Genomic DNA, 44767 nt, shown 5'->3' on the forward strand with positions numbered 1-44767 from the left:
ACGAACTGGCTACGCGGGTCCTGGAACACCGACCCGACATGCGCGGAAAGCTCGCCCATCGTCCATGCGGAAACGGGTTTTCCCGCAACAAGCACCTCACCTTGAAGGTCCCCTTCGTACATAAGAGGAATAAGCGCATTAACGAGGCGCGTAAGCGTTGTCTTGCCACATCCTGACTGCCCGGTCACAACAACGCATTGACCGCGAGGGATCTTCAGCGAAACGTCACGAAGCGATGAACGGGAAGCGCCTTTGTAGCAAAACGTGCATCCATCGAGCTCGATAGCATAGGGCGAAGCCTTCGCCGCGGCGGCATTTTCCATCATCAGAGCACCCCCGCTCTAAAGCAAACGGAAAGCGCAAGGAGCACCATCGCAGCGATGAGACATGCAACATCGATAGCGCGCACCCTTAAGCGGTAATACGAGGTGCGGTGCGCACTCGCCCCCTCGCCGCGAACAACGACCGCGTTCCCCAGTTCGTCGGCGATCTGGCCCAAACGCGCGATCACGGGCACAAGGAAATGTTCGGCGGTCTTCGCAGGATGGCGCACGACCGACCTCGGCGTGAGCGCGATACCGCGCGTCTTCATAGCATCGGCGACAGCGGAGAATTCGCGTCCCATGGTGGGAAGGAAACGAAACGCCACGCACACGCCAACCGACACGTTCGCGGGAACGCGCATCGCCTGCAGTGCGCAAGCGAGCTCGCCGAGACGCGTGGTTGCGATCATGTTGAAAGCGAACATGAAGGCGGGCAAAACATGGCGGTACATGAGAAGCGACGCCGCAAAGGGCGAAAGCAGGGTGTTCCCGCTCGCCACGAACAGCTGCGCCGTCACGGCGAACAGCGCATAGAAGGCAAGCCAGCGCACGATTGCGGAGAAGCGACGGCAATACGCCATCACGACAACGGTAAGCGCCAAAACGCCCATCTCGGCGAACAGGCTTTGCGCAAGCGCCATCTGCACGTTGATCGCCGCCAGAACCGCAAGCGACGTACGCGGGTCAAGATGGCGCGGTGCAGCGTTGGCAGACGTCGAAGGCTGCGTCTGCGCTACCGCGTTCAAGGGCAAAGGCGCGCCCATCGAAAGAGCCATGCGATTATCGTCCTTCTTCCTACCAGTTAGCCATATATAACTCTTTACGGTAAAATACAGCTCGATAAGGCAATGCGAAAGACGGAACGGGAAGATGGAAAACTACGCCGAAAAGAATTCAAGTTCTGCCGAAAAATCAAACGGAAGCTACGCCGCAGGACAGGGAAACCCGCTTTACGACATGTTCGTCACACAGCTTTCGCAGCTGCACACCGTATGCGCGAAGGAAGCGCTCGCGCGCGGATTCGGACGGGCCGACCTGGTGCGAAGCGTCGGCGAGACATGGTTCGTCGACCCCCAATACGGCAGGGGCTCCTACTGGTTCTATCTCATGGACGATGACACCATCGTCGTGTCAATGGACATCACGTACAGACGCGCCGTGGAATCGGCTATGGAAACTGTTCCCTATCTGGGATTCGGCCTCTATGAACATGCGATGCCCATGTATTGCTCGCCCGAGTGCGCCGCATCCAACTGCATGCTCATGGGACATGACTGGGATGGCGGCCCCTACATAAGCTCGTTCGAGCCCGACAAGCGGCTGTCATCGGCGTCGATCACCATAGCCCCTGAAGCGATACACCGCTATGCGGATGCCTTGCACTGCGATGAGAAGAAACTGCACCGCGCCATCGGACGGCTCACCACGTCGGAGGGCGTGCCCGGCTTGCCCTCGGCGCTTCGAGGGCTCGACATCACCTACCCCGCCGCATCGGTCGCCGATTCGTATTATCACGCCAAGGTGATTGAATGCTTCGCGTTGCTGGCAAGCAGCATTCCCGAAAGGGTCACGTCAGCCGATGCCGCGAACATAAGCGACAGGGACTGCGTCGAGTGCCTCTGCTCCTACATCGACGACAACTTATCATCCGATCTCAGCACGAAAACGTTGTGCGACATCGCCCATGTAAGCGAGGGGAAGATGATATCGGCGTTTCGCAATGTGCAGGGGGACACCCCGCAAAGCTACATCCGCGCACGGCGCCTGGAGCACGGACGACGTCTTCTCCTTGATGAAAGCCGCAAAATCAGCGAAATCGCTAAAAGCGCGGGCTACCGCAACCAGGGAGCGTTCGCTGACGCGTTCAAGCGTGCCTACGGCACGACGCCACGTGCCTATCGCAAAAGACTACGAATCGAATAGGAACAGCATCGAGCGATGTCCACTCCCCAAACAAAAGATAAGGAGCGCTCTGAGGATGAATGAACTGCCTCCTATTTCTCATGTCCAAGGAGATGAGAAATAGGAGGCAGTTCAAAACAGGACGCTCCCCGTTAGAAGGACCATCAACCAACAAAGGACTTAGGAAACCAGCCTTCTTGCTTCGACAAGTTCTTCTGCTACCTCGTCGAGTAATTTCGGGTATGTAAAATTACTGGTTGGATTTGTTAAACGAGTGGTTGGAATACGCAACCGCCAGCACGCCGGCAGGCCAACCGCGCCGCACGCACGCGCGGCAGCAGCCCGCCGGCTCGCCGATTCGCTAACCCAAACGGCGCGACTTCGTCTCGGGGCCGATCGCCAACGTGACGGCGGCCGCTACCAGCGCGATGGCCACGATGCCGAAGTAGATGACGTTGGGCTGCAGGTTCGCCAAGATCCACGTGACGGCGAACGGCATGACCACGTTGACGGCCTTGCCGGCGCCCTGCGAGATGCCCGCGCCGCGGAAGCGGTACTTGGTGGAGAACAGCTCGCCCACGTACACGCTGATCACCGACGCGTTCAGCACGTAGAAGCCGATGGTCATCAAAAAGCCCAGCACGGTGATGAGCGCCGTCGAACCGGCATTGAGCGCCATGGCATAGGCGAACGCGAACACCGCCACCCAGATGAACGCCCCGGAAACCTCGGCGCGACGACCGAGCTTCTCGATGAGCAGCGCACCGATGAGCGCCCCAAGCGGCGCCGCGAGCATGGTGATGGTGGTGGACAGCAGCGAGGTCTGCGTGGCCAGGCCGATGTTCTTCAGGATGGACGGGCCGAACGTGGTGTAGGTGTACTGCGTCAGCGACGTGCCGATGACCACCACGATGCCCAGGAACAGGTTGCGCGCCAGATGCGCATCGGAGTCCATGGCGCTCTTCTCGAATACCACCTGCTCAGCGGGCGAAACACCGGCTTCTTCCATCTCGCGCTCGATGCGGGAGATGATGCCCTCCGCCTCGTCGAAGCGGCCGTGCTGGATAAGCCAGCGCGGGCTTTCGGGCATCGCCTGACGCGCGATGCACACGATGATGGCCGCCACGCCGATGACCGCGAACACCAAACGCCACGACTCCTGCCCAAGCGGGCTCCAAATGGTGATGAAGAACAGGCATAGGAACATGCCGATGGGCGAGCCGCAGTTGGCGATGGTCGAGCCGATGGCGCACCAGCGGCCGCGGCGCGCGACGGGCGCGAACTCGTTGATCATGCTGAAGCTGGTCACCAGCTCCGAGCCCAAGCCCAAGCCCACGAAGAAGCGCATGGCTATCATGAACGTCATGTTCGGGGAAAGCGCGCCCAAGATGGTGGCGAAGCCGAACAGCAGCAGGTTGAACTGGAACGCCTTGCGACGCCCGAGCTTGTCGCCGATAAGACCGGCGATCAGCGAGCCGATGAACAGGCCCAGAAAGCCTGCCGACAGAAACGCGGCGGTCTGCTCGTTGGTGGCGAACCCGGTTTCGGCCAGCGTGCTCTTCACGCCGCCTGCCAGGTAGACGTCCATGGCGTCCACGAACACGCCGGCCGAGGTCAGCGCCATCACCTTCTTGAACGTAGCTATCGGTTGCGTGGCGTCCATGCGGTGCATGAGATGCGCGGCGCGGTCGACGCCTTCGCCCGCCTGCCCGCCCGACGCGGTTTCGTCTGCTTGCGACATGGTTTTCCCTTCTGCTTCTCCCTGCAACCGGGAACAAAAAAATCCGCACGAGGGCATGCACGGCTAACAACAATGCGGTTAGCGTGCAGCCGACGAGCGGATTCATCGTTCTTGGTTGCGGGCCCCTTGCCGATGGCCGAAGGATCGCTTCGAGCATCGGCAAGGAACCTGTTTCGTAACACCTATCGTTCTACGGCGCCAAATCATACTACTTCGCTTTGAGCTTAGATTTTCCGCCGGCGAACCTGAGGGATAAGACACAAACCCGTCACACAGTGGGGCCGATGGAGAGGGGAGCGCAAACCCGGGCGGATCGCGTTTCGCTTTCCCGACCTCGATGGAAAGGGATCTCGGCCCCCGAGGAGCAGGCCGGGCACGCCACGCCTTCTTCGCCCTTCCTTCCTCAACGAGAATAGGAACGCCGCGCCCGCCGCAGCCAGGCGCGCCGCCCACCACCTTTCCCCCGATAACCATCGTTCGGAAATTCGGATATCTGGGCTATCTGGTTTCACGCGCACAACGCCGTAATCTCCGATAAACTATCCACCTGGAAATAAACCCTAGAAATATAGTATGGCTTATTGCCATCAGATAAGCGAAGGAAGGGACGCCGCTTCATGAACGACTCCAGCTTCGAGGCCATGGCACAGGAGATCGACGGCCTGCTCGGCATCGACCAGGCAAAACACGCCGATTGGCACGCCGACTCCATTGCCGTGCGCGGATACGAGGGCATCGACGCGCGCACCGGGTCCATCAGCTACCCGCTGTACCAGTCGGCCACGTTCGCGCACCCCGCCTGGGGCGAATCGACCGGTTACTGCTATTCGCGCTGCGGCAACCCCACGCGCCTGGAGCTTGAGAACACCATCGCGCTTTTGGAGGGCGGGAAGAAATGCATGGCGTTCTCCAGCGGCATGGCGGCCATCACCACGCTGCTGAGGCTGCTGCGCTCCGGCGACCGCGTGCTGGTGAGCGACGACCTGTACGGCGGCACCTATCGCCTGTTCAGCAACATTTACACGCAATACGGGTTGGAATTCGACTACGTCGACCTGACCGATCTCGATGCCGCCGAGGCGGCGTTCACGCCCAACACCCGGCTGGTGTTCCTGGAAACGCCCACCAACCCCACCATGAAGGTGGCCGACATCCAGGCGCTCGCCGACCTGACGCACAGCCGCGGCGCGGTGCTGGCCGTGGACAACACCTTCCTTACCATGTACTTCCAGAAGCCGTTCGAGCTGGGCGCCGACGTGGTGGTGTACAGCGGGACGAAATACCTGTGCGGCCACAACGACGTGCTGTCAGGCTTCCTGGTGCTGCGCGACAACAACCTGCTCGAGCCGCTGTTCAACGCCACCATGAGCGAGGGCAACCAGCTCAGCCCCTTCGACAGCTGGCTGATGCTGCGCAGCCTGAAGACGCTAGGCGTGCGCCTGCGCCAGCAGGAGGCCAACGCCAAGCTCATCTGCGAGGCGCTGAAGGCGAACCCGCACGTCACGGACGTGTTCTACGTGGGCGACCCCGACCATCCCGACTACGCGCTGTCGAAGCGCCAGACCACGGGCTTCGGCGCCATGATATCGTTCAAGACCGACACGCATCAACGCGCGCTCGACACGCTTGAGCGCACAAGGCTCATCCTGTTCGCCGAAAGCCTGGGCGGCACGGAAAGCCTGATCACCTACCCGCTCGTGCAAACCCACGGCGCCATCCCCGCGCCCATGCTGGACAAGCTCGGCATCGACGACCGCCTGCTGCGCCTGTCGGTGGGCATCGAGGACGCGGAGGACCTGCTGGCCGACCTTGACCAGGCGCTTGCGTAGCGCAGGGCGAGAAGCGGAACGGAGAAGGAAATGACGAAGTACGATTTCGAGACCATCATCGACCGCCGCGGCACCGGGTGCCTGAAATGGGACGCGTGGAGCCGCCGCGGCCACGCCCCCGACGACCTGCCGCTTTGGGTGGCCGACATGGACTTCAAAACGGCGCCTGCCGCCATCGAAGCGCTCACCGAGCGCGTGCAGCACGGCGTGTTCGGCTACACCATGGCCACGGACGGGTATTGCGAGGCGGTGCAAAGCTGGTTCGAGCGCCGCCATGGCTGGCGCCCCGAACGCGAGTGGCTCGTCATGACGCCGGGCGTGGTGTTCGCCCTGGCGGTTGCCATCAACGCATTCACGCAGCCGGGCGACCACGTGATCATCCAGCCGCCCGTGTACTACCCCTTCCGCCTGATGATCCAGGACAACGGCCGCAAAATGGCCACGAGCCCGCTGCCCTACGAGAACGGCCGCTACACCATGGACTACGAGGGCTTCGAGCGCCAGCTGGAAAAGACGGGCGCGAAGCTGTTCATCCTGTGCAACCCGCACAACCCCGTCGGCCGCGCTTGGACCGCCGACGAGCTGCAACGCATCGGCGACATCTGCCTGCGCCACGGCGTCACCGTTGTCGCCGACGAGATTCACGCCGACTTCGCGCGCCCCGGCTTCAAGCATGTGCCGTACGCCTCGCTCGGCGAGCGCTACGCGCGCCACGCCGTGGTGTGCACGGCGCCCAGCAAAACGTTCAACCTGGCCGGATTGCAGCTGTCCAACATCTTCATCCCCGACCCCGACCTGCGCGCGGCGTTCAAACGCGCCCGCAACCGCACGGGCTACGACGAGCCGAGCGTGCTCGGCATCACTGCCACTCAGGCGTGCTACGAGCGCGGGGAAGAATGGCTCGACGAGCTCAAGAAGGTGCTCGACGGGAACTACGCGGTGCTGCAGGCGGCCGTCGACCGCATGCCGGGCGTGAGCCTGGTGCCGCTCGAGAGCACGTACCTGCCGTGGCTGGATTGCAGGGGCCTGGGCCTGGACGATGCCGGCATCAAGCGCCTGGTGGAGCAGGACGCGAAGCTGTGGCTTGACCTGGGAACCATGTTCGGCCCCGAGGGCAGCGGGTTCGTGCGCATGAACCTGGCAAGCCCCAAGGCCCTGGTCGAGCAAGCCTGCGATCGCCTGGAGCAGGCGGTGGCCAAGCTGGCGAAATAGCCGCGCGAGCCGCAACAACGGCAGACGCCGGAGCAAGCGGCGGGGACGGAAAGCGAAAAAAGGCGCGAACGGGGCAAAGCTCGCCCCCGTTCGCACCTTTCGCAGTCCCTCCGCTCCCGACCTTCCGCCATCTAAAATCCCTATTGCTTTAGTACGGTAGAGTGCTAAAGTGGTTCTCATCGTATCCGCACTGCTGTCGCATGCCCGATGGGTATCGGGCATGCGACAGCACGCCGGCCCGCCAGCGCGGTCGGCGCGCTGAAAGGAACGCCCATGGGCAACCAACCGAACGAAGGCGGCGCGCAGCAAGCGCCCGCCGTCGGCCTCAAGCGCACGCTCGGCCTGCGCGAGGCCATCACCATCACCGCCGGCACCGTCATCGGCGTCGGCCTGTTCACCACCGGCGGCAACGTCGTCGGCGAGATGGGGCCGTTCGTGGTCCTGGCCACGGCGCTCGCGGCGCTCATCAGCATCTACCCGGCGCTCATGTACGGCGAGATGGGCGCGGCGCTGCCCTTCGCCGGCGGCACGTACCAGTACGCGTCGCTGGGCCTGGGCCGCCCCGCGGGCTTTCTGGCCGGATGGAACTTCATCATGTCGCTCATCGCCGTCACCGGCGGCGAGGCGCTGGCGTTCAGCTACTACTTCAAGACCATCTTCCTGGCGTTCGGCATCGAGCTTCCCGTCGACGACGTGGTCATCGCCATCATCGCGCTGGTCGCGTTCATCATCGCCAACGTGCGCGGCGTGGAGCTGACGGGCAAGCTGCAGAACGGCTTCATGTTCTTCTTCTGGGGCGTTGCCGCCATCTGGTTCCTCACCATGATCCCCAACGTGCAGCTGCCGAACTTCGTGACCGCGCCCGACTTCATGGGCGACCTTGGCACCGGCGGATTCATCGCCGCCGTGGCCATGATCTGGTGGTGCTTCGCCGGCTTCGAGACATGCTGCGCCATGGGCGAGGAGATCCGCCACCCGCAGATCAACATCCCCCGCGCCATGATGCTCTCGCCGTTCATCATCTTCGTGGTGAACGCCCTGTTCCAGTGGTTCCTCGTGGGCATCGTGCCCGCCGACGGGCTTGCCGCCGTGGCCGAATCCTCCGCGCCCTACGCCGAGGCCATGATGAGCGCCGGCATCCTGGGCCTGCCGCTTGCGCTGCTGGCGCTGGGCGTGGCGTTCGGCGGCGACTTCTCCACCTTGAACGCTTCCATCGCGGTGCCGCCGCGCTATCTGTTCACCATGGCCCGCGACGGCAGCCTGCCCGCCGTATTCGCCAAGCTGCACCCGAAGTACCGCACGCCTTACGTGGCCGTCATCACGCTCGGCGTGCTCACGGTGGTGCTGGTGGCCACCAGCACGCTGGACTACATCGCGTCGCTGTCGCTGTTCGCCGACCTGTTCTACTACGTCATCGGCATGGTGGCGTGCCTGGGCCTGCGCCGCAAGCTGCCCGATCTGAAGCGCCCGTTCAAGGTGCGCGGCATGGTGCCCGGCGCGGTGATCAGCATCGTCATCTACCTGGTCATGATGACGCAACTTGACACGGACGCCCTGGTCACCGGCGTGATCTACTGCGTGGTGGGCCTGGTCATCTACGCCGTGTGCGCGAAGAAGTACGGCGCACGCTCCATCGACGTGAACGCCGTGCAAGACACCAGCGAGCCCACGCCCACCGAGCGCGCCAAGATGGATCGCGAGTTCCACATCTGGATCGCCGCGGCCGCCATCGGCTGCGCGCTGGTGGCCCTGCTCTACCTGCTGCCCAACCTGCTGGGATAGGGCGGCGAAGGAATAGGCGCGAAAGTGCCGGGCGGTCAGCACCTTCGCAGCCTTTAGCAGCTGGCGAACGATTTCGCCAGCTGCTCGCGGTCCACGACGCCGTCGGGGTCGGCCGCCCGCGCATACGCAAGACGCTTTGCAGCGTAACCTTCGCACCGCCAAGCACCTCATCGCACCCGCAATAAAGCTATCGCTTACCAACGGCTTTACCAGCGCTAATGCACGAATCGGGAAATAGCATCAGGTGAATTCTGCACTTTTCCGCAAATAGGAATCACTATAAACTGCATTTTTTTGAAGATAGGAATCATCTAAAACTGCACTTTTCGACAAATAGCGCGAAATGCCAGGCAGCAAAAGTGCGGGATGATGCCTGGCAGCGCGTCCCGCAAAACGCCCCGAAATCGACAACGGCCCGTCGGCCTGCCCATGCAGGCCGACGGGCCGTTCTACGACGCCGCGATTATCGCCGCCTTTAGCAGCTGGCGAACAAATCCGCCAGCTTCTCGCGGTCCACGACACCGTCGGGGTCAGCCGCTTGCGCGAGCGCCCACATAGTCTTCGCCAACAGGGCCTCGGTGGTGGCGCTGCCGCCCATGAGCACGCCCGGGCGGTCGCAGAACGCGCGGCCCACCTCGTACACGCTCAGGTCGGCGCCCTCGTACGGGCACTGCGTAGTCATGACCAGCGTTTTCCCGGCGTCCACCCATGCAAGCAGCGTCTCGGTGATGCCATCGTACTCCGGGATGCCGCCCAGCCCGAAGGCCTCCACCACCAGCGCGTCGCACGCGGGGCGCAGCGCATCGATGACCAGCGCGTCCATTCCCGGCGTGATTTTGAGCACCGCAACCCGTGAGTTAAGCGCGTCGTAGAAGCGCACGCCCGCCGAGCCGGCAAGCTGCGATTCAGCGAGTGCGCATGCGCACCCCTCGTTTGCGTCGTCAGAGTTGCCTGCCGCTGCAATCGGCACCGTGCTCATCCGGCCACAAACGCCATCCGCCCACTCGACCCGCCCGTCGCGCACGTACCCCAGGTCGGGGACGTTCAAGCTGTCGAAAGCCTCGAAGCTGCGGGTGCGCACCTTGCGCGCCGCCGTGCCCGAGATCACCTTGCCGCCGAACGTCACCATCACGCCTGCGGCGGCATCATCGCAGGCCACACGCACGGCATCAAGCAAGTTGCGCTTGCCATCGGTACCGGGATCGCCCATGGGCAGCTGCGAGCCGGTCAACACCACGGGCTTCGGGCCGCCCTGCACCAGATACGACAGCCCTGCCGCCGTATACGCCAGCGTATCCGTGCCGTGAAGGACCGCGAACCCGTCGAAATCGTCATACCGACGGCGCACCTCGCCCGCAATGGCCAGCCACCCTTGCGGGCGCATGTTCGTGCTATCCACGTTCATGACCTGCGACACCTCGACACGGCACACCTGTGCAACCTCGGGAACGAACGCCACCAGCTGCTCACCGGTCAACGCCGGCGCAAGCCCGCTTCCTTCCTCGGCCGAAGCGATGGTCCCACCCGTCGCGATCACCAAAACCTTCTTCATATGCGCCCCTTCCCCCGAACGGCCCGCTGCCCGAGCAGCTCCGTTAAGCAAACTCCGATTCCGCTACTGTAACCCGATACGCCCGCAAGCAAGCCCTCGACCTCGCAAATCCCTTAAATGGCTGACGTCAACGCTCGCACCGCAACACGCCCACACACGCACCCTTCGCGGCCGCACCCCACGCCCCCGCGGATGCAAAAAGGGGCGCTGGCCGCAATCGCAGCCAGCGCCCCTTGCTCGCGAGACGGATCCCACGCCCCGCCTCTTGCTCTATCCCTTACGCCTTCTCAACCCTTACGGCGCACACCTTGTACTCCGGCGTGGCCGAGATATTGTCGAGCGCGGCGTTGGTCAGCCAGTTGGCGTTGCCGTCCTGGAAGTGGAACGGCATCCACACCTCGCCGGGGTTGGTCTTGCCCGACACGCGCGCCTGGCTCTCGATGACGCCGCGGCGGCTGCTCACGCGCACGCGGTCGCCGTCGGCGATGCCCGCCGCGGCGGCATCCGCGTCGTTGATCTCGATGAACGACGCGCCGTCGATCTGGTTGAGCCCCTCGGTGCGGCCCGTCATGGCCTGCGCGTTGTACTGCGCCAGCACGCGGCCCGTCATCATGATGAGCGGGAACTCCTCATCAGGCTGCTCGGCCGACGGACGATACTGCGCCAGCGAGTATCCGCCCAAACCGCGCGAGAACTTCCCCTCGTGCATGATGCGCGTGCCCGGATGATCCGGACCCGTGCACGGCCACTGCAGGCCCTGGCCCGCCACGGCGGCGGAGTCCAGACGCGCATGGCTGATGCCCGCGTACGACGGCGTCAGGCTTGCCACCTCGTCCATGAGCTGCGCGCCCGTGAGCGTCGGCTGGTCATACCCCATGCGGCGCATGATCTCGGCGAACACCTCGGTGTCCAGGCGCGCGCCCGCCGGGCCGTCCACCGCCTTGCGCACGCGCTGCACGCGGCGCTCGGTGTTGGTGAACGTGCCCTCCTTCTCCGCATAGCTGCGGCCGGGCAGGATGACGTCGGCGTACTTCGCCGTCTCCGTCATGAACAGCTCCTCGCACACGAAGAAGTCCAGCGACTCCAGCGCGCGGATGACGTGGCCCGTGTCCGGGTCGGTGCGCACCGGGTCCTCGCCGAACAGGAACAGGCCGCGGATGCGCCCGTCGATCATAGCGGGGAAGCACTCGGTGGCCTTCAGGCCCGCCGCCTGGTTCAGTTCGACGCCCCAAGCGGCCTCGAACTTCGCGCGCATCTCGGGGTTGGCCACCTTCTGATAGCCCGTGAAGTCCGCCGGGCCGGCACCCATGTCGCACGCGCCCTGCACGTTGTTCTGGCCACGCAGCGGGTTGATGCCGCAGCCGGGACGGCCCAGCTTGCCCGCGGCCAGCGCCAGGTTCGACAGCGCCATAACGCCCTCGGTGCCCGTGGAGTGCTCCACCACGCCCAGGCAGTAGACGATGGGGGCGCGCTCGGCCGTCGCGTACATCTCGGCGGCCGCCTCCAGGTCGCGCGCATCGATGCCGCAGATCTCGGCCACGCGCTCGGGGGTGTAGTCGGCCACCATGGCGGCAAGTTCGTCGAAGCCCTCGGTGCGGCTTTCCACGAACTCGCGGTCCACCAGACCCTTCTGTATCAGCACGTTCACCATGCCGTTCGCGAACGCCACGTTCGTGCCGGGACGCAGCTTCAGGTGGATATCGGCCTTCTTCGCCAGCCCGATCTCGCGCGGGTCCACCACGATCAGCTTCGCGCCACGCTCGACCGCCTGTCGCAGGCGCATGCCCATGACCGGGTGCGCCTCTTCCGGATTGCTGCCCACCAGCAGGATGACCTGCGAATCCTCGCACACATCCTTGATAGAGTTCGTCATTGCGCCCGAACCAAGTGTAGTTGCCAGACCGGCAACGGTAGGGGCGTGTCAAACACGTGCGCAGTTATCGACATTGGGGCTGTCGAATGCGCACCTCGCCATCTTCTGGAAGAGATAGATATCCTCGTTGGTGGAACGCGAACACGCGAACGCCGCGATGCTCTCGCCGCCGTGCTCCTCCTTGAGCTCGGCGAACTTACGCGCCACCAGGTCAAGCGCCGTATCCCAATCGGCCGGCTCGAACTCGCCGGTCTCGGGGTTTTTCACCAACGGCGTGGTGATGCGGTCGGGGGAGTTCACGAAGTCGAAGCTGCCGGAACGGCCCTTCACGCACAGCAGGCCGTCGTTGGACGGGCCGTCGGCGGCCTGCACGTCCACGATCTGATCGCCCTTCACTACCAAGTCGAGCTGGCAGCCAACGCCGCAATGCGGGCAGGTGGTGCGCACGGTATGGGTGTCCCATTCGCGGTACAGCCCGCGGCGCTTCTCCACCAGGGCGCCCGTCGGGCACGCCTGCGCGCAGTTGCCGCAGCTCTCGCAGATGGTGGCGTCCCAGTCCGGCCCGAACGGCGCGCAGATGGTGGTGCGCACGCCGCGCTTGCCGGTTTGCAGCACATGATTGCCGGCCGCGTTGTTGCACGCGCCCACGCAGCGCTGGCAGGCGATGCACAGGTTGGGGTCGAAGCGCAAAAACGGGTTGGAATCCAACACCGGCTTGCGCGTTTGCGCAACGGGGAAGGTGGGGTGCGAAACGCCCACCTCGCGCGCCACGGCCTGCAGCTCGCAGGCGCCGTTCTTCACGCAGCTGAAGCAGTAGTCGGTCGAATCGAGGCCGTGGTTGGAGATCAGCAGGTCAACGGCCATGCGGCGATACTTCAGCACGCGCTCGGTGGCCGTCTGCACCTGCATGCCGTCGACCACGCGCGTGGTGCACGCGGGCACGGGGGCGTCCTGCCCCTCGACGTCGACCACGCACACGCGGCACGATCCGATGGCGCTGCGCTCAGCCAGGTAGCACAGCGTGGGGATGTGGATGCCGGCCTCGCGGGCGACTTCCAAAACGGTCTGGCCCTCGCGCGCCTCGAGCGCGCGGCCGTCGATGGTGATGTTAAGCATACTGGATACGCCCCCCTTCGCAGGCGCCGGCGCCGAAGTGGTCGCAGCGCAGGCAGCGGCCGCATTCTTGCATGGCCTCCTCCGTGCTCATGGGAACCTCGACGGCATCGAAATCGTTCTTGCGCTCGCGCGCGGGGCGCTCGAGCACCTCCACGCGGCCGTACGCCGCGCGGTCGTTGGGCTGGGCCGGCGGAACCGCCACGCCGCAGTCGAGCGTGTGGTTGAAGCCCAGCATATGATCGATGTTACGCGCGGCCACCTTGCCGGCGGCGATGGCCTTGATGGCCGACGCCGGGCCGGTTTGGCAGTCGCCGCCCACGAACACGTTCGCGCCCGCGGAGGCGTCGGCGCCGCGGGCGGCAATCGCCTCGGCGTTCATCTGCGCGTGCAGCTGCTCGTCGGCCTTGAACTCGCCCCATTCGGCCGCCATGCCGAACTTCTCGAACGGCGCGGACACGATGTTCTGGCCCACGGCGATCAAGATGATGTCGGCGGGGATGCGCATCTGCGGCTTGTCGGCGGCCACGGGCGCGGGGCGACCGCGCTTGACCGGGCCGATCATCTGCGGATTCGTCAGCAGCGCACAGCAGCGGCCCTGTTCGTCCTTCTCGATGGCGGCCGGCGCCTGCAGCGTGATCATCTCCACGCCCTCGGCGATGGCCGACTCGATCTCGGCCGGCAGCGCCGTCATGTCCGAGATGCGGCGGCGATACACCACCGACACCTCCTCGGCGCCGGCGCGCACCGCCGTGCGGCAGCAGTCCATGGCGACGTTGCCGCCGCCGATGACGGCCACCTTCTTGCCCGTGAAGTCGGGATAATCGCCGTCGCCGATGCGTCCGAGCAGGTCAACGGCCGAAAACACGCCTTCGGCATCCGTGCCGTCGATGCGCAGGCCCTTGCCCGTTTGCGCGCCGATGGCCACGTACACGGCATCGTAATCCGCGGAAAGCTGCGCCATGCGCGCGGCGTCCACGGGGCTTTCGGTATGCACGGTGATACCGCCCACGGCCAGGATGCCGCGGATGTCCTCGTCCAAGCGCTCGCGCGGGAAGCGGTACGCGGGGATGCCGTAACGGATCATGCCGCCCAGCTGCTTGCGTTCCTCGAACACGTCAACGTCGTGGCCCATCAAGGCGGCGAAGTACGCGCAGGTCAAACCGGACGGGCCGCCGCCCACGACCGCCACGCGGCGGCCGGTTTCGGGAAGGCGCTGCGGCACGGGCACCTGGTCGGCGCGCGCGTGCTCGCAGGCGAACTCCTTGATGCCGCGGATGTTGAGCGGCGCGTCGATGAGCGTGCGGCGGCACCGCTGCTCGCACGGGTGCTCGCATACCAGGCCGCACGCGGTGGGGAACGGGTTGTCCTTGCGGATCATCTGCACGGCGCCGGCATAATCGCCCTGCGCCACCAGCGCGATGTAGGCGGGCACGTTCACGTGCGCCGGGCAGAACGTCTCGCACGGCACCGACTGGCCCACGCTGCGCTGGCATTCGTGCTTGCTCACATGGCTTTCGACCTCGGCGGCGAAGGCGTCCAGACCCTCCAGCAGGGCGTTCGCCGACTCGTAGCCGATGGCGCAATCGGACGTGTCGCGCACCATCTCGGCCAGCGCGCGCATGCGCTCGACCTCGGCGGCGTCTGCCTTGCAATCCACCAGATCGCGCAGCATGCCCGCCAACTGGGGCAGGCCGTCGCGGCACGGCACGCATTTGCCGCACGTTTGCAGCGCGCCCTCCTCGAGCAGCGTCAGCTGCTGCGCCAGAGGGCACATGCCCGGCGGCATGGCGTCGACGCGACGCTTCTGCCGGTCCAGGAACCCGCCGATGCGGGCATCGTCCGCCGAAGCGGGCGCAATGGACAATCTCGTCATTTCTCCCCCGTTTCGCCTGCTTATGCAGGCTTGCAACGCTTGCATGGGGACGGCAATGGTATAAGCCGCCCCCATCGTACTCCTAGTGTTTTGATACTTGCGCAGTATCCTATGGCATAAGGCGAAGGTTCAGGTTTCCGTTTCGTTAACCCTCCGAAGAAACACACGCCGAAAAGCGAAAAAGCCGCCGCCGAAACGCAAGCCGTCAAGGCGAACGTTCCGGGCGACGGCCCTCAAACGGACACGAGCCCGCGCCCCTTCCGCGCAAACCCCGCCTTACAGCGCAGCCTTGATGGCGCGAGACAGGTCCTCAAAGGTCTCGTACGCGGGAATCTCCGGATGCTCGGCCTTGATGGTGACGGTGCTGCGGAACAAAAAGCCAGCCTTCGACGCCTTGATCATGCCCAGGTCGTTGTAGCTGTCGCCCGAGGCGATGGTCTCGAAGCCGCAGGAATGCAGCGCGCGGACCGTGGTCAGCTTCGTCTGGTCGCAGCGCATGCGATAGCCGGTGATGGTGCCGTCGTCGGCAACTTCCAGCGTATTGCAGAAGATGGTCGGCCAACCGAGCTTCTCCATGATAGGCTGGGCGAACTGCTCGAACGTGTCGCTGATGATGATCACCTGGGTCTGCGCGCGCAGGTCGTCCAGGAACTCCTTGGCACCGGGAACGGGCTGGATGTCGGCAATGACTTCCTGGATCTGCGGCAAGCCCATGCCGTGACGGCGCAGCACGTCCAGGCGGAACTGCATGAGCTTGTCGTAGTCAGGCTCATCGCGCGTGGTGCGCATGAGGTCGGGGATGCCGGCCTTCTCCGCGAACGCGACCCAGATCTCCGGTGCCAGCACGCCTTCCAGGTCCAGACATACGATATTCATTCCCATGAGGGTTCCTTTCACGCCGTCGTTGCTCTCGCAAGCCTCTTATGCGCATAAGCATAGGCTAACCCACCGGCGCCCCCGACCACGTTCCGGTCAATGCCGCGAGCGGAAGGGGAAACGGCACCCGATGAGGCAATCGAGTCCCTGACAGATAACGCTACGTCCCCAAAGCGTCAGGCTTATGACGAAACGCCGGCAACCCGCGGCGTTGCGTTATCATCGGCTCATCTACTCGAAGCGAAAGGGGATCGATGGCGCGGTTGTTCATTGTCGAGGACGATGCCTCCTTGCGGGAGAATCTTGTGCGCATGCTCAAACTTAAGGGGCACGAATGCCTTTGCTGCGAGTCGTTCGCGAACGCCGCGGGCGAGGCTTTGGCGGCATGCCCCGATTGCATCCTGCTCGACCTTTCGCTCCCCGGCGCGTACGGCCACGAGATCTGCCGCTCCATCCGTCAAGGAAGCAACGTCCCCATCATCGTCCTGACCTCCTCCGATAGCGAGTTCGACGAGGTTATGAGCATGAACGTCGGCGCAGACGACTACGTGGTCAAGCCCTATCGCCCCGCCGCGCTGCTCGCCCGCATCGACCGCGCGCTCGCGCGCAGCGGCTCCGCCGACCCGGCGCGGGGGCTGCTTGAGCACGGCGGCGTTTCTCTGGACCCCGTGCGGGCCGAGGTCTCGTATCGCGGCAAAAGCGTCGAGCTGTCGCGCAACGAGCTTCTAATCCTGCGTATCCTCATGGAGAACGCGGGCTCCATCATCTCGCGCAGCGAGCTGATGGACGAGCTGTGGCAAACCGACGCGTTCGTCGATGACAACACGCTCACAGTGAACGTGAACCGCCTGCGCCGCAGCTTGCAGTCCGCAGGCGTGCCCGACGACTTCATCACCACCCGCCGCGGCCTGGGCTACGTGATCCGATGAGCGCCGCGATTCGGGGAAACCGCACGCCGGATGCGGCATCCGGCTCGGGGGGCGGCCCGGAGCCCAACTCGCCCATCGAGCCACCACACGGCGCGCCCGCGCAACCCACCGCCGACGGCCGCGCCGACCGCCCGGAACGCGCCTACTCCTTCGGCGCGTACCTCCGATCGCACGCCGGGTTCGCGATCGGCGCAATCGCCCTGATAGCCGTCGTTGCAGGCATCATGGCCGTCACCGGCTCGAACGCTTCGGCGATCGCGCTCGTTTCCCTCTGCGAAGCCCTGTTCGCCAGCGCCGCGCTTGCAGCCGGCTTTTTGCGCGATCGAGAGTTCTACCAGCAGCTGGACCTGTTCTGCGACTCGCCAGAAAACGCGCGCTACCTCTCGTCGATCCTGGACGAACCGCGCACGCTCGAAGGCTCCATCGCCTACCGCGCGCTCGCCGTGCAGGGCAAAGCCGCCTCCGACGAGCTTGCCGCCCGTTCCCGCGACATGAAGGAGTATCGCAACTACATCGAGCTATGGGTCCACGAGGCCAAAACGCCCATCGCATCGGCGCAGTTAGCGCTATCGAACCTTCACGGCCCCGAAATCAACAAGGTGCGCGGCGACCTCGACCGCATCGAATCCCGCGTTGAACAGGCGCTTTACTACGCGCGCTCGGCAACCTTAAGCGAGGACTTCTCCATCGAGAAGCTCAACCTTGCGGCCATCGCGCGCAAGGCATGCCGCCAACGGTCCCGCACGCTCATTGGCGCAGGGGTCTCGCTCGAGTTCGCCATCGACGAGGCGCTCGAAGTGCTCACCGACGCGAAATGGACCGACTTCATCATCGGCCAGGTTCTGGAGAACTCGGCGAAGTACGGCGCGAAGACCATTCGATTCGAAAGCACGGTGAAGGACGCGGGCACGAAAGACGGCTGCATCGAGCTGGCAATCGGCGACGACGGCGACGGCATCCCCGCCGCCGATGTGCCGCGCGTGTTCGACCGCGGCTTCACGGGAAGTCGGGGCCGCACGCACCACAAGGCAACGGGCATGGGGCTGCACCTGGCAGCCGTTGCCTGCGCAAGAATGGGCCTTGGCCTGCGTATTTCCTCAGAAGAGGGCACGGGCACCACCGTCGCGCTAACCTTCCCGCTCGACCGCACGCGCATGGATTTTGCCGCGAACCTTACAACATCGTAAGATTGCGGTAAGGCCCTTCGATGGCTCCGTTTTCGCAAGCGCCGCATCATGGGGATATACCGAATCAAAGAGAAAGGAATCCCCCATGACCATAGTTACCGCAACCCCATCGGCAGGCATCGCGAACGCGGGCCGGCCCGACAGCCGCAACGTCCTGCTTTCCGTGCGCGACGTTCGGAAGGTGTATGGCTCGCGCGAAGCCGTCACGCGCGCGCTCGACGACGTATCGTTCGATATCTGCAAAGGCGAGTTCGTCGGCGTGATGGGCCCATCGGGCTCGGGCAAGAGCACGCTTCTGAACTGCATCTCCACCATCGACACCGTGACCAGCGGAAACATCATCCTAAACGGGCTCGACATCACGCAGCTGCGCAGCCGTCAGCTCTCCAAGTTCCGCCGCGATGACCTGGGCTTCATCTTCCAGGACGCGAACCTGTTGGACACCCTGACCGGTTTCGAGAACATCGCCCTGGCCCTTACCATCAAGGGCGAGAAGGCCGATGCCGTCCGCGCGAAGGTCGACAGCACCGCGAACATGCTGGGCGTAACGGACGTCCTGCAGAAATACCCGCGCCAGATGTCGGGCGGCCAGCGCCAGCGCGTCGCCGCGGCACGCGCCATCGTCGCCGACCCGAAGCTGGTCCTTGCCGATGAGCCCACCGGCGCGCTCGATTCGCGCAACGCCGCCGTCCTCCTTGAAACCCTCGAGGTATTGAACGCAAAGCTGCACGCCACCATCATGATGGTCACGCACGATGCGGTCGCGGCCTCCTACGCCGACCGCATCCTGTTCATCAAAGACGGCAAGCTTTTCAACGAGCTGCGCCGCGGCGATGACGCCCGAACCGATTTCTACCAGCGCATCCTCGAGGTTCAGGCGTTCCTTTCCGGCAAGCAGGGCGACTCCCCCGCGGTCGGATTCGCGCCCTCGCACGCTGCCAAGCCGCGCAACTAGGCGGTGGCCATCATGTTGATGAAACTTGCCTTGCGCAACGTGCGCCGCAGCATGCGCGACTACGCTGTGTATTTCGTTACCCTCACTTTGGGCGTGGCGGTGTTCTACGCCTTCAACGCTATCGAGGACTCCCGTGTGCTGTTCGAGGCCCAGGAAGGCGCCGCGAACGTGTTCCTAGCGTCAGGCGCGAGCATTTTCGACATCCTCGCGCAGGTCATGACCTATTTCAGCGTCGTCGTCGCCGTGGTTTTGGGCTTTTTGGTCCTGTACGCCAACCGGTTCGTTGTTCGAGCGCGCAAAAAGGAGTTCGGCACGTACCTGCTGCTGGGCATGAGCCCGCGCCAAGTCTCTTCGGTGGTGCTGATGGAAACGCTGATCGTCGGCGTGATCGCACTGCTGGCGGGCCTTGGGCTGGGCTTTTTGATCTCGCAAGCGATCGCCTTCGCCACGGCTGGCCTCATCGGCGTGGCTATCAGCGACTATCATCTGCTGTTCAGCGCCCGCTCCGCCGAGCTGACGCTGGGGTGCTTCGCGCTCATCTTCGTTGTGGTCGCCCTGTTCAACGCCGTGCAGATTTCGCGCTGCAAGCTTGCCACGCTGCTTTCGGCCAACTCCCGCAACGAGCGCATGCCTGTGCGCAACCCCATCGTCTGCCTCGTTGTCTTCGTGCTGTCGTGCCTGATCCTGGCGAAGGCGTATGCCGAGCTCAACCTTGACGGCCTCGTGTACTTCGGCGAGCACTTCCGCACCGCAACCGCGCTGATGCTCGTCGGCACGCTGGGCCTGTTCTGGTCGGCGTCGGGGTTCTTCATCCTGCTGATCCAGCGTCTGCGCGGCGTCTACTTCAAGGGACTGGCCATGTTCACCATGCGCCAAATCGCAGCGAAGGTGAATACCGCATTCGTGTCGCTGTGGGCGGTTACCATTCTTCTATTCTTTAGCATCGTCGTGTTTTCCAACGGCTTTAGCCTGGCGTCGCTGTTCTCCGACCAACTGGAAGAGAACACTCAGTTCGACGCATCCATCCGCGCGAGCCTGATGTCGCTCGACATCTCCGACATGGAAGCGGTACCGGCAGACCAATATGGCGGGGAAGATGCGAAAGCAGCCGCAATCCAAGAGGCCGAAGCCCAACGCAACGAGATTCACAGCCTGCTGCAGGCGAACGGCGGCTCCACCGAGGCGTACCTCAAGTCGCTCATCCCCGATTGGGACGTGCGCGTGACAGGCTCGGCCCAGGTGGACACGTGGCTTGCGACCGACTTGACGAACAAGCAACTTGTCGACAGCTGCGGCCTCACGCTTGAACAGATCGGCTCCGACGAGAACTCCAGCATGGCCGATGAGGGTGTGCAGTACGTACCATTGTCGCAGTTCAATGCCGCGCGCCAGCTTACAGGCGAAAAGCCGATCGAGCTTGCTTCCAACGAGTACCTGGTCGACAACACGGTCGATAAATCGTCCGACTACGCGAAGGCCCTTGGCCAGAAAGGGCGCACCATCACCGTCGACGGCCACGAGCTGACCGCATCCGGACAGGTTGTTTCGCAATCGCTCCAGGTAAGCAACATGAGCTGCCTGATCGCCGTACTGGTCGTTCCCGACGAATTGGCGGCCGAAAGGTTCGCCGCCGGCGACCTGCCTTATTTGAGCGAGTTGAACATCAACCTGGCAAGCGATTCGCAAGAGCAGGCCATGAAAGACCTGATGGCCGAATATGGCAAGGCCGTTCCCCCGAGCGAAGATCTTGCCGAGATGGGCTGGACCTACGATTCCGACGCATGGCCGGTGTCTTACTACGACACAAGCGAGGGCATTATCGCCGATAGCATGGGGCTTAAACTCCTGTTGGTCTACCTGGCGCTTTACGTTGGATTTATCTTCCTCATGACCACCGCAGCCGTTCTTTCCGTCCAGCAACTCTCCGAGATAGCGGATGGTATCCCTCGCTATCGCCTGCTAGCTCAGCTGGGATGCGACAGGAGCATGGTGCTGCGAAGCCTGCGCACGCAGATCGGCATCTATTTCGTGGCTCCGCTCCTGGTTGCAGGCTGCCATTCCGCATGCGCGATCAGCCTTCTGTACAAGAACCTGCTGTCGCTCTGGGGCGCTTCGGCAGTCACCGGCACGCTTGCCGTCGGTATCGCGCTAGTGATCGCGGTGTACGCGATCTATCTGGTGTCGACGTACCTGGTCGCACGATCAGCAGTGATCTCCGGCGCAGGTAAGAAGCTGCTTGCATAGCCGAGTATAGATACGAAAAAGGGCGGTTGCCTGCGAACGATTCGCATGGCTGCCGCCCTTTACTTTACGCGCAAAACCACGTATTCGTTCAAGTTGCCCGTCTTGCCGTCTGCCTCGAAACGGCTTACAAGCTCCGCCGAATCCGCCACCGCCGCCAACAGCCGCTCGATTTCCGGCTCGTCGAAATGGTGGCAATAGCGGTACAGCCCCTGCGTGTCCTGCCAACCCAGCAGATAATCGTTGCCGGGCAGCTCGGGAATCCCCAGCTCAGCACGCGCACGGCTCGTAGTCTCCTGCGCCTTGCGCGCCAGCTTGTCGCTATTGAGGAATCGCCAGAAGCTCACCACCACGAACCCGCCCGGGCGCACCTTCGCGACAAGCGCGCGCAACAGCTCCACACGCCAGCGCTCCAACGGCACATGATGCATGAACCCGAACGACACCGCCAAATCGCACGACGCATCCGGCGCCTCAAGCGCCTCCCGAAGGCAACCGGCGGAAAGCCGCTCGATCGCGTCAAGATTCTGGAAGCTCATTCGGGACAATGCATCGGATCCATTTCGTTCCCCGGCTTCCACCAGCGGATCGCAATTGTCCACCGCATAACCCGACAGCATCTTGCAAGGCAAGACGTCCGCCAAGTACCGCTCGAAACGCAGATTGCCGCAAGCCAGGTCGAGCACACGCAGCGGTTCCTGCCCGCTTGCGCCAACATCGGTAACAGCACATGACTTTCCGCAACCCTCGTCGTCGGCAGCACGCGTATCGCGACGGACAGAGCCTTCAACCGCCCCATCCGCAGCATGCAAAGCCCCAGGTTCGCAACCCGTTCGCCCGCCTGCCGCGTCCATGACCTCGAGCAAGCGCACCCAGCCCCGCCATGGCGACTGCCGCGTTTGCGAGAACGATTCCACGTTCGCTCGATAGAACTCCCCGGTCAGCGCGCACAGCCGCAGCGCCAGCGCCTCTTCGGCGCCCCTTGCCGCATCACCGTCCGCCGCAAGGTCTTCAGCTGCACCAACCGCACAAGCTGCGCCATCGCTTGCAGCTGTACACACTTGTCCGCCGTTAGGGTCCTCACGCAGTTCCATGTTCTTACGACTCGCGCATCTCTTGCGCGCACTGCGCCAGCACGGCAACAAAGCGGTCGACGTCTTCCGGCGTGTTGCGATGGAAGAAGCTCACGCGCAGCGTTTCCTTGCCCTCGCGAAGCGGGATGCCCGCCGCCTGCAGCGACAGCGGATGCTTCGAACGCCACGTGCCCGGCGCGACGGTGGTGTGATTTTCCTCGCACGCCGAGGCGCGCGACACGCACACGCGGCGACCGGACAGATACTTCACCGACACGGCGTTGGGCAAACCCGGCACGCTGATGCTCAGAATGTAGGGGCTTCCGCCTTCCGGCGCATGCACCACCACATCGGGGATCTCGCGCTTCAAGCCCTCGATGGCGCGCTCGCGAAGGCTTGCCGCGTATTCCATGTCCGTTTCCATATGCGCCGCCGTGATACGCACGGCTTCCGCCATACCCACGGCAAGAAATACCGGCTCAGTGCCCGAACGCAAACCGCGCTCCTGGTTGCCGCCGAACGCAGTGGTGTGCATGGGGAGCCCACGCTGCACGTACAGGATGCCGATGCCGCGCGGCCCGCCGATCTTGTGCGCACCCGCCGTGAGCAGCTGCACGCCCCATTCGCGCGGGTTGACCGGCATCTTGCAAAACGCCTGCGTGGCATCGCAATGCAGCGGCACGCCCGGCGCCAGCTCGTCACGCAACTGCGCGATTTCAGGAATAGGGAAGATCCAACCCGTTTCGTTTTGCACGCGCATTACCGAGACGAGCGACGTAGGACCGTCCTGCAACTGCTCGGCCAGCTGCTCCATGTCAAAGCAGCCATCCGGCGCATCGACGTAACGGCAATCCCAATCAAGGTCGCGACGCATGCCGCGAACGGTGCGAGTCACCGAGGAATGCTCCAACGTGGAGGTGATGATCTTACCCGGGTTCTCGCGCTGAGCCAGGCATGCCCCGCGTATGGCCAGATTGTTCGATTCCGTCGACCCGGAAGTGAAATAGATCTCCTCCGCATCCACACCCAGGACATCTGCGATGATCGCACGACTGTCCTCAAGCATCTCCTTTGCGCGACGCCCTACCACATGCGGCGACGAAGGATTGCCCCAGCCGTCCATCATGACCTCGTGCATGCGCGCAAGCACTTCCGGATAAGGAGGCGTCGTTGCGGCGTTGTCCAGATATGTAAGCGGCTTGTCCACGGGCGTTCCCATCGTTGCTTTGTTTCGTCCTTTTCTTTAATTCTAACGTGGCCGTTTAAATGGCACTAAACCAACATCACTTGGGAACTGATTTCTCGATAAGCGGATAACACCAGGTCACAAGGCAATTTTGAACTGCAATTGATTAGCGCTCTGCATCATCTGACGCCGAATCCGTGGGGTATTTGCATAAAACTGCCGCTGCGCGGTCCGCAAACCCTTCATGTATACGCCGACAACATGCAACTAACGCGAATGTCGAGAGTCCCCCAACGCCCGAGGAGCCTCTTGCGGTTTCCATGCCTACCGTACAATCATCCCCCGCGCTCGACTCTACTCCCGTCCATAGCCGCCACATGTCCAGTCCCTAGCTTCGCGCGCACCGAACATAGCGAGACAAAGCCGAGGCGGCTTGCACGGCAATCGGTCCGTACGCCCCGGCATTCACGCAATAGCGCTCACGAAGAGACCCACACAAGTTGATTTGCGCATAGCTGCATGACTTTTCCCACACAGCCGTATCGCGCGCTGCCTGACCGACGCGCTACTTCGTGCCTTTTCGCGATACCGATGCACCGCCCCTTCGCCCTTTTGCGCGATGCCGTACAATACCGGCTATGGAAAAGACACTGCAGAACATCCTCGGCGAGATCCGCCGCACCAACGCCCCGCTTGCCCCCGATGCGCTCGATCGCATCATCCGCGCCCGAAACCGCGAGGTGGCCGGCCCCGTCCGCTATGTGGCGAAGAAGAAGCTGCTGCCGTTTTATCAGGAGGCGAAGGAACACCGCCCCGAACAGTGGCATACCTGGGGCGTTTCGCCCGCCGAAGAGGCTCTGCTGGTGCGAACGCTGCAGGTCAAACCCCGCCGCACCGCATCCGGCGTGGCCACCGTCACCGTGCTCACGAAGCCCTGGCCGTGCTCGAGCGCATGCCTGTACTGCCCCAACGACGTGCGCATGCCGAAAAGCTACCTGCACGACGAGCCGGCCTGCCAACGAGCTGAGCGCAACTGGTTCGACCCATATCTGCAGGTCACCGCCCGTTTGCGCACGCTGCATCAAATGGGGCACGTCACCGATAAGGTGGAGCTCATCGTGTTGGGCGGCACCTGGAGCGATTACCCCGAGGCCTACCAAATCTGGTACATGCACGAACTGTTCCGTGCCTTGAACGACATGGGATGCGAAGCCACGGTAGAACGCGAATCCGAAACGCGCCGCGAGCAGTACCGCAACGCCGGCATAGCCTGCGAGCGAGACGACCTTGCCGACTGGGCCGCCGAAGCGCAAGCCCACGTCACCACCGGTGAAGCCTCCTACAACGAAACGGTCCGAAATCTATACGCCTGCGGAACCCGCGCGGGCGATGCCCGGTTGCACGCTCGAACGGATGACTGCAATGCTGCGATCAACGGCGCTTCCCTCAACTGCACCGTAACTAGCGATTCGCAGAAGGCCGACCCCGAATCGGCCGACCCCGAAGACCCGCAAGATGCAGCTCCCCGTAACGGCTGGGCCGCTGCCGCGCAATGGCAGACTGCAACGTTTTCCCAGCTGGAAGTCCTGCAGCGCAACAACGAGTCCGCCGAGCACCGCTGCGTGGGCCTTGTGGTGGAGACACGCCCCGACGCCGTCACGCCCAAACGGCTTGCTATGCTGCGCCGTCTAGGCTGCACGAAGCTGCAGATGGGCATCCAAAGCCTTGACGAGCGCATCCTTGCCGCGAACCATCGAGGCATCGGCGTCGATCGCACGCAGCAGGCTTTCGAGCTTGCCCGTATCTTCGGTTTCAAAACGCATGCGCACTTCATGACGAACCTGCTCGGCGCAACGCCCGAAAGCGATGCCGCCGATTACCGCCGCATGGTCGAGCACCCCGCCTTCAAACCCGACGAAATCAAGCTGTACCCTTGCGCACTTGTAGACGGCACGGGATTGGTGTCACATTGGCGCGACGGCAGCTGGCGCCCTTACACCGAGGAGGAGCTGGTCAACCTGCTGGCCGATGACGTACTGGTCACACCGCCGTTCACGCGCATCTCGCGCATGATCCGCGATATATCGGCACACGACATCATGACCGGCAACAAGAAGGTGAACCTGCGTCAGCTAGTCGACCTGGAGCTTGCCAAACGAGCCCAACCGGTGCAGGAAATCCGCTCCCGCGAAATCGCTTTCGGAGCTGCCGCAAGCGACGAGCTCTCGCTTTCGGAAGTAGCCTATGAAACGACGAACACCCACGAGGTTTTCCTACAGTGGGTCACTCCCGACAACCGCATCGCAGGCTTCCTGCGCCTATCCATGCCAAACGCTGAATACGTGAGCGCGCACGCTTCCGACCTGCCCATTAACGCCGGCGAGGCCATGATTCGCGAGGTGCACGTATACGGGCGCGTTGCCGGCCTGCACCAAGGCGGCGAGAACGCCCAGCACCGGGGCCTCGGCCGCATGCTCATTGAGCGAGCCTGCGATATAGCCCGCGACAACGGGTACCAAGCCGTAAACGTGATCAGCGCCGTAGGCACTCGCGGTTACTACCGCAAGCAAGGCTTCGCCGACAACGGCCTATACCAACAACGCAACTTATGAGCCAATGTTCCCCGTAGCGTTCCAGCTCGCCACCTTTTAATAGGTGGCGAGCTGGAACGCTACGGATACAGATTCATTCACGCGACTCGAAAGGAACCCAGGCTGTGCCGAAGCTTGTCTGCACGTGCTCCAGGCGCACGCCGAAGGACCGCTCAATAGCAGCACGAACGCCGCCATCGTTCGGTTCACCCTGCGCGGCCAAACGTCCTCGCTCCATCACAAACACCTGGTCAGCAACCGAAAGCGCCAGGTTCAAATCGTGAATCACCGCGACAACCGTCTTGCCGCGCTGCCGAACCTGGCGAATCAGCCGCACCATATCGAAACATGCCGCCACGTCCATGAACGATGTTGGCTCGTCAAGCAGCACGATCGGCGTATCTTGCGCTAACACCATAGCCATGCGCACGCGCTGCCGCTGCCCGCCCGACAAGCTCCTCAGCGAACGATCACGTAGCTCAGACACGCCGGCAAGCGAAAGCGCCTCGTCGATGCGTTCCTCATCTGCCCTGCTCAAGCGCGAAAACGACCCACAGCATGGAAACCTTCCGCACACCACCAGCTCGCGCGCCGTCATCATCGGCGCCTCTTGCTGCTGCACCAACACGCCTAAAAGACGCGCTCGATCGCGAGCAGCCAGCGATGACACATCACGCCCGGCAACGCGCACGCGCCCCGACGTCGGCCTCACCAGCCCCATGGCAAGTTTCGCAAGCGTTGATTTCCCGCAGCCGTTCGGCCCGACGATGCAGCTGATGCTCCCTTTCGGAAACGACGCGGAAAAGCCGTCGAACAAAAGGCTGCTGCCATACCCGAATACGACGTCATCGAACTCAAGATCGCCCATCGACCTCTCCTTTCCGCGAACGAAGAATCAGATAAATGAAGAACGGGCCGCCTATCAACGCCATGCAGATTCCCACAGGGATCTCGAACGGCGCGAACAGCGTGCGCGCAACGGTGTCGCACGCACACACCACGATGGCCCCGGCAATCGGCGAGAGCAGCAATACGCGACGGTTATCGTGACCGACGAAGAAGCGAACGATATGGGGGATGACTAGCCCGACGAATCCGATAAGGCCGGCAAAGCAAACCGCGGCACCCGCCAGCAAAGCTGCAAGCAAAAGCAACGTCAGCCGGGTTCGCCGCACATTCAGCCCCAGCGCGTGCGCACCCTCATCCCCCAACGACAAGATATTAAGACGCGTTCCCTGGCCTGCGGCCACAAGCAGCCCAACGAGAATCGCACACCCAGGAATCACCAGCTCAGACGCCATCACGCCCGAAAGGCTTCCGACCAGGAACCCGGATGAGTTGACGTAGGCATCCGGGTTGAAAATGAGGATCGCGTTCATTCCCGCCGTGAATATGGACGTGAGCGCCATGCCGGCAAGCACGATGGTCAGGCGCGAGGCCCCCGCGTACAACGACACGAAGAACACCAGCAACGCCGAAGCAAGCGCGCCCAAAAACGCACCAGCTGCCGACACGCCCAGTGCATGCGGAGCCACGCATGCGAACAGCAAAACGAACAGGCCGGATCCAGCGTTGACGCCGATGATGTTTGAGCTGGCCAGCGGATTATTCAACGTTGCTTGGATAAGCGCACCCGCCTCAGCAAGCGCAGCACCGGCAAGCACGCCCCCAAGGACACGCGGCACGCGCACGTTCGCCAGCACGTTCACTGCCATGTCTGACGCGTTGCCCATAGCGTACGCAACCACGTCGTTCGCACCAATAGACGACGACCCCAGCGCCAGACCGGCGAACACCACGCCGGCAAGCGCCAAAAGCAGAACAAGCAGCATCAGGCGAAAGCGATGTCGCGCACAATCCGTCGCCGCAACCGTTTTGAGTCGATTCCCGCGCACGAATCAACCTATTCGCCGTACAGCGCGTCGAACAGGACTTGATACGCCTGATCCCACTGAGCATTCGGCTTGTACTGGAATAACTTCGGATCAAGCGTCACCACACGATTGTTCTTCACCGCATCAAGCTGCGCCCATGCCGGGTTCTGCGTCGTCTGCTCGGCAAGCGCCTGCTGCGCCGCCTCATCCGAATTACCCATAGGCAGAAGGAAGATGGTTTGCGGGTTGTCCTGAATCAGAGCCTCCAAGCTGTAATCGGACAACAAGCCCTTATCGGAATCGGCGATGTTCTGCGCACCCAAATCGGCAAGCATGGTTCCCGTCTGCGTCGAGGAAGACTGCACGCGCGTACCGCCCGAATACGTGGTCAGCACCACGGCGCTGCTAGCTTGCTTTCCTTCCGCCTTCGCGCAAATCTCGGCGATCCTATCTGCCGGGCCCTGACCATTTTCCGCATACGCCTGCTCGTCACCTGTTATATCGCAGCATGTACGCAGCATGCGCAGATAGTCATCGAACGTGGTTACCTTGAAATACGCCACAGGGATGTTCGCCGCTGTAAGCGTATCGGCCAACTCGGTTTGCGCAACGCCGCCGCCGCGGCCGCTGCTCGACCCCGTCAAAATCACGAAATCGGGGTTGAGCGCGATAATCGATTCGGCATCAAGCGAAGAAAAATCGCCGATCTTCTGCGCATCAGACGCAATGTGGTAATCGGAGAAAGCGTCGTCGGACGCGCCAACCAGCGTACCACCTGCCAGCTCCCACACGTTTGCGAAGCTGCCCATGCCGGCAACCACACGATTATGCGACGCAACCGTCACTTCGCGGCCTAAATCATCGGTAAAGGTATACGCACCTTGCGTGGCCGACGCCTCCGTTTCGCCCGCGTCAGACGCAACGGGATTCCCTTGCGACGCACACCCCGCCAGAGAGAACGACCCTACGCCCACAGCCAACACGCACGAAAGCGTGACGGCACCTTTTGCAACCTTATTCATTGTTTGCTCCTTTTGGACTAGTTGGTCCCGCTAAGCGACCGATACGCCGGACGCATCCCGTGCTTCGCTCTTCATGCCCCATGCACAGTAATCGTCCTGTCCCAAAATGTCCCCGTCGTGGTAATACGCAGCGCGAGCGCGGCATCCGCCGCAAACGCCCTTATAATCGCACGCCCCACACGCGCCCTTATACGCCTGCGTGCGCAGCTCTTGAAATACTGGGCTGGTGCGCCAAATCTCATCAAACGGTTGTTTACGCACGTCGCCGGCATCTTCGGTCATATATGCGCACGCTCGCACAATACCTTCGCTTCCGACCACGCAGTACGTCAGTCCCGCCAAGCAACCTCGCGTATAGCGCGTTTCAACACCGATCTGCTCGGCAATACGCATAAACTGCGGCGCACACGTAGGTTTGACTTCGATGCCAGCATCACGACCGGCACGCAAAATATCAGCGAGCAGCTGCTCATTTTGCTCAACGTCGATGCTTTCGTCCGAAATGTCCTTGCCACGCCCAACCGGTACCAAGAAGAACACCGAGTGGTTCATCGCGCCCAACTCTTTGGCAAAGCGAGTGATAGCGCACACCTCGTCGCGGTTCCAATCAACCACAGTGGTGTGAATCTGGAATGGCAGGCCGACGTTTTTGCAGGCTTCGATTCCCGCCAACGTTGCCGCATGCGCACCGTTGACCCCGCGAAACTTGTCATGCTTTTCCGCGTCAAGGCTGTCAATGCTGATACCCATAGCGCACGCACCCGCCGCTTTCAGCTTTCGCGCAACGTCTTGCGTGATCAAGGTTCCGTTGCTGCCGAATACCGGACGGAGCCCGCACGATGCCGCATGAGCTACTAATTCGAAAATATCATCGCGCATAAGCGGCTCACCGCCGCTGAAGATCATGATTTTGAAACCCGCACGCGCAATGTCGGAAATCATCGCTCGCGCTTCTTCTGTCGACAGTTCTCGGTTATCGCACTCGTCTGCGTCTTGATAGCAATGAGCGCACTTCAAGTTGCATCGATTCGTGGTCATCCACGATACGATCATCGTTTCCCCCTCTGATTGAGTTATCACTGCAGGGGAAAACGGTATCGAGCGACGCTACGTCACCGTCAATACAACGATAAGCGTACCTGTGCAGTTATTCCCGCGTATCAGAGCGAGAGCAATCGAGCGCATCTTGCAAGAAGCTCAACGTGCGCCGTTGAATACCGGCATAAAAGTCACGACCGTACTGCTTTGGCCCCGAGCTGCGCTGGTTTGCCAAGCGTTTCAAACCGGCAAGGGCATGGGGCATGCCCCCTAAGCTGGAAAAACGAATTGCAAGCGCTCGTGCGCGCTCATCAGTTGCCAAAACGCCATCATGCATTGCTTCGATCGTGTCACCCATCAGCTGATGCCAGCAGATCACCTCTTCGCGAGATAACTCGGGAATCGGGCAACCTTCAAGCGATTCGCCAGTGATGGCAGACCACAGCATGTCCTCACGATCCCGCGCGCTACCAACGGCGGATGCAGATTCGCTCCAATCCACATGATCGGCCACAGCAAGATGTGCGCGCAAACTCTGCAACGCATTCATATCCCGAAGAATTCTCGCGCTTTCGCGTTCGAGCTCCGCCTCGCGATCCGCCAAAGCGGCGGTCAGTTCGCCGTCGGGGTCGCTCCCTTCGCCCTCCTGAATCTGGGTAAGCGAAAGCCCCAAGTATTTCAGCGTGATTATGCGATTGAGACGATCGACGTCAGACGAGGAATACAAGCGAAGATTTTGCTCCCCTTTGCATGTGGGATGCAGCAGCCCGCGTTGATCGTAGTACTGGATGGTTCGAACCGTCACGCCGACGCGCGAAGCCAATTCCCCAACCGTCATCAAGTCTTGGCTACCTTGTTGCCCCATGTCCTGCTTCACCCCACGAACCGACATCGACTCTGCCGAAAAATAATCAAGATAGCGGATGACGCTACGTCATCGTCAAGCGCTACTTCGTAGAAGAATCGAACACGCAGGGATTCAGGCAATCTACCGGAACGCGCCCTTGCACAGCGTCGATAGCAGCTTGCATCGCGCGCTCGCGCAGTTCGCGGCCGGATTCCTCCGACCAATACGCCGCATGCGCCGAAAGCACGGTGTGCGGCGCCTTCATGATGGGGTGATCGAAGTCGAAGGGCTGCTCCTGCTCGAACACGTCCAAACCTGCGCCCCACAACTTATCCTCGCAAAGCGCCTGAGCCAGCGCCACGGTATCCACCACAGCGCCACGAGCGGTGTTCACCAACACGGCATCAGACTTCATGAGCGCAAGGCGTTCGGCGCTGATCAGATGATGTGTCTCGGGAGTAAGCGCCGTATGCAGGCTCACCACGTCTGCCGTCTGCAAAAGCTCCTCCAAACGCAGCACGGGATAGCCTTCGGGCGTGCGACGGCCGGGTTTCAGGCTGCGAGACCAGCACACCACATCAAAGCCCAGACCAGCAGCCTTCTTGGCTGCCGCTCTGCCGATTTCCCCCATGCCTACGACACCGAACACGCGGCCGCGGCACTGCCCTAACGGACGAGTACGCGCATAATCCCACACGCCGCGGCGCATGTCTGCATCAAGCTCGTTGATTCGACGCAAAACCGAAAGCGCCAGCGTAATGGCGTGGTCGGATACCACTTCCGTACCGTAGCCCGGCACATTGCAAACGGCAACGCCGTACTCGGTAGCGGCTTCCACATCGATTTCGTCGTACCCGACCCCCGTGCGGCTAACCGCCTTTAGGTTCGGACATGCCTCGAACACCTCGCGCGGGAACATCGCATACGACGTCACCGCTGCATCGGCGCCCGTTTCCAACAACCCGTTGATAACTGCCTGAGCGGTACGGCCACGCGTGACCTCGAACTCGATGCCCGCATCCCGAGCCATGGCCTCTTCCAGATTGTTATCCTCGAAATCGGTATCGACCGCTACGATCTTCGGCATATCCACTCCCATCGTTGCCCCTGCTAGGCGTTAGCTTGCTCGGCCATTTCCTTCAAGTCGGACAGGTCAGTGGGGTCGTCAGGCAAATCGATCCCATACGCATCCGCGATCGCCCGCGCCTGTTCCACGCGCAACGACGCCAATGCGCCTTGTTTCGCTTGTGTCAGATACTCAGACGAAAGCAACAAGCTGCGAGCAATGAACTCCGTCACGCGCGGATCGGTGCCGGACACCTGCAGCACGCCGACGACGGATTCCGGGGTCAGTGACAGCAAGCTGGCGCCGTCCATCCCAACGGCGTTCCCGACAACCTCGTCCAGCGTATCGGCCGCTTCCTTCGAATCTTCGTCCTCGTCGGTAACGCGTCGCAGGCTTTTGAACATAGCCTGGTAAAACGCTAGCAGCAACTTCATCAGATAGTCTTGCTCGAACATCGGCCGCTCCTAGCTATTCGTCGGTTCATGAAAAATGCCCAGGTGCTCGTACGCCCGCTCGGTTGCCTGACGACCCTTCGGCGTACGGATAAGCAAGCCCTGCTGCATCAGATACGGCTCATACACGTCCTCAAGCGTATCCGGGTCCTCGGCCAACGCCGACGCAAGCGTGGTCAACCCCACCGGACGCCCGCCGAACTGCACGCACAGCAGCTCCAAAATACGATTATCCACCGCGTCCAGCCCCAGTGGGTCCACCTCGAAAAAGCTCAGCGCCTGCGCGGACACGTCCTCGTCGATGATGCCGTTGCCGCGCACCTGCGCCCAATCGCGCACGCGCTTGAGCATGCGGTTGGCCAAACGAGGCGTGCCACGGCTGCGGCGCGCTATCTCCAATGCGCCATCGTAAGAGATGGGCACATCCAAAATGGAAGCGGAGCGCTGCACAATGGAAGCCAGCTCCTCAGGCGTGTAATACTGCAAGCGAAACGCGATGCCGAAGCGGTCGCGCAAGGGCCCGGTAAGCAGACCCGTGCGGGTGGTGGCGCCGATAAGCGTGAATCGCGGCAGATCCAAACGGATGGAACGAGCCGCCGGTCCCTTGCCTACCACGATGTCCAGCGCGAAGTCCTCAAGCGCGGGATACAAAACCTCTTCCACCATGCGGTTCAGACGATGAATCTCGTCGATGAACAGCACGTCGCCCTCTTCAAGGTTCGTGAGAATCGCGGCAAGATCCCCCGTTCGCTCAATCGCAGGACCGCTGGTGGTTTTAATGTTCGCACCCAGCTCGTTTGCCACCACGGTGGCAAGGGTGGTCTTGCCCAAGCCCGGAGGTCCCGAGAACAGGATATGGTCCGCAACGTCGCCGCGCTCCTGCGCAGCTTGAATCAAGATGGCAAGCGACTCCTTGATCTTCGTTTGGCCGAGATAATCGCCCAGACGCTTCGGTCGCAAGCTACGATCGAGCGCAAGGTCGTCCTCTGTCAAATCCGGTGCGACCGCACGCTGCGAGGGATCGGTCGCACCTACGGGAGCCGTCGACGAGGATTCGCCATCAAAGACGGAACCCGCCTCGAACACCATTCCCTCTATTTTCACTCCATCAGCCAAAGCTCAAGCTCCGTCATCCATTTACCGCGTTATTTACCTAAACGTTTCAAGGCGTATTTTATCAGCGCGTTCTCATCTGCGTCCTCGGGCGCGCCCTTTAACGCAACATCTGCCTCTGCAGAGGCGAACCCCAGCGCCAACAACGCCTCACGTGCGCCCTTCAGGCGTTCGGCCGCAACGGCAGCCGCCGAAGAGGGCGCGCCCGAAACATCGAACAAGCTTGCCAGCCCCTGATCGAACGAGCCCTTCAACTCCAGGATGATGCGCGATGCCGTCTTCTTGCCCACGCCCGGGATCTTCTGCACCGCCGTCACATCCTGCGCCTGCACCGCCGCCACCAAAGCTTCGGGCGTGAACGAGGACAACGCTGCCAGCGCAACCTTCGGGCCCACGCCGCTGACCCCGATCAGGCGCTCGAACAGAGCCTTCTCCTCAAGCGTTAAAAACCCGTACAGCGCGATGCCGTTATCGGATACCTGCAGATACGTGTGCACTTGCACAGGCTCGCCCACCGCCGGCAGCTTCGAAAGCGCGCCTTGGGACATGCCGACGGCATAGCCGACGCCCTGCACATCGATATACGCGCATGCGGCGGTCTTGCCCGCCAGCATGCCTTTCAGAAATGCGATCATCGCGCACCTTCCTCCAAGATCTTTCGAGCCACCGCCCCGGCGGCGCCGCCCGTACCCGCACCCGCCATCACGCGGCCGCGCGCCTCGAGCTTCGCCAGCGCATCGGCACCGCCGACTCCCCCGAATCCTTCGTGGGTGGTATAGCAGATTGCCGCCGCCAGCGCATCCGAAGCATGATCGGGCTTTGGCTCCACCTGCAGGTTCAGCAGCTTCTTCACCATATATTGCACCTGTGCCTTGTCGGCCGAGCCGGTGCCCACCACGGCCATCTTGATCTGACGCGGCGTGAACTCGCCGACCGAAAGCCCATGCTGGGCGCATGCCACCAAAGCGGCGCCGCGCGCCTGCCCCGTGGCGAAAGCGGCCGTGATGTTCTGGCCGAACCACACCGTCTCGATCCCCAGGCACACGGGCTCAAACCGGCTGATCACCGCCGATATCTGCTCGTGAATCTTCGCCAAACGCTGCGACAGCTCCACACCAGCAGGCGTGGATACGCACCCGTACGCCACACACTCCATGCGCGGGCCGTCCTGCCGCACCACGCCCCATCCTGTGTTCGCCAAGCCAGGGTCTATGCCCAAGATCGTTCGAGGTTCCGTCATCCGCCTGCCTTATCCGTTCAAACATTTGTTCGTGGACATACTACCACACGGATGTTCGTATCCCCTCAACGATTTTCCCGCCTCCTCTTCTTTCCAAAAACCAGCAAGCTAAGCCGGATTCGAGCGCAAAAAAACGGCCTCCCGATCGGGAGGCCGTTCGCATGCGAAGGATGTTCCGCGCGCTTACTCGTCCAGAGCAGCCGCGATCTCCTCGGTGATGTCCATGGTGTGGTACACGTTCTGCAGGTCCTCAAGCTCTTCCAGCTTGTCCACCAGGCGCATGACCTTCTTGGCGTCGTTGGCGGTGACGGTTGCGGGCGTGGTGGCCTCCATGGTCATCTCGGCGCCCTTGACCTGCACGCCCTGCTCTTCCAGGGCCTTCTTCACGGCCATAAGGTCGGACGGCTGGGTGTAGACGATCCACTCCTCGTCGGCGTCCTCGTAGTCGTCGCCACCGGCTTCGATGACGGCCATCTCGAACTCTTCCTCATCAGCAGCGGCGCCGTTCGGGCCCATGGGATGCTTCTTGTCGCCCGTCTCGATCTCCTTGGAGACCATGATCTGGCCCTTGCGCTCGAACATGTAGGAAACGGAACCGGAGGTGCCCAGGTTGCCGCCCGCATGGGTGAATGCGGCACGCACGTCGGCAGCGGTGCGGTTGCGGTTGTCGGTCAGAGCCTCGCAGAGGATGGCCACGCCGCAGGGGCCGTAGCCCTCGTACACGACGGTCTCGTAGTTCGCGGCGTCCTTGCCGGAACCGAAGGCCTTGTCGATGGCGGTCTTGATCTTGTCCTTGGGCAGGGAGTAGCCCTTGGCCTTGTCGATTGCGGCGGCCAGCGATGCGTTGTTGTCGGGGTTCGGGTCGCCACCCTCCTTGGCAGCAACGGTGATGTTGCGCGACAGCTTGGAGAACAACGCGGAGCGCTTAGCGTCCTGCGCAGCCTTGCGATGTTTCGTGGTTGCCCACTTAGAATGCCCTGACATAGCACGTCCCTTCGAATTACAGCAAATACCAGCTGATAATTCTAGCACCCTTGTCAAGTAAACCGTTCCCCAGCCATGCCATTCATACGGTTTGCAAAACGGGAAATCGGCGAAAACGGCCCGGAATGCCGCTAGCATCGCTATCGTCCGACCCCAGAAGAATGCACTCGAACGAAAACGCGCACCCCTTTTCCCGGGCCTCTCCGCATGCGGTTTCGCGATCTGCTACCAAACCCGCCGCAAATCCGCCGACCGCCGCCCCAATCGTTGACTTTGCGTTCCCCCAAACCCACTATATAGCTAGATTTAGTTCGCAAACCGCAACCGCACACGCCGAAGGGGGCTTCATGCGCTACATCAACTGCCTGAACAACATCTCCGCCAAGGGAACCGACCTGCTCGGATCCGACTACCAGCTCACCGACGACATCGCGCAAGCCTCCGGCGTGCTCGTGCGCAGCGCCGCCATGCACGACATGGACCTGCCCGAAGGCCTGCTGGCCGTCGCCCGCGCCGGCGCCGGCGTAAACAACATCCCGCTCGACAAATGCGCCGAAGCCGGCATCGTCGTGTTCAACACCCCCGGCGCCAACGCAAACGCCGTGAAGGAGCTCGTCCTGTGCGGCATGCTGCTGGCAAGCCGCGGCATCCTGCCCGGCGCCGCCTGGTGCCGCGAGCACGCCGGCTCCCCCACCATCGGCAAGGATGCCGAGAAGGCGAAGAAGGCCTTCGCAGGCCAGGAGATCTCCGGCAAGACGCTCGGCGTCATCGGCCTGGGCGCCATCGGCGCGCTGGTGGCCAACGCCGCCATCGACCTGGGCATGAACGTGCTCGGCTACGACCCCTACGTTTCCGCTGAGGCCGCCTGGCGCCTGTCCCCCTCCGTCGAGCACGTCACCAACCTCGACGACGTCCTGCATCGCAGCGACTACGTCACCATCCACGTGCCCGCCATGGACTCCACGCGTGGCATGATCGGCGCGCATGAGCTCGAGGTCGCCAAGCCCGGCTGCGCCGTCATGAACTTCAGCCGCGACACCCTGGTCGACAACGCCGCCATGGCCGAGGCCCTCGAGGCCGGCCGCGTTGCCACCTACGTCACCGACTTCGCAACGCCCGAGGTCATGGCCATGCAAAATACCATCGTTCTGCCACACCTCGGTGCCAGCACTGCCGAAGCCGAGGACAACTGCGCCATCATGGCAACGCTGCAGATGAAGGATTACCTGGAGAACGGCAACATCAAGAACTCGGTGAACTACCCCGCCTGCGACATGGGCCCCGCCCCCGCGCAGGGCGGCCGCGTCGCCGTGCTCCACGCCAACGTGCCCGACATGCTCAGCCAGATCACCGGCGTGTTCGGCGAAGTCGGAGCAAACATTGACAACCTCACGAACAAGGCCCGCGGCAACGCCGCCTACACCATGCTCGACCTCAACGCCCCCGCAACCGACGAACTTGTCGCCAAGCTCACGGCCATCGAAGGCGTCCACCGCGTCCGCATCGTGAAGTAACGAACGCAACACCCGCAGCACCTCGCAAAACGGGACGCGGCTTGAACCCAAGCCGCGTCCCATTCTTTTTGAAAGCCCAGCTCAAGCCACCGTCTAGACAGCTTATTCACTGGCCTCGATCGTCCCTCCGCCCACAACGGCGTCACCATCGTAGAGCACCAGCGACTGCCCTGCCGCCGGACGCGCGACCGGCTCATCGAAGCGGACCACCAGCTGATCGCCCTCCATTACCGCCTCGCCAGCCTGTGCTCGTTGGCGGTAATGGGTTTTCGCCGTAACGCGCATCGGCTTATCAAGTTCCGCCACCGAGATCAGGTTCACGTCCCCGGCGCGCACCTCGCGCACGCCCAACTCGCTGCGCGGGCCTACCACCAGCACGTTCTCGGCAGCATCTTTGCCCACCACGTACAACGGCTCAGGCGCGGCGATGCCAATGCCCTTGCGCTGCCCGATCGTATAATGAACCAGTCCGCCGTGCCGCCCGAGCACCTTGCCGTCGACATTAACGATATCCCCAGGCTCAAACGCCGCAGGAACCGCCAGACCGCCCACGCCATCGCGCAAAGCGTCATCCCCAAGCCCCATGTACCGTGCAATGAACGACACATAGTCTCCATCGGGCACGAAGCAGATGTCCTGGCTCTCCGCCTTATGGGCGTTTCCGAACGAATGCTTCTCCGCCAGCTCTCTCACCTGCGGTTTCGTCAGCTCTCCCAGCGGGAACAACATATGCGCCAGGTCAACTTGCGTCAGATGGTACAGCACATAGCTCTGATCTTTCGCCTCATCCAATCCGCGGCGAAGTTCGAACCTACCCGTTCGCTCATTGAAGGCACGGCGCGCATAATGGCCGGTCGCCACATAGTCGAAGCCAAGCTGTGCGCGGCGACGCTGCAAGGCAGCGAACTTCAGGTACCTGTTGCAGTCGATGCACGGGTTCGGCGTGCGGCCGTGCAAGTACGCATCGCAGAACCGATCGATCACCTCGCAGCCGAACGTTCCCGTAAAATTGAACGTGAAGTGCTCAAGCCCCAACCCGAACGCCACCTGACGGGCGTCCTCGACATCGCTTTGGCTGCAGCAGGTGCTCTCGCCCACCACGCACGCGCCCCCGGCGCCGGCAACCTCGTTGTCGAACAGCTTCATGGTGACGCCCGTTGCATCATAGCCCGCGTCGCGAAGCAGCAGCGCCGCCACCGAGCTGTCAACCCCGCCGCTCATCGCAACCAGCACACGCTCTCGCATTTCACCATCCACCTGGGATTACTCCTTCAAACAGCCTACCGTCACGAGGCCCGCGATCCCGAACGACCCGACCATCAAGCTAGATATAGTCAGCGAACTTGACCGCGGGCCACACGGCATTCGGGTCGCATTCCTCGCGATCGATGCGAAGGCAATCATGGCAGCGTCCCTCACGGCAACGCATCTGCCGCGCCTCGTCGATCAAGGAGCGGAACAGCGGCGCCATATGACCGCCGTCCTCCACGAAGTACTCGGGATGCCACTGCACGCCCATAAGGAAGCGGCAATCCTTCGCCTCCACGCCTTCCACCAGGCCATCAGGCCCATAAGCAGCAGCCGCCAAATTGGGAGGCAACGCGCGAACGCCCTGATGATGCATGGAGTTCACCGCTGCAGAATCGCAGCCTAGGATCTCACCGAGCTTACTTGAGCGCATGATCGAGACCGTATGGGTGGGATGCCCGTACTCCTTAGTCTGCCAATGGTTCACGCGCCCACCGGCTTGCGTTTGCACGCCCTCCGTCGGCACGGGGACATCGTCGACGGCGCACATGCCATCGAACTGCTCTTCCAAATCCAGGTACAACGTGCCCCCGAAGAACACGTTGATCATCTGCATGCCACGGCAGATGCCCAGCAACGGATAATCGAACTGGTACGCATAGCTGAGCAGCAGGTACTCCACTTCCTCGCGCTCGGGCGTCAATTCCGAAAGCTTGCCATAGGTGATGTCGCCACCATAGCGCACGGGACTGATATCCTGACCACCCGACAACACGAACCCATCGATACGCGGCAGCAACGATTCGTACACGCTGACATCGCTGGTAAACGGGATGATCAGCGGCGCCCCGCCCGCAGCAACGATAGCCTGCGCATAGTGGTTGTTCATACGAAGAATGCCCTCGTTGGGGTCATACGTCGGCACGATGCCGATGACCGGCCGCGATGCACCCATCGCTTTCGTGGCAATCTCCTCAATGCTAATAGGGCGCTGCACGCTTTCCATAGCGCCCCCTACAAAGTGCCGAAGATGCGGTCACCCGCATCGCCCAAACCGGGAAGGATATACGCCTGATCGTTCAGCCCATCATCGAGAGCACAAGTCCAGATGCGGACATCCAGATCCTCCTGCAACACAGCACGAACCCCTTCGGGGGCAGCCACCAGCACTAGGAATCGAATGTCGCGAACACCCTGCTCACGCAGGTAATGAATAGCCGAAAGCGCACTGCCGCCCGTAGCCAACATAGGATCGATCAAAAACACCGTCCTGTCGGCTATCCCCTTCGGCATCTTCGCGTAATACTCGCGCGGCTGATGGGTCTGCTCGTCGCGCTCCATGCCAAGCACCCCCACTGCAGCGGAGGGTATGGCGGAAAGAACCCCGTCGAGCATGCCCATACCCGCACGAAGGATCGGCACCACGGCAAGATTCTCACCCGCAATCCGCTTCCCAACCGTGTGTTGCAAAGGCGTATCCACCTCAACGGGTTCCGTCGGCAAATCGCGCGAAGCCTCGTACACTTCCAGCATCGCCACCTCGCGCACCAGCTGGCGGAACTGAAAGGGAGCCGTGGACGCATCGCGCATAATCGACATCTTATGCGCGACAAGGGGATGCTCGAGCACATTCAGGCGTTCATCGGCTATTCGCGTCTCATCCATCCCAAGGCTCCTCTCAGACTCCAGCGATCTTTGACTGCATATCATACGCTAAAGCCCGGCAACCAAGCACCGTCAACCGGTGTTCGGCCATCAAACTATAACAATTTCTTTCCATTCGGAAACAAGTTGCAACAATTTCGCCGACAGTTGAGGTTGCAAGACGAAAAACACCAGGCAAGAAGCTAGTTTTGCGACAATTTTGCACCGGCCTCAATCGCGCAACAACCACCAACGCGTAACCGAATCAAGCCCTTTTGCCTGTTTTCATAACAAAACAATGTGGACAGCCAAGTGTTTCTTGTTATAGACTGTGCAAGTAACAAGCGTGGATACCTATGCGCCAACATAGCTCCCCGCTTGCATCGACAACAGAAAAAAGAACCCCCTAGCGCCAACTAGGGGGTTGCCTAAGTGATCAAGTATCGACCACTCACTCACAGGTGATATTTTACCACTTAGAACATGCGCTCACAAGGCGTTCTTGTTTTTGCACTCTTTTTTTCATTGTCGAAAACGGAATACATTCGACTAGAAAGCGACCGCGTTTCTGCAGGTCGCGAAGGGTGCAGTATGCCTCAACCACCAGTAGGTGCGACGGTTTCCCACGTGCAAGGAAGCGAGTGGGAGATTTTCCGCACGCTTATCACGCACGACGACCGCAACAGCTACTACGTGGTCTCGTCGGACGCCAGCGGGTCCTGGGAGGACACCGCAGTGAAAAGCGAATCTCTGCCGGCCATGGGCTTCAACGCGAAGTCCGCCTACTACATGACCCACAACGGGTTCACTTCGGCATGCCGGAAATCAGGGCAAGTCAGGCAACTGAATGCGCTGTTCTTCGACCTCGATTGTCATGATCAGAGCCTTCAGGAAACTCGCGCTATCGTGAACCAAACGCTTAGCACGCTCAAACAAGCCGTTGGGAAAGGAAATCTCCCCCAACCCACCATGACCATCGACTCCGGTCGAGGCGTACAGCTGTTTTACGTCCTCACACGGTCCATTCCGTATCGAGTGGGTGCAAACGGCCTGGTCAACACTAAATCCGTAAAGCTTTTCGAAAGCGTGCAGAAACACATGGCATCGTTGCTCGATTCCGTCATCTCCCCCATCAAGGGAATCTCGGTCGACCGCGCAACGTTCGACGTCTCGCGCGTTTCCCGCATCCCCGGAACCTACAACGCAAAAGCAAGGCGATTCGCCAAGCTGTTCGATTATTCCTTCGATGCGCTCTATAGCTTGTCGAAACTTTCCGAACTCGCACCGGCACACGCCGAACAACCCAACTGCAAACCCAATCTCAAACGTGCTTTCAAGAAGACCGCTTCTGTCATCAACTATCAGCCTCTTCTGAAAAGCCGCCTTGCCAAGATCATCGAGCTCCAGAAGTTTCGCAACTTCGATTGCAAAGGAAACCGCGAGCTCATGTCGTTCGTGTTCTACAACACGGCTGTCCAGGTGTATCCGCACGAGATAGCGCAGCAAAAGCTGAGCTCCTTTAATAACAACTTCTTGAATCCGCTTAACGAAAGCGAACTCAACGGAATCATTAAGTCGGTCGACTCCGTAACCAACATGCGTGGGGAACAGGGCTATTACCTCATCGGCGCTAACCGCCTTCGTGAACTTCTCGCGATGACATTGGAAGAGGAGATGGCTATCAACTTCTTCGAGTCGAAACGATCGGTCCTGCGAAAAGAAGCAAAACGCATCACCAAAGAGAAAAGGAACCAAAGAAACGCCCGTATCATCGCCTTGTTTCGCCAAGGTTCGCATACCTACGCCTCAATAGCGAAACAAGTTATGTGCTCAGTTAGAACAGTGGCTACAGTTATCAGCTCTTATAAGCAAAAACAGCATCAACGTCTTTTGGTGAACGTAAGTCGTTATAACAAGAAAGTACTCGATGCATGCAATTTTTTGTCACACGAGTTTAAGAAGTGCTTGTTATCCCAATTTCCTAAGTTCTTTGTTGTTCCTGGCTATTCCTTTTTGACAGAAACCCTCCATGCAAGTGTTTTTGTCGCTTTGATTTGGGAGGGTTTCTTCTTCTTCGCTATTCAGCGATTCATCTACAACCAGCGGCTAGTCCAGTGATTTTTCAATCGAGCGTACCAAGGCTTTGATTTCCCCTAACAGCTTGAAATCTGCTTCGCCTTCTGCGTTCTCAGCGTGTCGCAGCGCGTTCCTCGCAGTTTTCAGGTAACCGTTCACATCTTTTGGTGCTTTAGGGTCTCGTACGACCTTCTCATGTGCTTTGGTTTGCGTTGCTGTAACTAAAGCTTCCATCGGTTGTTCTTGTTTGGAAGCTTTTGCTGCTTCGATGAGTGTAGAAATCTCATCAGCAGTCAATTTCTCCTTGCGCACCGCATTGATGACGCTCTCCTGCTGTGCGCTTGAAAGTTTCGACAATGCCTCTGCTTGGGATTGCGTGATGTTTCCTGCGTCAAGAAGATCATTGCCCTCTTTCGACAGGTTTCTTGCTATGTTCAGCAACACCTGTGCAGTTCGTTCGGACACCCCGAAGTGTTCTGCGAGGTACGTTTTCGTGTTCACGCCCTTCAACGACGGATCGTCTTTGCGCCATTCCACTAGTTTGTCCGCCAGCACCCTGAAACCTTGTGCACGTTCCGACGGTTTGATGTTTCGTTGGCCGATATTGCTCGAGTGCATGATGAAATTAGCTTGTTCGTCGGAAACGGCGCCAAGCTTATGGCACCTGCCAGGAACCATGCGCCATGCGTCGCCGTATTTCTCTGCGAGCAGCTTGCATGCGCGCCAACGGCGCTCGCCATCGATGATCTGGATGCCGTCTTCGGTCTCACGCAGAATCAGCGGCTCGACTTCCTTGCTGTTCCAGATCAGGCCAGCAAGGTTGTTCACATCCTCGTCGGTGATGGTGTAGCTGTTGTTGGGATTCGGCTTAAGATTGTCGATGTCGAACCAGTCAAAACCCATCTCGGCCAGCAGCGTATTTCGACGATTGCTGTTTGCCATCTTGTCGGTGATGGCGCCTTCCTGGTTGTCCCTGGCCTCGAACGCCGCAAGGCGCATTTGCTCATCGGTGAGCTTCTCGTAACGCGGCGTCACGTTGGCGATTGCTCCTCCGTTATTCTTGAGTGCGGCTTGTAGCTTGTTCCTAGGCATTCATTTCCTCGATTTCCTGGGCCAACAGTCGATACGAAATCGCGGGCTTGCTGTTGGGGTCGTATTTGATCAAGGGCTCCATCGCTAAGCTTGCTTCGGGAACCACGGTGCTCTTCTCGATTTTCGTATTGAAGTACTCTGCATTCGGAATGGCTTCCTTCATCATCTGGCAGCCATATTTGTATGCAGAGGTATTTCGCTCGATCATTGTCTGCAGAATCTTCCAGTGCTGCGGCAGGCGACGGCGCTCTCTTGCTGTACGGTTGATCGTATCGATCGTCTGCGAAAGGCCTGCGATTGCATAGCCATCCACCTTGATCGGGATGATGATATGCGAAGCGTTGTTTCCGGCTTCAAGCGCGACGATTGCGTTCGTGGTCGTCATATCCAGGCGCGGTCCGCAGTCGATGATGATGTAATCGAACTTACGCTCGCCGCTCCTGGCGGTTTCGTCGATGAGGTCCTCAATGGCGTACAGCAGGCGGGTGTCGACGCCGCCTGCGATTTCTGCTTTCAGGCGGGTGTCCGCGTCAGCGAATCGGAAGTTCGAGGGCACGCAAAACACGTTTTCGTAATCGGTTGTGCGCATAACCTCGCTCAGCGACATACGCGGAGAGCTTGGTGTTGCCTGATACAGAACGTCGGCGATGCAGGCTTCCTCGGAGCGGGGATCGTAGACGCCCAGGCTCTGGCTGACATTGCCCTGGCCGTCCATGTCGATAACCAGAACCTTGTAGCCCAGCTCTGAAAGGCAAACCGCAAGGCAGGTGCTCGTGGTTGTCTTTGCGACGCCGCCCTTGTAGCTCATGATGGAGATGATTGTCGGCTTGTCGGCGGATTGGGTTAGCTGGCCGTTCAGCAAAAGGTCAGCGAGTTGCGACTTGTTCAGTCCGCGGCGTTCCGCTTCCTTCTCTAGTTCTTCTACGGTTTCCCTTCCCAACGACAGGGATTGCTGCTGCTTTTCCCCGCCGCGCACCTTCGCCCTACTGGCCATTTGCGCTCCTGTCTAATATATAACACGAACATATGTACGATACGATTTGAGGACTGTGCAGGAACTGCACACCAACAATTTTACTTGCATTTCAAGCTACTTTCAAGCATTTCTAACATATATTGCAGTGAATCTCACAATTATTTGTTATATCGATTCCTGTTCAGTGATGTCTGTGCGATCTCGTTCGATTCATAATCATAGGCTTGGTTTTCTTACTGTGCAGGTTCTGCACAGTAAGAAAACCAAGCCCGCCAAGCCCGCCAAGCCCGCCAAGCCCGCCAAGCCCGCCAAGCCCGCCAAGCCCGCCAAGCCCGCCAAG

36 protein-coding genes are annotated in these 44767 nt (G+C 61.4%); 11 read left to right on the plus strand and 25 right to left on the minus strand.

The genetic code is table 11. The features are described from left to right. Positions 1-326, minus strand: a 326-nt coding sequence (locus Q0G75_RS09400) for an ATP-binding cassette domain-containing protein (protein ID WP_365911011.1), incomplete at its 3' end; no start/stop codon positions are given. After that, positions 326-1099 (minus strand): energy-coupling factor transporter transmembrane component T, encoded by a 774-nt coding sequence (locus tag Q0G75_RS08140; RefSeq protein WP_294417051.1) that lies wholly within the window; start codon positions 1097-1099, stop codon positions 326-328. The genes Q0G75_RS08140 and Q0G75_RS09400, both read right to left, overlap by 1 nt. Before the next feature lie 94 nt (positions 1100-1193). On the opposite strand from Q0G75_RS08140, the gene Q0G75_RS08145 reads away from it, so the two are divergent. Beyond that, on the plus strand, positions 1194-2246 hold the full coding sequence (locus tag Q0G75_RS08145; RefSeq protein WP_294417053.1) for an AraC family transcriptional regulator: 1053 nt from the start codon (positions 1194-1196) through the stop codon (positions 2244-2246). 340 nt (positions 2247-2586) lie between these two features. Here Q0G75_RS08145 and Q0G75_RS08150 read toward each other — a convergent pair whose 3' ends face one another. Further along, positions 2587-3966, minus strand: a complete 1380-nt coding sequence (locus Q0G75_RS08150) for an MFS transporter (protein ID WP_294417054.1) — start codon at positions 3964-3966, stop codon at positions 2587-2589. A gap of 617 nt (positions 3967-4583) precedes the next feature. Here Q0G75_RS08150 and Q0G75_RS08155 point away from each other — a divergent pair. The 3 genes from Q0G75_RS08155 (at position 4584) to Q0G75_RS08165 (ending at position 8789) form a co-directional block, all read left to right on the plus strand. After that, a complete protein-coding gene (locus Q0G75_RS08155) occupies positions 4584-5795 on the plus strand; it encodes a PLP-dependent aspartate aminotransferase family protein (protein ID WP_294416464.1) in 1212 nt (403 codons plus the stop codon). Positions 5796-5825: 30 nt separating this feature from the next. Then, a complete protein-coding gene (locus Q0G75_RS08160; protein WP_294416466.1) occupies positions 5826-7007 on the plus strand; it encodes a MalY/PatB family protein in 1182 nt (393 codons plus the stop codon). Positions 7008-7280: 273 nt separating this feature from the next. Further along, positions 7281-8789, plus strand: a complete 1509-nt coding sequence (locus Q0G75_RS08165; protein ID WP_294416468.1) for an amino acid permease — start codon at positions 7281-7283, stop codon at positions 8787-8789. A 475-nt stretch (positions 8790-9264) separates the two neighbouring features. Here the strand turns inward: Q0G75_RS08165 and Q0G75_RS08170 are convergent, their stop codons facing one another. The 4 genes from Q0G75_RS08170 to thrH form a co-directional block, all read right to left on the minus strand. Further along, positions 9265-10341 carry an asparaginase gene (locus Q0G75_RS08170; RefSeq protein ID WP_294416470.1) on the minus strand — a complete coding sequence of 359 codons (1077 nt, stop codon included), beginning with the start codon at positions 10339-10341 and terminating at the stop codon, positions 9265-9267. 277 nt (positions 10342-10618) lie between these two features. Then, positions 10619-13330 carry a formate dehydrogenase subunit alpha gene (gene fdhF / locus Q0G75_RS08175; protein WP_294416472.1) on the minus strand — a complete coding sequence of 904 codons (2712 nt, stop codon included), beginning with the start codon at positions 13328-13330 and terminating at the stop codon, positions 10619-10621. Beyond that, a complete protein-coding gene (locus Q0G75_RS08180) occupies positions 13323-15203 on the minus strand; it encodes an NAD(P)-binding protein (RefSeq protein WP_294416474.1) in 1881 nt (626 codons plus the stop codon). Before Q0G75_RS08180 ends, fdhF begins: the two co-directional genes overlap by 8 nt. 276 nt (positions 15204-15479) lie before the next feature. Beyond that, positions 15480-16085: a bifunctional phosphoserine phosphatase/homoserine phosphotransferase ThrH gene (gene thrH, locus Q0G75_RS08185; RefSeq protein WP_281624902.1), complete on the minus strand. Its 606-nt coding sequence runs from the start codon at positions 16083-16085 to the stop codon at positions 15480-15482. 248 nt (positions 16086-16333) lie between these two features. Between thrH and Q0G75_RS08190 the strand changes: the two genes are divergently transcribed. The 4 genes from Q0G75_RS08190 to Q0G75_RS08205 all read left to right on the plus strand — a co-directional run bounded on the left by Q0G75_RS08190 (position 16334) and on the right by Q0G75_RS08205 (position 21394). Continuing rightward, positions 16334-17008, plus strand: a complete 675-nt coding sequence (locus Q0G75_RS08190) for a response regulator transcription factor (RefSeq protein ID WP_294416477.1) — start codon at positions 16334-16336, stop codon at positions 17006-17008. Further along, entirely contained in the window at positions 17005-18195 is a 1191-nt protein-coding gene (locus tag Q0G75_RS08195) for a sensor histidine kinase (RefSeq protein WP_294416479.1), read from the plus strand. Before Q0G75_RS08190 ends, Q0G75_RS08195 begins: the two co-directional genes overlap by 4 nt. Positions 18196-18280: 85 nt before the next feature. Further along, positions 18281-19150: an ABC transporter ATP-binding protein gene (locus Q0G75_RS08200; protein ID WP_294416482.1), complete on the plus strand. Its 870-nt coding sequence runs from the start codon at positions 18281-18283 to the stop codon at positions 19148-19150. Between the two features lie 12 nt (positions 19151-19162). Continuing rightward, the gene (locus Q0G75_RS08205) at positions 19163-21394 is read left to right on the plus strand and encodes an ABC transporter permease (protein WP_294416484.1); all 2232 of its coding nucleotides are present in this window, start codon (positions 19163-19165) and stop codon (positions 21392-21394) included. Between the two features lie 59 nt (positions 21395-21453). Here the strand turns inward: Q0G75_RS08205 and Q0G75_RS08210 are convergent, their stop codons facing one another. Next, positions 21454-22485, minus strand: coding sequence for a class I SAM-dependent methyltransferase (locus tag Q0G75_RS08210; protein ID WP_294416485.1), 1032 nt, complete (start codon positions 22483-22485; stop codon positions 21454-21456). Positions 22486-22489: 4 nt separating this feature from the next. After that, the gene (locus Q0G75_RS08215) at positions 22490-23671 is read right to left on the minus strand and encodes a cysteine desulfurase family protein (protein WP_294416487.1); all 1182 of its coding nucleotides are present in this window, start codon (positions 23669-23671) and stop codon (positions 22490-22492) included. A 617-nt stretch (positions 23672-24288) separates the two neighbouring features. Between Q0G75_RS08215 and Q0G75_RS08220 the strand changes: the two genes are divergently transcribed. Further along, complete coding sequence (locus Q0G75_RS08220) at positions 24289-26262, plus strand: GNAT family N-acetyltransferase (protein WP_294416489.1); 1974 nt, start codon at positions 24289-24291, stop codon at positions 26260-26262. A 73-nt stretch (positions 26263-26335) separates the two neighbouring features. Here Q0G75_RS08220 and Q0G75_RS08225 read toward each other — a convergent pair whose 3' ends face one another. The 11 genes from Q0G75_RS08225 to Q0G75_RS08275 all read right to left on the minus strand — a co-directional run bounded on the left by Q0G75_RS08225 (position 26336) and on the right by Q0G75_RS08275 (position 35877). Beyond that, on the minus strand, positions 26336-27109 hold the full coding sequence (locus Q0G75_RS08225) for an ABC transporter ATP-binding protein (protein ID WP_294417934.1): 774 nt from the start codon (positions 27107-27109) through the stop codon (positions 26336-26338). After that, complete coding sequence (locus tag Q0G75_RS08230; RefSeq protein WP_294417936.1) at positions 27096-28073, minus strand: iron ABC transporter permease; 978 nt, start codon at positions 28071-28073, stop codon at positions 27096-27098. The genes Q0G75_RS08225 and Q0G75_RS08230 overlap by 14 nt, the downstream gene beginning before the upstream one ends. A gap of 71 nt (positions 28074-28144) precedes the next feature. After that, positions 28145-29137 (minus strand): ABC transporter substrate-binding protein, encoded by a 993-nt coding sequence (locus Q0G75_RS08235; RefSeq protein WP_294417937.1) that lies wholly within the window; start codon positions 29135-29137, stop codon positions 28145-28147. A 30-nt stretch (positions 29138-29167) separates the two neighbouring features. Further along, positions 29168-30190: a putative heme d1 biosynthesis radical SAM protein NirJ2 gene (gene nirJ2, locus Q0G75_RS08240; RefSeq protein ID WP_294417938.1), complete on the minus strand. Its 1023-nt coding sequence runs from the start codon at positions 30188-30190 to the stop codon at positions 29168-29170. A gap of 94 nt (positions 30191-30284) precedes the next feature. Further along, positions 30285-31013, minus strand: coding sequence for a MerR family transcriptional regulator (locus Q0G75_RS08245; protein ID WP_294417957.1), 729 nt, complete (start codon positions 31011-31013; stop codon positions 30285-30287). Positions 31014-31122: 109 nt separating this feature from the next. Beyond that, positions 31123-32109: a C-terminal binding protein gene (locus Q0G75_RS08250; RefSeq protein ID WP_294417940.1), complete on the minus strand. Its 987-nt coding sequence runs from the start codon at positions 32107-32109 to the stop codon at positions 31123-31125. 23 nt (positions 32110-32132) lie between these two features. Then, positions 32133-32543, minus strand: coding sequence for a hypothetical protein (locus Q0G75_RS08255; RefSeq protein ID WP_294417941.1), 411 nt, complete (start codon positions 32541-32543; stop codon positions 32133-32135). Positions 32544-32552: 9 nt separating this feature from the next. After that, positions 32553-33656, minus strand: a complete 1104-nt coding sequence (gene ruvB, locus Q0G75_RS08260; protein WP_294417942.1) for a Holliday junction branch migration DNA helicase RuvB — start codon at positions 33654-33656, stop codon at positions 32553-32555. A 29-nt stretch (positions 33657-33685) separates the two neighbouring features. Next, positions 33686-34288, minus strand: coding sequence for a Holliday junction branch migration protein RuvA (ruvA, locus tag Q0G75_RS08265; protein ID WP_294417943.1), 603 nt, complete (start codon positions 34286-34288; stop codon positions 33686-33688). Then, positions 34285-34893 (minus strand): crossover junction endodeoxyribonuclease RuvC, encoded by a 609-nt coding sequence (gene ruvC, locus Q0G75_RS08270; RefSeq protein ID WP_294417945.1) that lies wholly within the window; start codon positions 34891-34893, stop codon positions 34285-34287. Before ruvC ends, ruvA begins: the two co-directional genes overlap by 4 nt. A 183-nt stretch (positions 34894-35076) precedes the next feature. After that, positions 35077-35877: a YebC/PmpR family DNA-binding transcriptional regulator gene (locus Q0G75_RS08275; RefSeq protein WP_294417947.1), complete on the minus strand. Its 801-nt coding sequence runs from the start codon at positions 35875-35877 to the stop codon at positions 35077-35079. Between the two features lie 347 nt (positions 35878-36224). On the opposite strand from Q0G75_RS08275, the gene Q0G75_RS08280 reads away from it, so the two are divergent. Continuing rightward, entirely contained in the window at positions 36225-37391 is a 1167-nt protein-coding gene (locus Q0G75_RS08280) for a phosphoglycerate dehydrogenase (protein WP_294417948.1), read from the plus strand. A 102-nt stretch (positions 37392-37493) separates the two neighbouring features. Here Q0G75_RS08280 and mnmA read toward each other — a convergent pair whose 3' ends face one another. From mnmA to upp, 3 genes are all read right to left on the minus strand, one after another. Then, entirely contained in the window at positions 37494-38648 is a 1155-nt protein-coding gene (gene mnmA, locus Q0G75_RS08285; RefSeq protein WP_294417949.1) for a tRNA 2-thiouridine(34) synthase MnmA, read from the minus strand. A 67-nt stretch (positions 38649-38715) separates the two neighbouring features. Further along, positions 38716-39645: a gamma-glutamyl-gamma-aminobutyrate hydrolase family protein gene (locus tag Q0G75_RS08290; RefSeq protein WP_294417950.1), complete on the minus strand. Its 930-nt coding sequence runs from the start codon at positions 39643-39645 to the stop codon at positions 38716-38718. Between the two features lie 8 nt (positions 39646-39653). Beyond that, positions 39654-40304 carry a uracil phosphoribosyltransferase gene (gene upp / locus Q0G75_RS08295; RefSeq protein ID WP_294417953.1) on the minus strand — a complete coding sequence of 217 codons (651 nt, stop codon included), beginning with the start codon at positions 40302-40304 and terminating at the stop codon, positions 39654-39656. Between the two features lie 570 nt (positions 40305-40874). Between upp and Q0G75_RS08300 the strand changes: the two genes are divergently transcribed. Then, complete coding sequence (locus Q0G75_RS08300; protein WP_294417955.1) at positions 40875-42401, plus strand: hypothetical protein; 1527 nt, start codon at positions 40875-40877, stop codon at positions 42399-42401. On the opposite strand, the gene Q0G75_RS08305 is transcribed toward Q0G75_RS08300, so the two are convergent. Together Q0G75_RS08305 and Q0G75_RS08310 are read right to left on the minus strand one after the other, a co-directional pair. Beyond that, on the minus strand, positions 42390-43451 hold the full coding sequence (locus tag Q0G75_RS08305) for a ParB/RepB/Spo0J family partition protein (RefSeq protein ID WP_294417956.1): 1062 nt from the start codon (positions 43449-43451) through the stop codon (positions 42390-42392). The genes Q0G75_RS08300 and Q0G75_RS08305 overlap by 12 nt on opposite strands. After that, a complete protein-coding gene (locus Q0G75_RS08310; RefSeq protein WP_042436629.1) occupies positions 43444-44445 on the minus strand; it encodes a ParA family protein in 1002 nt (333 codons plus the stop codon). Before Q0G75_RS08310 ends, Q0G75_RS08305 begins: the two co-directional genes overlap by 8 nt. Positions 44446-44767: the final 322 nt, after the last annotated feature.

The sequence above is a fragment of the uncultured Senegalimassilia sp. genome (assembly GCF_934636665.1).
Classification (GTDB): domain Bacteria; phylum Actinomycetota; class Coriobacteriia; order Coriobacteriales; family Eggerthellaceae; genus Senegalimassilia.

What these genes read in the sequence shown, in the direction of transcription:
- Q0G75_RS08140 (WP_294417051.1), bottom strand. Translation starts at nt 1,099, where the DNA reads ATGGCTCTTTCGATGGGCGCGCCTTTGCCCTTGAACGCGGTAGCGCAG.
- Q0G75_RS08145 (WP_294417053.1), top strand. Translation starts at nt 1,194, where the DNA reads ATGGAAAACTACGCCGAAAAGAATTCAAGTTCTGCCGAAAAATCAAAC.
- Q0G75_RS08150 (WP_294417054.1), bottom strand. Translation starts at nt 3,966, where the DNA reads ATGTCGCAAGCAGACGAAACCGCGTCGGGCGGGCAGGCGGGCGAAGGC.
- Q0G75_RS08155 (WP_294416464.1), top strand. Translation starts at nt 4,584, where the DNA reads ATGAACGACTCCAGCTTCGAGGCCATGGCACAGGAGATCGACGGCCTG.
- Q0G75_RS08160 (WP_294416466.1), top strand. Translation starts at nt 5,826, where the DNA reads ATGACGAAGTACGATTTCGAGACCATCATCGACCGCCGCGGCACCGGG.
- Q0G75_RS08165 (WP_294416468.1), top strand. Translation starts at nt 7,281, where the DNA reads ATGGGCAACCAACCGAACGAAGGCGGCGCGCAGCAAGCGCCCGCCGTC.
- Q0G75_RS08170 (WP_294416470.1), bottom strand. Translation starts at nt 10,341, where the DNA reads ATGAAGAAGGTTTTGGTGATCGCGACGGGTGGGACCATCGCTTCGGCC.
- Q0G75_RS08180 (WP_294416474.1), bottom strand. Translation starts at nt 15,203, where the DNA reads ATGACGAGATTGTCCATTGCGCCCGCTTCGGCGGACGATGCCCGCATC.
- thrH (WP_281624902.1), bottom strand. Translation starts at nt 16,085, where the DNA reads ATGGGAATGAATATCGTATGTCTGGACCTGGAAGGCGTGCTGGCACCG.
- Q0G75_RS08190 (WP_294416477.1), top strand. Translation starts at nt 16,334, where the DNA reads ATGGCGCGGTTGTTCATTGTCGAGGACGATGCCTCCTTGCGGGAGAAT.
- Q0G75_RS08195 (WP_294416479.1), top strand. Translation starts at nt 17,005, where the DNA reads ATGAGCGCCGCGATTCGGGGAAACCGCACGCCGGATGCGGCATCCGGC.
- Q0G75_RS08200 (WP_294416482.1), top strand. Translation starts at nt 18,281, where the DNA reads ATGACCATAGTTACCGCAACCCCATCGGCAGGCATCGCGAACGCGGGC.
- Q0G75_RS08205 (WP_294416484.1), top strand. Translation starts at nt 19,163, where the DNA reads ATGTTGATGAAACTTGCCTTGCGCAACGTGCGCCGCAGCATGCGCGAC.
- Q0G75_RS08210 (WP_294416485.1), bottom strand. Translation starts at nt 22,485, where the DNA reads ATGGAACTGCGTGAGGACCCTAACGGCGGACAAGTGTGTACAGCTGCA.
- Q0G75_RS08220 (WP_294416489.1), top strand. Translation starts at nt 24,289, where the DNA reads ATGGAAAAGACACTGCAGAACATCCTCGGCGAGATCCGCCGCACCAAC.
- Q0G75_RS08225 (WP_294417934.1), bottom strand. Translation starts at nt 27,109, where the DNA reads ATGGGCGATCTTGAGTTCGATGACGTCGTATTCGGGTATGGCAGCAGC.
- Q0G75_RS08230 (WP_294417936.1), bottom strand. Translation starts at nt 28,073, where the DNA reads ATGCTGCTTGTTCTGCTTTTGGCGCTTGCCGGCGTGGTGTTCGCCGGT.
- Q0G75_RS08235 (WP_294417937.1), bottom strand. Translation starts at nt 29,137, where the DNA reads ATGAATAAGGTTGCAAAAGGTGCCGTCACGCTTTCGTGCGTGTTGGCT.
- nirJ2 (WP_294417938.1), bottom strand. Translation starts at nt 30,190, where the DNA reads ATGATCGTATCGTGGATGACCACGAATCGATGCAACTTGAAGTGCGCT.
- Q0G75_RS08245 (WP_294417957.1), bottom strand. Translation starts at nt 31,013, where the DNA reads ATGACGGTTGGGGAATTGGCTTCGCGCGTCGGCGTGACGGTTCGAACC.
- Q0G75_RS08250 (WP_294417940.1), bottom strand. Translation starts at nt 32,109, where the DNA reads ATGCCGAAGATCGTAGCGGTCGATACCGATTTCGAGGATAACAATCTG.
- Q0G75_RS08255 (WP_294417941.1), bottom strand. Translation starts at nt 32,543, where the DNA reads ATGTTCGAGCAAGACTATCTGATGAAGTTGCTGCTAGCGTTTTACCAG.
- ruvA (WP_294417943.1), bottom strand. Translation starts at nt 34,288, where the DNA reads ATGATCGCATTTCTGAAAGGCATGCTGGCGGGCAAGACCGCCGCATGC.
- ruvC (WP_294417945.1), bottom strand. Translation starts at nt 34,893, where the DNA reads ATGACGGAACCTCGAACGATCTTGGGCATAGACCCTGGCTTGGCGAAC.
- Q0G75_RS08275 (WP_294417947.1), bottom strand. Translation starts at nt 35,877, where the DNA reads ATGTCAGGGCATTCTAAGTGGGCAACCACGAAACATCGCAAGGCTGCG.
- Q0G75_RS08280 (WP_294417948.1), top strand. Translation starts at nt 36,225, where the DNA reads ATGCGCTACATCAACTGCCTGAACAACATCTCCGCCAAGGGAACCGAC.
- Q0G75_RS08290 (WP_294417950.1), bottom strand. Translation starts at nt 39,645, where the DNA reads ATGGAAAGCGTGCAGCGCCCTATTAGCATTGAGGAGATTGCCACGAAA.
- upp (WP_294417953.1), bottom strand. Translation starts at nt 40,304, where the DNA reads ATGGATGAGACGCGAATAGCCGATGAACGCCTGAATGTGCTCGAGCAT.
- Q0G75_RS08300 (WP_294417955.1), top strand. Translation starts at nt 40,875, where the DNA reads ATGCCTCAACCACCAGTAGGTGCGACGGTTTCCCACGTGCAAGGAAGC.
- Q0G75_RS08305 (WP_294417956.1), bottom strand. Translation starts at nt 43,451, where the DNA reads ATGCCTAGGAACAAGCTACAAGCCGCACTCAAGAATAACGGAGGAGCA.
- Q0G75_RS08310 (WP_042436629.1), bottom strand. Translation starts at nt 44,445, where the DNA reads ATGGCCAGTAGGGCGAAGGTGCGCGGCGGGGAAAAGCAGCAGCAATCC.